The 57,671-nt window shown below is 74.9% G+C and carries 46 protein-coding genes (2 of these 46 only partly in view); 31 read left to right on the top strand and 15 right to left on the bottom strand.

All coding sequences use genetic code 11. The annotated features are described in order from the left end of the window. The 4 genes from tdh to AB0442_RS02865 form a co-directional block, all read left to right on the top strand. On the top strand, positions 1–507 hold the 3' end of the coding sequence (tdh, locus tag AB0442_RS02850; protein WP_344625870.1) for an L-threonine 3-dehydrogenase. 522 nt of this gene lie to the left of the window's left edge; only the last 507 of its 1,029 coding nucleotides appear in the window; the start codon falls outside the window, past its left edge; its stop codon occupies positions 505–507. Between the two features lie 128 nt (positions 508–635). Beyond that, positions 636–1,829 carry a glycine C-acetyltransferase gene (locus AB0442_RS02855; RefSeq protein ID WP_344625869.1) on the top strand — a complete coding sequence of 398 codons (1,194 nt, stop codon included), beginning with the start codon at positions 636–638 and terminating at the stop codon, positions 1,827–1,829. Between the two features lie 323 nt (positions 1,830–2,152). Further along, entirely contained in the window at positions 2,153–4,150 is a 1,998-nt protein-coding gene (locus AB0442_RS02860; protein ID WP_366160190.1) for a phosphatase PAP2 family protein, read from the top strand. Between the two features lie 83 nt (positions 4,151–4,233). Continuing rightward, positions 4,234–5,151: a LysR family transcriptional regulator gene (locus tag AB0442_RS02865; RefSeq protein ID WP_366160191.1), complete on the top strand. Its 918-nt coding sequence runs from the start codon at positions 4,234–4,236 to the stop codon at positions 5,149–5,151. Positions 5,152–5,378: 227 nt separating this feature from the next. On the opposite strand, the gene AB0442_RS02870 is transcribed toward AB0442_RS02865, so the two are convergent. After that, positions 5,379–5,957, bottom strand: a complete 579-nt coding sequence (locus AB0442_RS02870) for a TetR family transcriptional regulator (RefSeq protein ID WP_366160192.1) — start codon at positions 5,955–5,957, stop codon at positions 5,379–5,381. A gap of 70 nt (positions 5,958–6,027) precedes the next feature. On the opposite strand from AB0442_RS02870, the gene AB0442_RS02875 reads away from it, so the two are divergent. Then, entirely contained in the window at positions 6,028–6,621 is a 594-nt protein-coding gene (locus tag AB0442_RS02875) for a dihydrofolate reductase family protein (protein WP_366160193.1), read from the top strand. 13 nt (positions 6,622–6,634) lie between these two features. Here AB0442_RS02875 and AB0442_RS02880 read toward each other — a convergent pair whose 3' ends face one another. Further along, entirely contained in the window at positions 6,635–8,563 is a 1,929-nt protein-coding gene (locus tag AB0442_RS02880; RefSeq protein ID WP_366160194.1) for an ABC transporter permease, read from the bottom strand. A gap of 211 nt (positions 8,564–8,774) precedes the next feature. Here AB0442_RS02880 and AB0442_RS02885 point away from each other — a divergent pair, with 211 nt between their 5' ends. Beyond that, a complete protein-coding gene (locus AB0442_RS02885; RefSeq protein ID WP_366160195.1) occupies positions 8,775–10,115 on the top strand; it encodes a sensor domain-containing protein in 1,341 nt (446 codons plus the stop codon). A 14-nt stretch (positions 10,116–10,129) separates the two neighbouring features. Further along, positions 10,130–10,762, top strand: a complete 633-nt coding sequence (locus tag AB0442_RS02890) for a response regulator transcription factor (RefSeq protein ID WP_363540754.1) — start codon at positions 10,130–10,132, stop codon at positions 10,760–10,762. Positions 10,763–10,780: 18 nt separating this feature from the next. On the opposite strand, the gene AB0442_RS02895 is transcribed toward AB0442_RS02890, so the two are convergent. Further along, positions 10,781–11,656 carry an alpha/beta fold hydrolase gene (locus AB0442_RS02895; RefSeq protein WP_366160196.1) on the bottom strand — a complete coding sequence of 292 codons (876 nt, stop codon included), beginning with the start codon at positions 11,654–11,656 and terminating at the stop codon, positions 10,781–10,783. A 215-nt stretch (positions 11,657–11,871) separates the two neighbouring features. Between AB0442_RS02895 and AB0442_RS02900 the strand changes: the two genes are divergently transcribed. Then, positions 11,872–12,768, top strand: coding sequence for a Gfo/Idh/MocA family oxidoreductase (locus tag AB0442_RS02900; RefSeq protein ID WP_366160327.1), 897 nt, complete (start codon positions 11,872–11,874; stop codon positions 12,766–12,768). A gap of 86 nt (positions 12,769–12,854) precedes the next feature. On the opposite strand, the gene AB0442_RS02905 is transcribed toward AB0442_RS02900, so the two are convergent. Continuing rightward, the gene (locus tag AB0442_RS02905) at positions 12,855–13,106 is read right to left on the bottom strand and encodes a chaplin (RefSeq protein WP_366160197.1); all 252 of its coding nucleotides are present in this window, start codon (positions 13,104–13,106) and stop codon (positions 12,855–12,857) included. A 409-nt stretch (positions 13,107–13,515) separates the two neighbouring features. On the opposite strand from AB0442_RS02905, the gene AB0442_RS02910 reads away from it, so the two are divergent. The 8 genes from AB0442_RS02910 to AB0442_RS02945 all read left to right on the top strand — a co-directional run bounded on the left by AB0442_RS02910 (position 13,516) and on the right by AB0442_RS02945 (position 25,789). Beyond that, on the top strand, positions 13,516–15,213 hold the full coding sequence (locus AB0442_RS02910; protein ID WP_366160198.1) for an acyclic terpene utilization AtuA family protein: 1,698 nt from the start codon (positions 13,516–13,518) through the stop codon (positions 15,211–15,213). After that, positions 15,210–16,808 carry a carboxyl transferase domain-containing protein gene (locus AB0442_RS02915; protein ID WP_366160200.1) on the top strand — a complete coding sequence of 533 codons (1,599 nt, stop codon included), beginning with the start codon at positions 15,210–15,212 and terminating at the stop codon, positions 16,806–16,808. The genes AB0442_RS02910 and AB0442_RS02915 overlap by 4 nt, the downstream gene beginning before the upstream one ends. A gap of 23 nt (positions 16,809–16,831) precedes the next feature. Beyond that, positions 16,832–18,760, top strand: coding sequence for a biotin carboxylase N-terminal domain-containing protein (locus AB0442_RS02920; protein WP_366160201.1), 1,929 nt, complete (start codon positions 16,832–16,834; stop codon positions 18,758–18,760). A 51-nt stretch (positions 18,761–18,811) separates the two neighbouring features. Next, the gene (locus AB0442_RS02925) at positions 18,812–19,993 is read left to right on the top strand and encodes an acyl-CoA dehydrogenase (protein WP_366160202.1); all 1,182 of its coding nucleotides are present in this window, start codon (positions 18,812–18,814) and stop codon (positions 19,991–19,993) included. Between the two features lie 269 nt (positions 19,994–20,262). Then, positions 20,263–21,861 (top strand): AMP-binding protein, encoded by a 1,599-nt coding sequence (locus AB0442_RS02930; RefSeq protein ID WP_366160203.1) that lies wholly within the window; start codon positions 20,263–20,265, stop codon positions 21,859–21,861. Between the two features lie 46 nt (positions 21,862–21,907). Next, positions 21,908–22,567: a TetR/AcrR family transcriptional regulator gene (locus tag AB0442_RS02935; RefSeq protein WP_366160205.1), complete on the top strand. Its 660-nt coding sequence runs from the start codon at positions 21,908–21,910 to the stop codon at positions 22,565–22,567. A 129-nt stretch (positions 22,568–22,696) separates the two neighbouring features. Continuing rightward, entirely contained in the window at positions 22,697–25,168 is a 2,472-nt protein-coding gene (locus AB0442_RS02940) for a SpoIIE family protein phosphatase (protein WP_366160206.1), read from the top strand. A gap of 120 nt (positions 25,169–25,288) precedes the next feature. Next, entirely contained in the window at positions 25,289–25,789 is a 501-nt protein-coding gene (locus AB0442_RS02945; RefSeq protein ID WP_366160207.1) for a hypothetical protein, read from the top strand. A gap of 6 nt (positions 25,790–25,795) precedes the next feature. Here the strand turns inward: AB0442_RS02945 and AB0442_RS02950 are convergent, their stop codons facing one another. The 3 genes from AB0442_RS02950 to AB0442_RS02960 all read right to left on the bottom strand — a co-directional run bounded on the left by AB0442_RS02950 (position 25,796) and on the right by AB0442_RS02960 (position 28,765). After that, positions 25,796–26,182, bottom strand: a complete 387-nt coding sequence (locus AB0442_RS02950; RefSeq protein ID WP_344625853.1) for an MmcQ/YjbR family DNA-binding protein — start codon at positions 26,180–26,182, stop codon at positions 25,796–25,798. Between the two features lie 67 nt (positions 26,183–26,249). Further along, positions 26,250–27,155 (bottom strand): diacylglycerol kinase, encoded by a 906-nt coding sequence (locus AB0442_RS02955; RefSeq protein ID WP_366160329.1) that lies wholly within the window; start codon positions 27,153–27,155, stop codon positions 26,250–26,252. A 35-nt stretch (positions 27,156–27,190) separates the two neighbouring features. Further along, complete coding sequence (locus AB0442_RS02960; protein WP_366160330.1) at positions 27,191–28,765, bottom strand: FAD-binding oxidoreductase; 1,575 nt, start codon at positions 28,763–28,765, stop codon at positions 27,191–27,193. A gap of 77 nt (positions 28,766–28,842) precedes the next feature. Here AB0442_RS02960 and AB0442_RS02965 point away from each other — a divergent pair, with 77 nt between their 5' ends. The 13 genes from AB0442_RS02965 (at position 28,843) to AB0442_RS03025 (ending at position 47,864) form a co-directional block, all read left to right on the top strand. Then, positions 28,843–29,439, top strand: coding sequence for a TetR/AcrR family transcriptional regulator (locus AB0442_RS02965; RefSeq protein ID WP_344625851.1), 597 nt, complete (start codon positions 28,843–28,845; stop codon positions 29,437–29,439). A gap of 71 nt (positions 29,440–29,510) precedes the next feature. Continuing rightward, a complete protein-coding gene (locus AB0442_RS02970; protein ID WP_366160209.1) occupies positions 29,511–31,067 on the top strand; it encodes a glycerol-3-phosphate dehydrogenase/oxidase in 1,557 nt (518 codons plus the stop codon). 118 nt (positions 31,068–31,185) lie between these two features. After that, on the top strand, positions 31,186–31,503 hold the full coding sequence (locus tag AB0442_RS02975; RefSeq protein ID WP_366160210.1) for a trypco2 family protein: 318 nt from the start codon (positions 31,186–31,188) through the stop codon (positions 31,501–31,503). A gap of 132 nt (positions 31,504–31,635) precedes the next feature. Continuing rightward, positions 31,636–36,315, top strand: a complete 4,680-nt coding sequence (locus AB0442_RS02980) for a tetratricopeptide repeat protein (protein WP_366160211.1) — start codon at positions 31,636–31,638, stop codon at positions 36,313–36,315. An 83-nt stretch (positions 36,316–36,398) separates the two neighbouring features. Further along, entirely contained in the window at positions 36,399–37,868 is a 1,470-nt protein-coding gene (locus AB0442_RS02985; protein ID WP_366160213.1) for an oxidoreductase, read from the top strand. 44 nt (positions 37,869–37,912) lie between these two features. Then, positions 37,913–38,881 (top strand): leucine-rich repeat domain-containing protein, encoded by a 969-nt coding sequence (locus tag AB0442_RS02990; protein WP_366160214.1) that lies wholly within the window; start codon positions 37,913–37,915, stop codon positions 38,879–38,881. A 115-nt stretch (positions 38,882–38,996) separates the two neighbouring features. After that, positions 38,997–39,902 carry an NADP-dependent oxidoreductase gene (locus AB0442_RS02995; protein WP_366160216.1) on the top strand — a complete coding sequence of 302 codons (906 nt, stop codon included), beginning with the start codon at positions 38,997–38,999 and terminating at the stop codon, positions 39,900–39,902. A gap of 140 nt (positions 39,903–40,042) precedes the next feature. Continuing rightward, entirely contained in the window at positions 40,043–40,273 is a 231-nt protein-coding gene (locus AB0442_RS03000; protein WP_366160217.1) for a hypothetical protein, read from the top strand. Between the two features lie 507 nt (positions 40,274–40,780). Beyond that, positions 40,781–42,325, top strand: a complete 1,545-nt coding sequence (locus AB0442_RS03005) for an arginine decarboxylase (protein ID WP_366160218.1) — start codon at positions 40,781–40,783, stop codon at positions 42,323–42,325. Positions 42,326–42,328: 3 nt separating this feature from the next. After that, the gene (locus AB0442_RS03010) at positions 42,329–43,942 is read left to right on the top strand and encodes a class I adenylate-forming enzyme family protein (RefSeq protein WP_366160219.1); all 1,614 of its coding nucleotides are present in this window, start codon (positions 42,329–42,331) and stop codon (positions 43,940–43,942) included. 52 nt (positions 43,943–43,994) lie between these two features. After that, on the top strand, positions 43,995–45,017 hold the full coding sequence (locus AB0442_RS03015) for a DMT family transporter (protein ID WP_366160220.1): 1,023 nt from the start codon (positions 43,995–43,997) through the stop codon (positions 45,015–45,017). A gap of 256 nt (positions 45,018–45,273) precedes the next feature. Beyond that, entirely contained in the window at positions 45,274–46,296 is a 1,023-nt protein-coding gene (locus AB0442_RS03020) for a citrate/2-methylcitrate synthase (RefSeq protein ID WP_366160221.1), read from the top strand. Positions 46,297–46,550: 254 nt separating this feature from the next. Further along, positions 46,551–47,864, top strand: a complete 1,314-nt coding sequence (locus AB0442_RS03025; RefSeq protein WP_366160223.1) for a hypothetical protein — start codon at positions 46,551–46,553, stop codon at positions 47,862–47,864. Between the two features lie 52 nt (positions 47,865–47,916). On the opposite strand, the gene AB0442_RS03030 is transcribed toward AB0442_RS03025, so the two are convergent. The 6 genes from AB0442_RS03030 to AB0442_RS03055 all read right to left on the bottom strand — a co-directional run bounded on the left by AB0442_RS03030 (position 47,917) and on the right by AB0442_RS03055 (position 53,210). After that, on the bottom strand, positions 47,917–49,533 hold the full coding sequence (locus tag AB0442_RS03030; RefSeq protein ID WP_366160224.1) for an MFS transporter: 1,617 nt from the start codon (positions 49,531–49,533) through the stop codon (positions 47,917–47,919). Next, positions 49,530–50,084, bottom strand: a complete 555-nt coding sequence (locus tag AB0442_RS03035; protein WP_344627535.1) for a helix-turn-helix domain-containing protein — start codon at positions 50,082–50,084, stop codon at positions 49,530–49,532. Before AB0442_RS03035 ends, AB0442_RS03030 begins: the two co-directional genes overlap by 4 nt. 147 nt (positions 50,085–50,231) lie before the next feature. After that, entirely contained in the window at positions 50,232–50,627 is a 396-nt protein-coding gene (locus tag AB0442_RS03040) for a cell division protein SepF (RefSeq protein WP_363540664.1), read from the bottom strand. A gap of 280 nt (positions 50,628–50,907) precedes the next feature. Beyond that, a complete protein-coding gene (locus tag AB0442_RS03045; RefSeq protein WP_366160227.1) occupies positions 50,908–51,417 on the bottom strand; it encodes a DinB family protein in 510 nt (169 codons plus the stop codon). A 129-nt stretch (positions 51,418–51,546) separates the two neighbouring features. Further along, positions 51,547–52,269 (bottom strand): VTT domain-containing protein, encoded by a 723-nt coding sequence (locus tag AB0442_RS03050; RefSeq protein WP_366160228.1) that lies wholly within the window; start codon positions 52,267–52,269, stop codon positions 51,547–51,549. After that, entirely contained in the window at positions 52,266–53,210 is a 945-nt protein-coding gene (locus AB0442_RS03055; protein ID WP_366160229.1) for a deoxyribonuclease IV, read from the bottom strand. Before AB0442_RS03055 ends, AB0442_RS03050 begins: the two co-directional genes overlap by 4 nt. A 77-nt stretch (positions 53,211–53,287) precedes the next feature. On the opposite strand from AB0442_RS03055, the gene AB0442_RS03060 reads away from it, so the two are divergent. Further along, positions 53,288–54,616, top strand: coding sequence for a cytochrome P450 (locus AB0442_RS03060; RefSeq protein ID WP_366160230.1), 1,329 nt, complete (start codon positions 53,288–53,290; stop codon positions 54,614–54,616). A gap of 18 nt (positions 54,617–54,634) precedes the next feature. Here AB0442_RS03060 and AB0442_RS03065 read toward each other — a convergent pair whose 3' ends face one another. Continuing rightward, the gene (locus tag AB0442_RS03065; protein ID WP_366160231.1) at positions 54,635–55,663 is read right to left on the bottom strand and encodes a S66 peptidase family protein; all 1,029 of its coding nucleotides are present in this window, start codon (positions 55,661–55,663) and stop codon (positions 54,635–54,637) included. A 108-nt stretch (positions 55,664–55,771) separates the two neighbouring features. Next, complete coding sequence (locus AB0442_RS03070; protein ID WP_366160233.1) at positions 55,772–56,962, bottom strand: MFS transporter; 1,191 nt, start codon at positions 56,960–56,962, stop codon at positions 55,772–55,774. 88 nt (positions 56,963–57,050) lie between these two features. Between AB0442_RS03070 and AB0442_RS03075 the strand changes: the two genes are divergently transcribed. Further along, positions 57,051–57,671: the 5' portion of an ROK family transcriptional regulator gene (locus AB0442_RS03075; RefSeq protein WP_366160234.1), read on the top strand. It continues 573 nt past the right edge of the window; only the first 621 of its 1,194 coding nucleotides appear in the window; it begins with the start codon at positions 57,051–57,053; its stop codon lies off the right edge, out of view.

Here is a 57,671-nt window from a genome sequence, read left to right on the forward strand (position 1 = left end):
ATCGGCATCATGGCCGCCGCGGTCGCCCGGCACGCCGGCGCCCGCAACGTGATGATCACCGACGTCTCGCCGTACCGCCTCGACCTCGCCCGCAAGGTCGGCGTCACCCTGGCGCTGGACGTCTCGCAGCACAGCATCGAGGAGGGCCAGCAGCAGCTGGGCCTGCGCGAGGGCTTCGACGTCGGCCTGGAGATGTCCGGCCGCCCCGAGGCGATGCGCTCGATGATCGCCAACATGACGCACGGCGGCAAGATCGCCATGCTGGGCCTGCCCGCCGACGAGTTCCCGGTGGACTGGGCGTCGATCGTCACCTCGATGATCACCATCAAGGGCATCTACGGCCGCGAGATGTTCGAGACCTGGTACGCGATGTCCGTCCTGCTGGAGGGCGGCCTGGACCTCACCCCGGTGATCACCGGCCGGTACGCCGCCACGGACTTCGCCGAGGCCTTCGACGAGGCCGCGAGCGGCAACTGCGGCAAGATCATCCTCGACTGGACCGTCTGAGCGCGCACCGCCCGCACCGCCCGGCCCTGCACCGACCCGCACCGCCCCGTGCCGGGCGGTCCGCACCGCACGACCGCCCGACCGCCCGGCACCCCGTCAGCGAACCTCCATCCAGGGAGACACCACCCGTGTTCGACAACGTGCGCGAAGACCTCGCCGCCACCCTCGACGAGATCCGCGAGGCCGGCCTCTTCAAGCCCGAGCGGGTCATCGGCAGCCCGCAGAGCGCCGCCGTCACCGTCACCGCGGGCGGCCGCCCCGGCGAGGTGCTGAACTTCTGCGCCAACAACTACCTCGGCCTCGCCGACCACCCCGCCGTGGTCGCCGCCGCCAAGGACGCCCTGGACCGCTGGGGCTACGGCATGGCCTCCGTCCGCTTCATCTGCGGCACCCAGGACGTGCACAAGCAGCTCGAGGAGCGCCTCTCGCACTTCCTCGGCCAGGAGGACACGATCCTCTACTCCTCCTGCTTCGACGCCAACGGCGGCGTCTTCGAGACCCTGCTGGACGAGCGCGACGCCGTCATCTCGGACGCCCTCAACCACGCCTCCATCATCGACGGCATCCGCCTCTCCAAGGCCCGCCGGCACCGCTACGCCAACCGCGACCTCGCCGACCTGGAGCAGCAGCTCAAGGCCACCCAGGACGCCCGCCGCCGCCTCATCGTCACCGACGGCGTGTTCTCCATGGACGGCTACATCGCCCCGCTGCGGGAGATCTGCGACCTCGCCGACCGCTACGACGCGATGGTCATGGTCGACGACTCGCACGCCGTGGGCTTCGTCGGCCCGACCGGCCGCGGCACCCCCGAGCTGCACGGCGTGATGGACCGCGTCGACATCATCACCGGCACCCTCGGCAAGGCCCTCGGCGGCGCCTCCGGCGGCTACGTCGCCGCCCGCCGCGAGATCGTCGCCCTGCTGCGCCAGCGCTCCCGCCCGTACCTGTTCTCCAACTCGCTCGCCCCGGTGATCGCGGCGGCCTCGCTGACCGTGCTCGACCTGCTGGAGCAGTCCGGCGACCTGCGCGAGCGCCTGGCCGCCAACACCCACCTGTTCCGCACCAAGATGACCGAGGCCGGCTTCGAGATCCTGCCCGGCGAGCACGCCATCGCCCCGGTCATGATCGGCGACGCGGCCGAGGCCGGCCGCCTGGCCGAGCTGCTGCTGGAGCGCGGCGTGTACGTGATCGGCTTCTCCTACCCGGTCGTGCCGCACGGCCAGGCCCGCATCCGCGTGCAGCTGTCCGCCGCCCACTCGACCGAGGACGTCGAGCGCGCCGTCGCCGCCTTCGTCGACGCCCGCGAGGCGATGGGCAAGTAGCACCGCGGGGCCCGGCCCCGAACCGACCACCACCGCGGGGCGCGGCCCTACCCTCACCGCGCCCCTGCGGGGCAACCCCGGCCCCGCTCCGCCGTCGGCCCGGCCTTCCCCAGCCGGGCCGGCGGCGTTTCCCGGTGCCGCCGCCCCGCCCTCCGCGAACGCCCCGCCCTCCGTGCACGGCCCGGTGGCACCCGGGCGGCACCCCACGGGATGCGTAGCGGGCGCCGCCGCTGGACAGTCGCAAGGGAGGACCGGCCACCGGACCGCAGCCACTCCCGCGGTACCGGACCCGCCGGCCGGCGCACGCGGCGAGAGGAGCAGGGATGCCACCGGTGTCCGCGCTGCCCCGGCCCCGCGTCCCCTCCGCCGCCCGCCTGATCGCCGCGGCCGCCGTCCTCGCCGTGCTCGCCGTCTGCGCCCCGGTCACCTGGAACACCCTCGCCGAACCCGTCGGCCGCCCCGGCCCGGTCGCCGACCTCGCCGCCACCGGCCTCGGCGGCTGGTACGCGATCGGCACCCGGACCGTGCTGCTGGCCGCCGCACTCGCCTCGGTCGTCGCCGTCGGCCTGCTGCTCGCCCGCGACCCGCCGCCCGGCCTGCCGCACCCCGGCGTGGCCGGCAGCACCGCCGCCGGCGCCCTGCTGCTCAGCGCCGACCTGCGCGGCCAGCCCGTCGACGCCGTCCTCGGCCTCGCCGCCGTCGCGCTCGCCCTCGCCGAGGTCCTGCCGGGCACCCGCCCGCCCGACGGCCTCGCCCTCGGCACGGCGATCGCCCTCGAACCGGCGCTCGCCCTCTTCGCCGTCCTGCTGGTCCGCCGGGGGTCCCGACGGCACGCCCTCAACGCCCTCGTCCTCGCCTTCGCCCTGAACGTCGCGGCCTGGGCCGCCCGGCCGGCCGAGACCGCCAACGGCTGGCGGCAACTGATCGACCCGCTGGTCGCCGTCGGCCCCGACAACCAGTCGGCGTACGGCCTGCTGCTCCGCCTCGGCCTGCGCGGACCGCTGCTCGCCGCCGTCTGCCTGGCCGCCGTCGTCGCCGTCAGCGTCCTCGCGCTCCGCCGCGGCCCGGCCCTCGCCGCGGACGGACAGCACCTGCTCGCCGCCGGCGTGGTCGGCTGCGCCGCCGTGGTGGTCTCCCCGCTCACCGGGCCCGCCGACTTCGGCTGGCTGCTCGCCGCCGCGGTCGGCCGCCTCGGCCGCAGACCCGAGGACCGGGCGCTGTGGCCGGTCGTGGCCGTCACCGTCGCCCTGCTCTCCAGCAGCATGCTCGACCCGCAGATCGAACCGGTGACCACCTTCCTGCTGCGCGGCGCCGCCCCGCTGACCGCCGCCGCAGCCGCCGCCCTGCTGCCCTTCCGCCGCACCACCGACCCGCTCTGGACGCTGCACCGCACCCCCGCACCCACCCCGCACCGCCCCTTCGGCCGCCGCAGGCTGCCCCTGCTGCCCGCCAAGCTGCGCCCGGTCAGCCGGCCCAACCTGCTGATGGAACTGCTGTTCATCCAGGTCGGCTACGGCATCTACACCAAGATCCGCAACGCCGCACCGAACCGGATCGAGTCCGCCGTCGAGAACGCCCGTGACATCTACGGGGTGGAGAGGTTCCTGCACCTCGACGTCGAACGGGCGATCAACGGCTGGGTGCTGCACACCCACGGCATGCTCGACCTCTCGCTGCAGTACTACAAGACCTTCCACCTCATCGGGCCGCTGGCCGTGCTCGGCTGGCTCTACCTGCGCCACCCCCGCCGGTACCGCACCAGCCGCACGGTGCTCTTCACCGCGACCGGCCTCGCCCTGCTCGGCTTCTGGGGCTACCCGCTCGCCCCGCCCCGGCTCACCCCCGGCCTCGGCCTGCGCGACAGCCCGTACGGCGGGCCGGACGGCTCGCCGCTCGGCGCGCTCACCGCCCTCACCAACCAGTTCGCGGCGATGCCCTCGCTGCACTGCGCCTGGGCGTTCTGGTGCGCGGCGGCGGTGATCGCCGCGACCCGGCGGCGCTGGGTGTGGGCCGTCGCGGTGCTCTACCCGCTCATCACCCTGTTCGTGGTGGTCGGCACCGCCAACCACTGGCTGCTGGACGCGGCCGGCGGGGTGGCCGTCGTCCTCGCGGGCTGCCTGTTCCAGTACGTGCTCACCGGCCGGCGGATGTTCGACCGCTCGGCCGCACCGGCGGCCAGGCTCCGCGCCCGGTCCGGCCGGCCCCGGACCGACGGGACGCCGACGCCCGGCACCGGCTCCGCGGTCGACCGCCACCCGGCACCCGGCCCTCCGTCGCCCGCCCCGAGCACCGAACCCGCCGAACGCCGCCGGGACCCCTGAGACGCTTCGCCCGGCACGGGCCGTTGCGGGAGGTGTTCAGGGCCGCGGAACGACGGGCTCCGGGCCGCTGGCAGAATTGAGCCGTGATCGACGCACGACGGCTGCGGACCCTGCGGGCCGTGGCCGACCACCGCACCGTGACGGCCGCCGCGGCCGCGCTGTACCTCACCCCCTCCGCCGTCTCGCAGCAGCTCGCCGCGCTCGAGCAGGAGACCGGCCACCACCTGCTCGCCAGGGACGGCCGGGGTGTACGGCTCACCGCGGCCGGCGAGATCCTGCTCGGCCACGCGGACGCGGTGCTCGCCCAGCTGGAGCGCGCCGAGGCCGACCTCGCCGCCTACAGCGCCGGGGTCGCCGGCGAGGTCACCGTCGCCGCGTTCGCCACCGGCATCGCGCTCGTGCTGGCCCCCGCGATCACCGGACTGGCCGCCATGGCCCCCGGCGTCCGGCTGAAGGTCCTCGACGCCGAGGGCGACGCCAGCCTGCCGATGCTGCTGGACGGCCAGGCCGACATCGCCGTCGCCGTCGAGTACCGCGGCGCCCCGCGCGCCGACGACCAGCGACTGACCCGGGTGCCGCTGTACGCCGAGCCGTTCCGCGCCGTCCTGCCGCTCGGCCACCCGCTGGCCGCCCGCGAGGGTCCCGTCCCGGTCGCCGACCTGGCCGCTGAGCCGTGGATCGGCCCCTACCCCGGCAACCCCTGCCACGACGTGGTGCTGCTCGCCTGCGAACACGCCGGGTTCCAGCCCCGGCTGGTGCACTCCTCGGACGACTTCCGGGCCGTGGTCGCCCTCGCCTCCGCGGGCGCCGGCGTCGCCCTCGTCCCGCGCTCGGCCCTGCCCGGCGCCGACCTCTCAGCGGTGGCCGTCCGCCCGGTGGACACCGAACTCGCCACCCGCAAGGTCTTCGCAGCCGTCCGCGCCGGCGCCGAGCACCACCCGCTGATCGCCCCCGTCCTGACCGCCCTCACCGACGCCGCCCGCACCCTCGACAACCAGTGACCTGCGGACGGCTCACCCCGGGGCCCGCCGGGGCCGGGGTGAGCGGTTCACCGTTCAGGGACGGGCGGTCCTCGCCGCAGTCCCACCGCAGGTCGCCGTCCGCGGTCAGGTAGGGGTGGTGCGTCCCGCGGAAGCCGTCACCGGCCCCTCCGGGTGCTCCGTCATGCGTCCGTCCTCTCGGGGGGAGTCCGTTCGGGGCGGCCGGCCGCGGTGCGGTCGGGGCGCCGCTACCGGGGCGGGACGATGCGGTCCACCGCGGCGGCGACGAGTTCGTCGCGCTCCTGTGGGGTGAGCACGTCGGGCAGGGTGAGCTGTTCGACGATCAGCCAGTTCAGGGCGAGGTAGAGCAGTTTGACGGCCGTGGCGTCGCCGGGCAGGCCGGACGCCAGGTGGTAGGCGACGTTGGCGTCGAGGTCGGCGCGGACGCGCTCGGTGAGGACCATGCGCAGTTCGGGGCGGCGGGTCGCCTCCAGCCGGAGTTCCAGCAGCGCCAGGTAGCCGGTGCGGAAGGACGAGACGCGGGCCACCAGTTCGCGCATCAGCTCGGCGTAGGTCTCGCGGTCGCGCTCGGCCGTGCGGTGGCGGGTGACGGTGGCCTCGTCGGGCTGGAGCCGCTCGTAGACGCGCGCCCCGGCCTGGGTGAGCAGGTCGTCGCGGTTGGCGAAGTAGTTGGAGGCGGTGCCGGCGGGTACGGCGGCCTCCGCGTCGACGGCCCGGAAGGTCAGGCCCCGTGCGCCGTCCCTCGCCAGGACCTCGATCGCGCCGTCGACGAGGGCGGCCCGCCGCTGGTCGTTCCGTCTCACCATTGACACCACTCCAGTCGTAGTACTATGTTGAAACCACTTCAATCAGAGTACTACATGTGGAGTCATCAGAGTGCGAAAGCTCGTGTACTACGTTGCCGTCACCCTCGACGGCCGCATCGCAGGCCCCGGTGGCGAGTACCACTTCTTCCCCCAGGGGGACGAGGAGCAGGCCGCGGCCTACACCGCCTGGACCAACACGCTCTACCCCGAGACCGTCCCGACCGTCGCGCGAGCCTCCCTCGGGCTGGCCGACGCGCCCAACCGGCGCTTCGACACCGTCCTCATGGGCCTCGGCGCCTACCGCCCCGCCCTCGACGCGGGCATCACCAGCCCCTACGCCCACCTGCGCCAGTACGTGGTGTCCAGCACTCTCGCCCCCGACACCGACCCGGCCGTCACCGTCGTCCCCGGGGACCCGGTCGCCCTCGTCCGGGACCTCAAGAAGGAGGAGAACGGCAGCCTCGACATCTGGCTCTGCGGCGGAGGCAGGCTCGCCGGAGCCCTGCTCGGCGAGGTCGACGAACTGCTGATCAAGAACTACCCGGTGGTCGCCGGCGCCGGCATCCCGGCCTTCGACGGCACCTTCGACCCGACCGTCTTCGACGTCGCCGAACGCACCGCCTTCCCCAACGGCGTCACCCTCACCCGCCTCGTCCGCCGCTAGGACCTCTCCGTGCCTACCCCCGGGCCGCGTCCACCGGGCGGGGGCGGAGGGTGCGGAGGGCGGCCAGGGCCGCGCCGGGAGCGGTCAGCAGGAGGCAGGAGACGGTCACCGCGGCGACCGGCCGCCAGGGAAGCACCAGGGGCGGGGGACTGCCGAGCAGGGCCAGGGCGGCGTTCATGGCACCGAGTTGGACGGCGGCGACCGCGCAGCCCAGCAGGGCGCCCACCGCCACCACGAGCAGCGACTCGCCGGTCACCAGCCCGACCACCTGCGTCCGGGTGGCGCCGGTGAGGCGCAGCAGGGCGAGTTCCCGGCGGCGGTCGGCGGTCGCCATCGCGAGGATGTTGACGAGGGCGATGCCGGTGTACGTCAGTGCGAGGCCGAGGACCAGCACGATCCTCAGCCGGGCGGTCCGGCCGTTGGCGGGGGCGGTGGCGGACAGCCACCGTTCGCGGGTGTCGACCCAGGCGCCGAAGCGGGCGGCCGTGGCGCGCAGTCCCGCCTCCAGCGAGACCCGGTCCGACCCGGGGGCGGACCGGACGTCGATGCGGTCCGTCCGGGATCCGGGAGCGTTGGCGGCGGTCACGTACAGGCCGTTGTCGCCGAGTCCGTCCCGCAGGACGGCGGCGACCCGCAGGGTCGCCCGGCGGCCGTCCGCGAGGACGACCGGCACCGGGTCGCCGACGGCCCGGTGGCCCCACTCCAGCGGCAGCATGATGCCGTCGTCGGTGAGCGCGGCGACCGATCCGGCGACCACCGGCAGCCGGGCCACTCCGGCCAGTGCGGCGGGATCGGCCGTCCGCGCCTCCGAGCGCACCGCGTTGCCGTCCGGCTCGACCAGTGCGAGCCGGGTCGGTCCGGTGGGGGAGACGACCGCCCCGGGGAGTGCCCGCAGAGCCTCCACCAGCCCCGGGCGGCCCGTACCGGGGGTGTCCGTACCGGAGGTGTCCGCACCGGGGGTGAGGACGAAGTCGGCGCCGGTCCGCGCCCGGGCCTCGGCCGTCCGGGAGGCGCTCACGGTGTCCACGGCGCCGGCCAGCGAGCCGGTCAGGGCGACCGACACCAGCACCGGCGCGGCGATCGCCCCGGTGCGGCGCACCGCGGCGGCGGCGTTCTCCCGCATCAGCCGACCCGACCAGCGGGACAGCCGGGCCGGCAGCCGGCCGAGCAGGCGCAGCAGCGGCCGGGTGAGCACGGGCGCGAGCAGCCCGCAGGCCGAGACGAGCACCATCGGCCGGACGGTGTACGTCTTGCGGTGCAGCAGGTCGACGGGGTCCGTGAGCAGGGCCGAGCCGATCAGCCCGGCCGCGGCCGCCAGCAGCCCGAGGCCCCATATCCAGCGCCCGGTGGTCATCACGCCGGTGTCGAGGTCGGCGCTGCGCAGGGCGTCCAGCGGGCCGAGGCGCCCGGCGCGGCGGGCGGCGACGAGGACGCCGCCGAGGGCGACCAGCAGGCCGGTCAGGAACGCGGCGGCCAGGGGCCAGGTCCGCTGGTCGACGGTGAACCCGGGCGGGGCCATCCCGACCTTCGTCAGCCACCGCACCGCCGCGGGCGCGCCGAGCCGTCCGAGCACGCACCCGGCGGCTGAGGCGACGGCGCCGACCACCAGCGCCTCGGCCAGTACCGCGCGCCTCACCTGGGCGCGGGTGGCGCCGGCCAGCCGCAGCAGTCCGAGCTCGCGACGGCGCCGGGCCACGGTATAGGCGAAGGTCGAGGCGACGACGAACGCCGAGACGAAGGCGCTCACCCCGCCGGCGGTGCCGAGCGCGGCGACCAGCGACACCATCGCCTCGCCGCCGCCCCCGGGCCAGGACACCGCGGTGGCCAGGCCGAGCAGCATCACCGCCGTCATCGCCACTCCGAGGGCCAGAGCCGTGAACGCACCCAGCAGCGACACCCAACGCACCCTCAGCGACCTCAGCGCGATCCGCATCATCCTCATGCCCTCCAGCCAACCGCCGGCCGCCGGGCCGGATCAGCAGGCCGGGGCCCACCTTCCGGGGTAGGGCCAGCCCTACCGCGCGGGCCGCCGGGGTCGTCTAGGGTTTGTCTGCCGCCTAGGGTCTGTCCGACGATTCGCGTCGCGCGCGCGGCGGGAATCGTCGGACAAGCCCTGGGGTGGGGCGGAACCGGGCGGGCGGAGGGGCGGCGGGATGGGCACGGACGGGTACGGCGGTGCGCCGTGGCAGGCGTTGGCCCGGCCCGGATTCCTGCGCGGCGGGCTGCCCTGGCGGGCCGCCGGCTACCTGCTGGCCTCCGGGACGGCCGGGCTGCTGCTCTGTGCGGGGCTGCTGCTGGCGGGGACGGTCGCCGGTGCGCTCGCCGTCCTGCTGGTCGGGCTGCCCCTGCTGCTGGGCCTGGGTCTGGTCGGGGTGCCGTTCGCGGCGTGGGAACGGCGGCTGGTGCGGCTGCTGGACGGCACGCCGGTGCCCGGACCGCACCAGGTGCCGGCCCGCCCGGGTCTCCCGGCCTGGCTGCGGCTGCGCTACCGGGAGCGGGCGACCTGGCGGGAGCTGGGTTTCGCGGCGCTCGCCGCCTTCGTGCTGTGGCCGATCGACCTGACCGTCGCGGGCTGCGCCATCGCGGTGCCCGGCTACCTGCTGGCGGCGCTTCCACTGCTGCTGCTCGACGGCGAGCAGGTGAACGTCCTCAAGCTCTGGCAGGTCCACTCCCCGTACGTGGCGGCGGCGTTGGGTGTCGCCGGGGTGCTGGCGGCGGCACTGCTCGCCTATCCGCTGACCGCGGTGGCGGCGGGGCGGGCCGCGCTCGTGCGGGCGGTACTGGCGCCGGGCGGCCAGGAGGCGCGGATCGGCGAACTGGTCCGCTCGCGGGCCCGGTTGGTGGACGCCTTCGAGGCGGAACGGCGCCGGATCGAGCGGGACCTGCACGACGGTGCCCAACAGCGCCTGGTCGCCCTGGCGATGACGCTCGGACTCGCCAGGCTGGACGCGCCGCCCGGCAGCCCGCTCGCCGACCGGCTGGCGCAGGCGCACCGGGAGGCGGGGGACGTGCTGGCCGAGCTCAGGGAGTTGATCAACGGCATCCATCCGCAGGTGCTGACCGACCGGGGTCTGCCGGACGCCTGCGCGGACGCCGCCGACCGGTCGCCGGTGCCGGTGGACGTCACCTTCGCGCTGCCCGGTCGGCTGCCGGCCGCGGTCGAGTCGGCCGGCTGGTTCGCGGTCACCGAGGCACTGGCGAACGTCACCAAGCACAGCGGTGCCCGTTCCGCCCGCGTCGACGGGCGGTACGCCGACGGTCTGTTGACCGTCGAGGTGTCGGACGACGGACGCGGCGGCGCCGATCCGGCGGGCGGCACCGGTCTCACCGGCCTGGCCGACCGGGTCTCCGTGGTCGACGGCACCCTGACGGTGAGCAGCCCGCCCGGAGGCCCGACCCTGCTGCGCGTGGAGATCCCGTGCACCCCGATCGGCCCGCGCGCCGAGGACCTCACACGCACCTCGGACCTCACGCACACCCCGGACCGCCCGTGAGGCCGCTGCGGGTGGTGCTCGCCGAGGACGGCGTACTGCTGCGCGAGGGCCTGATCGGCCTGTTGGAGCGCTTCGGCCACCAGGTGGTCGCCGCGGTGGGGGACGCCGGGGCGCTGAGCGCCGCCGTCGACGAGCACGTGCCGGACGTCGTCATCACCGACGTGCGGATGCCGCCCGGGCAGACCGACGAGGGCCTGCGGGCCGCCGTCGCGCTGCGCGCCCGGCGCCCCGGCCTGCCGGTGCTGGTGCTCAGCCAGTACGTGCAGCGCTCGTACGCCGCCGAGCTGCTGGACTCGGGGGACGGTTCCGGCGTCGGGTACCTGCTGAAGGACCGGATCGGGCAGGTCGAGGAGTTCGTGGCGGCGGTCGGCACGGTGGCGGCCGGCGGCACCGTGGTGGACCCGGAGGTGGTGCGCCAGCTGCTGCGGCGCCGGCGCGACCCGCTGGACCGGCTGACGCCGCGCGAGCGCGAGGTGCTGGCGCTGATGGCCGAGGGCAGGTCCAACGCGGCGATCTGCCGCGAGCTGGTGGTGTCCGAGGCGGCCGTGGGCAAGCACATCGGCAACATCCTGATGAAGCTGGACCTGCCCCCGGCGGAGGAGACCCACCGGCGGGTCCTGGCGGTGCTGGAGTTCCTCCGGGCCTGAGCGGCGGGCCGGTGGCGTTCACCCGGCCGGGCCCTCCCCGGCAGGGTCCTCCCCGGCGGCGGTGCGGTCGAGGACGGCCCGGACGACCGTCGGCCAGTCGGCCCGGTCCAGCCCGTGGCCGGCGTCCGGCAGGGGCAGGAGCCGCGCACCGGGGATCCGCTCCGCGAGGTCCTCGCCGTGCGGGAGCGGGAACATCGGGTCGGCCGTCCCGTGGACCACCAGGACGGGCACGGCGATCGAGGAGAGCGGCGCCCGGGTGGGGCCGCCCTCCGGCAGCGCGTCGTGGTTGCGGGCGGCGGCGATGTCGCGGGCCCGCCCGACCTCGTGGCGGGCCAGGTCCCGGACGGCGGCCTCGTCGAACGGACGCCGCCCCCCGGCGAGCAGGCGGGCGTACGCGACCAGGTGGCGGACCACTGCGTCGGCGTCCGAGGGGTCGGGGCCCGGGGCCGCGAGGAAGGCCATGAGCTCCTCGGCCGGCGCGGGCAGCGCCCGGTCGCCGGGCACGGCGGAGGAGGTGCTGATCAGGACGAGGGAGAGGACGCGGCCGGGGTCGTCGAGCGCGAGCAGCTGCGCGAGCGCTCCGCCGGCCGAGACGCCCACGACATGGGCGGCCGGGATGCCGTAGCCGTCGAGCACCCGGGCGGCGTCGGCGACCAGGTCCGCACCGGTGTAGCCGGGGCGGCCCGGCGGGTAGGTGGTCGAGCGGCCTGTGTCGCGGTGGTCGTAGCGGATCACGAAGCGGCGGCCTCCGGCGAGCAGCCGGCAGAAGCCCTCCTCCCACCAGAGCATCGAGGCGCCGATGCCCATGACGAGCAGGACGGGCGGATCCGCCCGGTCGCCGAAGGACTCGGTGCACAGCTCCACGCCGTCCCCGCCGACCGTCCGCTCGACCATCGCCGCGCCTCCTCCCGTGTCCCTCCACGGTGCCCGCGCCACGGCAGCACCGGAATCTGACGGCCCGTCGGGCTCGATCTCCGGTATCCGGACTGCTCAACGGCATGGCTGGCATATGCTGCTGGGCGGCCCGCCCCCGACCACCCGGCAAGGGGGCCACCGCACCCTCGGCAGGAGAGCCCGTGAGCCACGACCACGACATCGACCCCGCACCCCTGCCGGTGGCGGTGATCGGCCTCGGCGACATCGCGCAGAAGGCGTACCTCCCGGTGCTCACCGCCCAGCCGGGCCTCGACCTGAGGCTGATGACCCGCGACCGTGCCAAGCTGGACCGCCTCGGCGACGCCCACCGGATCGCGCACCGCTACACCGACCTCGGCGAGGTCATCGACAGCGGGATCCGGGCCGCCTTCGTGCACGCCTCCACCAGCCAGCACGTCCCGATCGTCGAGCAGCTGCTGACCGCCGGCGTCGACGTCTACGTGGACAAGCCGCTGGACCACACCCTGGACGGCGCCCGCCGGCTGGTCGACCTCGCCGAGCAGGCCGACCGTTCGCTGCTGGTCGGCTTCAACCGCCGGCACGCCCCCGGCTACCTGCTCGCCCAGGAACGGTCGCGCGACCTGATCGTGCTTCAGAAGCACCGCGAGGGGCTCCCGGAGTCCGCCCGTTCCGCCGTCTTCGACGACTTCATCCACGTGGTCGACACCCTGCGCTTCCTGGTGCCGGGCGAGATCGAGCACGTGGACGTCCGCTCCCGCAGCCGCGACGGCCTGATGGAGCACGTCGTGCTCACCCTGGCGGGCCAGGGCTTCACCGCCCTCGGCATCATGAACCGGATGAGCGGCGCCACCGAGGAGGTGCTGGAGGTCTCCGGCGGCGACTCCAAGCGCAGCGTCATCAACCTCGCCGAGATCGTCGACTTCCGCGGCCAGCCGACCGTCCGCCGCCGCGGCGACTGGGTGTCGGTCGCGCGCCAGCGCGGCATCGAACAGATCGTGCTGTCCTTCCTGGAGTCCGTCCGGGCCGGCAAGGTGCTCTCCGCGCGGGACGCGCTGCGCACCCACGAGCTGTGCGAGCACGTCGTCGAGCAGATCGAGGCCCAGGCCTGACGGACCGCCACCGGCCGGTGGCGGTCGCGCCGGCGCCCCCGGCCGGCCCGTGGAGCGGGCCGTACGGGGGCACCCGTGCGCGAGGCTCAGCTGTTGGTGCAGACGTTGCCGGCCGGCGGGTTCAGCAGGCCGATCAGGTTGATGCTGTTCCCGCAGGCGTTGACGGGAATGTGGATCGGAACCTGAACCACGTTGCCGGACAGCACGCCCGGGGAGTCGGTGGCCGTGCCGACGGCGCTCGCGTCTGCGTTGGCCACGCCGGCCGAGCCGAGCACGAGAGCACCGGCGGCGACGGTCAGCGCGAGAGCCTTGCGGATGTCCTTCACGGTCTTCTCCAATTCGGGAGGGGACGTTCCTGGGTGGAACCCGGGCGCCGGGCCGACGGCCTGCCGGCCGGGCGGCGCCCGACACCCAGTCTTGGCACGGCGGGGCGGAACGGTCCTCCGGGCACGCGCGAGGTTCGCCCGCCCGGGTGGGAATCTCCACGACCACTGGGCCATCGGCGCTACTCGGGACCCCGCTTCTGATTACGGGCTGTGACGACCCGTCGGATTCGGGCCCGCACCACCCCCGTGCGGCCACGGCCCTCGCCGGACGAACCGTTCCACCGGGCCGCCCGTCGACCGGACTCCCGGGGCGGCCGGGAACCGGCTCCGGAACCGGTTCCGGGCCAAAACAAGCATGCATGCTTGATTTATTCACGGGCCGCTGCCAGGCTGCTGCACGACCAGCGCAGGGGAGGCGGGCATGCTCAGGATCGGCAATGCGTCCGGGTTCTACGGCGACCGGTTCGCCGCGTTCGAGGAGATGCTCACCGGTGGACCGCTGGACGTGCTGACCGGCGACTACCTCGCCGAGCTCACCATGCTCATCCTCGCCCGCGACCGGCTGAAGGACCCGGGCCTCGGCTACGCCAAGACCTTCCTCCGGCAGGCCGAGCAGTGCCTCGCGCTCGCCGCCGAACGCGGCGTCAAGCTCGTCGTCAACGCCGGCGGACTCAACCCCGCCCGGCTCGCCGAGGCGGTCGCCGAACTCGCCGCCAAGCAGGGCCTCGCACTGCGCACCGGCCACGTCCTCGGCGACGACCTGCTCGCCCGCGCCGCGGAGTTCGGCCCCCGGCCCGGCCTGCTCGCCGCCAACGCCTACCTCGGCGGGGCCGGCATCGCCGCCTGCCTGCGCGGCGGCGCCGACGTCGTCGTCACCGGCCGGGTCACCGACGCCGCGCTCGTCACCGGCCCCGCCATGGCCCACTTCGGCTGGGGACCCGACGACCTCGACCCGCTCGCCGGCGCCGTCGTCGCCGGCCACGTCCTCGAGTGCGGCGCCCAGGCCACCGGCGGCAACTACGCCTTCTTCCGCGAGCACCTCGGCCCCGGCGCCGACCCCCGCCCCGGCTTCCCGCTCGCCGAGATCCACGCCGACGGCAGCAGCGTCATCACCAAGCACCCCGGCACCGGCGGCGCCGTCACCGTCGAGACCGTCACGGCCCAGCTGCTCTACGAGACCGCCGGACCGCGCTACGCCGGACCGGACGTGACGGCCCGCCTGGACACCGTCCGGCTCGCCCAGCAGGGGCCCGACCGGGTGCTCGTCGAGGGCGTCCGCGGCGAGGCACCGCCGCCCGGCCTCAAGGTCGGCCTCAACCGGCTCGGCGGCTACCGCAACGAGGTCGTCTTCGTCCTCACCGGCCTCGACGTCGAGGCCAAGGCCGACCTGGTGCGCCGCCAGTTCGAGCAGGCGCTCACCCGCCGGCCCGCCGAACTCCGCTGGACCCTCGCCCGCACCGACCACCCCGACGCCGACACCGAGGAGGCGGCCTCCGCGCTGCTGCGCCTCACCGTCCGCGACCCCGACGAGCGGGCCGTCGGCCGGGCCGTCGGCGCCGCCGCCGTCGAACTCGGCCTCGCCGGCTACCCCGGCTTCCACCTCACCGCACCGCCCGGCCCCGGCACCCCGTACGGCGTCTTCGAGACCGCGTACACCGACCGGCGCGGCGTCCCGCACACCGCGGTGCTGCCCGACGGCACCGCCCGGCCCGTCCCCGCACCCGACCGCACCCGGCCGCTCGAACCGCTCGCCGAACCGCCGATGCCGGAGCCGCTGCCCGCCGGGCCGACCCGCCGCGCCCCGCTCGGCCTGGTCGCCGGCGCCCGCAGCGGCGACAAGGGCGGCGACGCCAACCTCGGCGTCTGGGCCCGCACCGAGGACGGCTGGCGCTGGCTCGCCCACACCCTCACCACCGACCTGCTGCGCCGACTGCTCCCCGAGACCGCCGCACTGACGGTGGAACGGCACCTACTGCCCAACCTGCGGGCCGTCAACTTCACCATCGCCGGGCTGCTCGGCGAGGGAGTCGCCGCACAGGCCCGTTTCGACCCGCAGGCCAAGGCGCTGGGGGAGTGGCTGCGCTCCCGGCACCTCGACATCCCGGAGGCCCTCCTGTGACCGTCCTCCCCACCCGCCTCGACCCCGGCGGCGCCGAGCACACCGCCCACCGGGCCGCGATGCTGGAGAAGCTCGCCGCCCTCGACGCCGAACACGCCAAGGCGCTGGCCGGCGGCGGCCCCCGCTACGTCGAGCGGCACCGCAACCGCGGCAAGCTGCTCGCCCGCGAGCGCATCGAACTCCTCCTCGACCAGGACTCGCCGTTCCTGGAGCTCTCCCCGCTCGCCGCCTGGGGCAGCGACCACCCGGTCGGCGCCGCCCTGGTCACCGGCATCGGGGTGATCGAGGGCACGGTCTGCGTCATCACCGCCAACGACCCGACCGTGCGCGGCGGCGCCAGCAACCCGTGGACGCTGAAGAAGGCGCTGCGGGCCAACGAGGTCGCCCTGCACAACCGGCTGCCGCTGGTGAACCTGGTCGAGTCCGGCGGCGCCGACCTGCCCAGCCAGAAGGAGATCTTCATCCCCGGCGGGGCGCTCTTCCGCGACCTCACCCGGCTCTCCGCCGCCGGCATCCCGACGGTCGCCGTCGTCTTCGGCAACTCCACCGCCGGCGGCGCCTACGTGCCCGGCATGTCCGACCACACCGTGCTGGTGCGCGAGCGCGCCAAGGTCTTCCTCGGCGGCCCGCCGCTGGTCAAGATGGCCACCGGCGAGGAGGCCGACGAGGAACGGCTCGGCGGCGCCGACATGCACGCCCGCACCTCCGGCCTCGCCGACCACGTCGCCGAGGACGAGCCGGACGCCTGCCGGATCGCCCGCCGGATCGTCAAACGGCTGCACTGGCAGCGCAGCGGCCCGCTGCCCGACACCACCGCCGAGCCGCCGAAGTACGACGAGGAGGAGCTGCTCGGCATCGTCCCCGGCGACCTGCGGGTGCCCTTCGACCCGCGCGAGGTCATCGCCCGGATCGTCGACGGCTCCGACTTCGACGAGTTCAAGCCGCTGTACGGGCCGAGCCTGGCCACCGGCTGGGCCACCGTGCACGGCTACCCCGTCGGCATCCTCGCCAACGCGCAGGGCGTGCTCTTCAGCGCCGAGTCGCAGAAGGCCGCCCAGTTCATCCAGCTCGCCAACCAGCGCGACATCCCGCTGCTCTTCCTGCACAACACCACCGGCTACATGGTCGGCGAGGCCTACGAGCAGGGCGGCATCATCAAGCACGGCGCGATGATGATCAACGCGGTCTCCAACTCGCGCGTCCCGCACCTGTCCGTGCTGATGGGCGCCTCCTACGGCGCCGGGCACTACGGCATGTGCGGGCGGGCCTACGAGCCGCGCTTCCTGTTCGCCTGGCCGAGCGCCAAGTCCGCGGTGATGGGCCCGCAGCAGCTCGCCGGGGTGCTGTCCATCGTCGCCCGGCAGTCCGCCGCCGCCAAGGGCACCCCGTACGACGAGGACGCCGACGCGGCGATCCGCGCCATGGTCGAGCAGCAGATCGAGGCCGAGTCGCTGCCCGCCTTCCTCTCCGGACGGCTCTACGACGACGGCGTCATCGACCCACGGGACACCAGGACCGTGCTCGGACTCTGCCTCTCCGCCGTGCACAGCGGCCCCGTCGAGGGCGCCCGCGGCTACGGCGTCTTCCGGATGTAGCTTCTCGTGGAGGAACGACCCAAGTGATCACCTCTCTGCTGGTCGCCAACCGCGGCGAGATCGCCCGGCGGATCTTCCGCACCTGCCGCGACCTCGGCATCGCCACCGTCGCCGTGCACTCCGACCCGGACGCCGACGCCCCGCACGTCCGGGAGGCCGACACCGCCGTCCGTCTCCCCGGCGCCGCCCCCGCCGACACCTACCTCCGGGCCGACCTGCTGATCGCCGCCGCCCGCGCCGCCGGCGCGGACGCCGTCCACCCCGGTTACGGCTTCCTCTCCGAGAACGCCGACTTCGCGCAGGCCGTCCTCGACGCCGGACTCGCCTGGATCGGGCCGCCGCCCGCCGCGATCGCCGCCATGGGCTCCAAGACCGCGGCCAAACGGCTGATGGCCGCGGCCGGCGTACCCGTCCTCACCGTCGGCGCCGAACCCGCCGAGGCCGACCTGCCGCTGCTCGTCAAGGCTGCGGCCGGCGGCGGCGGACGCGGCATGCGGATCGTCCGCGACCTCGCCGAACTGCCCGCCGCGCTCGCCGCAGCCCGCGCCGAAGCCCTCTCCGCGTTCGGCTCCGACGAGGTCTTCTGCGAGCCGTACCTGCCCACCGGCCGGCACGTCGAGGTCCAGCTGATGGCCGACACCCACGGCACCGTGTGGGCCGTCGGCGACCGCGACTGCTCCCTGCAGCGCCGCCACCAGAAGGTGATCGAGGAGGCCCCCGCCCCCGGCCTCACCGCACGGCAGCGCACCGAACTCCACCGCGCCGCCGTCGACGCCGCCCGGGCCATCGGCTACGTCGGCGCCGGAACCGCCGAATTCCTGCTCGCCCCCGACGGCCGGCTCGCCTTCCTGGAGATGAACACCCGCCTCCAGGTCGAACACCCCGTCACCGAATGCGTCACAGGCCTCGACCTGGTCGCCCTGCAGATCGCCGTCGCCGAGGGCGAGGCCCTGCCCGCCGAACCGCCCGCCACCACCGGCCACGCCGTCGAGGTCCGCCTCTACGCCGAGGACCCGGCCCGCGACTGGCAGCCCCAGACCGGCACCCTGCACCGCCTCGCCCTCGCCCACCCGCACACCGAATTCACCACCGGCGGGGCCACCGCCGGACTGCGCCTGGACTCCGGCGCCGAGGACGGCACCACCGTCACCGTGCACTACGACGCCATGCTCGCCAAGGTCGTCGCCTGGGCCCCCACCCGGGCCGCCGCCGCCCGCCGGCTCGCCGACGCGCTCGGCCGCGCCCGGATCCACGGCCCCGCCACCAACCGCGACCTGCTCGTCCGCGCCCTGCGCCACCCCGCCTTCCTGGAAGCCCGGCTGCACACCGGCTTCCTCACCGAACACGCCGCCGACCTCACGGCCCCCGACGGCAAGGACACCCCGCTCGCCGCCCTCGCCGCCGCCCTCGCCGACGCCGCCTCCCGCCGCACCGCGCTGCCCTCCGGCTGGCGCAACCTGCCCTCCCAGCCGCAGGTCAAGCGGTACCGCGCCGCCGACGGCGGCGAATGGGAGGTCCGCTACCGGATCGGCCGCCACGGGCTCGACGCCGAGGGCCATCCCGGCACCCGGTTGCTCCACTCCGCCCCGGACCTGGTCGTCCTGGAGACGGGCACCCTGCGGCAGACCTTCCACGTCGCCGCCCACGGCACCGGCGTCTGGGTCGACGGGTCGAACGGCGCCACCGCCCTCACCGCCCTCGACCGCTTCCCCGACCCGGCGCAGCGGACCGACCCCGGCGCCCTGCTCGCCCCCATGCCCGGCACCGTCGTCCGCACCGCCGCCGCGGTCGGCGACACCGTCACCGCCGGACAGCCGCTGCTCTGGCTGGAGGCGATGAAGATGGAGCACCGGGTCACCGCCCCCGCCGACGGGCTGCTCACCGAACTCCGCGTCGCCCCCGGCCAGCAGGTCGAGCCCGGCGCCGTCCTCGCCGTCGTCCAGCCCGCCTGAGCCCCGCACACCCCGTACGGCACCCACCCTCACCGCCCGGAAGGACGCCGCATGTCCGCACCGCGCACCACCGCAGGCACCCTCGTCGAGACCCCCGAACAGCTGGCCCTGCGCCGGGCCGTCGCCGACCTCGCCGCCCGCTTCGGCCCCGCCTGGTTCCAGGCCAAGGCCCGCGCCGGCGAGTACGCCGACGAACTGTGGGCCGAAGCCGGCAAACTCGGCTACCTCGGCGTCAACCTGCCCGCCGAGTACGGCGGCGGGGGCGCCGGCATCACCGAACTCGCCATCGTCCTCGAAGAGCTCGGCGCCGGCGGCTGCCCGCTGCTGATGCTCGTCGTCTCACCCGCCATCTGCGGCACCGTCATCGCCCGTTACGGCACCGAGGAACAGCGCCGCCGCTGGCTTCCCGGCCTCGCCGACGGCACCCGCCGGATGGCCTTCGGCATCACCGAACCCGACGCCGGCTCCAACTCCCACCGGATCGCCACCGTCGCCCGCCGTGACGGCGAGGACTGGCTGCTCACCGGCCGCAAGGTCTTCATCTCCGGCATCGACCACGCCGACGCCGTGCTCTTCGTCGCCCGCACCGAGGACGCCCGCACCGGGCGGCTGCGGCCCTCGCTCTTCGTCGTCCCCCGGGACACCCCCGGCTTCGAGTACCGGGCCATCCCGATGGAGCTGGTCGCCGCGGAGAAGCAGTTCCAGGTCTTCCTGGACGACGTCCGGCTGCCCGCGGACGCCCTGGTCGGCGACGAGGACGCGGGCCTGCTGCAGCTCTTCGCCGGCCTCAACCCCGAACGGATCATGACCGCGGCGTTCTCCATCGGCGCCGCCCGCCGCGCCCTCGACACCGCCGTCGACTACGCCCGCACCCGCACCGTCTGGGACACCCCGATCGGCGCCCACCAGGGCATAGCCCACCCGCTCGCCCAGTGCGCCATCGAGGTCGAACTCGCCCGGCTGATGACCCAGAAGGCCGCCCACCTGTACGACGCCGGGGACGACCTCGCGGCGGGCGAAGCCGCGAACATGGCCAAGTACGCCGCGGCGGAAGCCGCCTGCCGGGCCGTCGACCAGGCCGTCCAGACCCTCGGCGGCAACGGCCTCACCCAGGAGTACGGCCTCGCCGCCCTCCTCACCGTCACCCGCGTCGGCCGGGTCGCCCCGGTCAGCCGCGAGATGGTCCTCAACTACGTCGCCCAGCACACCCTCGGCCTGCCCCGCTCGTACTAGGAGGTCACGAGGTCAGGGGCGCGGGAACTGCGCAATCGGGATGCGGCCCACGTACAGATCCGGGCTTGGCCCGTGCTGTCCTGGTACCCGGTCCCGGACTGCGCAGTTCCGCCCCCAGCCTTCGGCCGGGAGGTGCCCCCAGCGCCCCTGAGTGGTCGCCCTCGTTTCGTGCTGTACGCCCTCTGGGCGGCGGGGCGGAAAACGGGCAGGCTGTCACCCGGCAACCTGGCAGCACCGCGAGCTCCCCACCACCCCCGCCGGAGGTATGCATGGTGTTCCGCAGCGACCACCCCGAGATCGAGCCCGTCGACCTGCCGATCCACGACGCCGTCCTCGGTGACCTGAACGGCCGGGCCGAGCTGCCCGCCCTGGTCGACGGCGTCACCGGCCGCACCCTCAGCTACGCCGAGCTCGACCTCGCCGCCCGCCTGACCGCGGCCGGCCTCGCCGAGGCGGGTGTCCGCCAGGGGGACGTGGTCGCGCTGTTCAGTCCGAACACCATCGCCTGGCCGGTCGCCTTCTACGGCGCGACCCGCACCGGCGCCACCGTCACCACGGTCAGTTCACTCGCCACCGCGGGTGAACTCGCCGGGCAGTTGCGCGACAGCGGCGCCCGCTGGATCGTCACCGTCTCCGCCTTCCTGCCGGTCGCGACCGAGGCCGCCGCCGCGCTCGCCGCCGAGGGCCGCCCGATCGCGGAGGTCTTCGTCTGCGACGAGGCCCCCGGCCACCGCTCGCTCGCCGACCTCGCCGCGACCACCGCGGCGGAGCCCGCCCCGCGGATCGACGCCGGCGACCTCGCCGTGCTGCCGTACTCCAGCGGCACCACCGGCCTGCCGAAGGGCGTGATGCTGACCCACCGGTCGATCGGCTCGAACCTGGCGCAGACCGACTCGGTGCACGCCACCGCCGCCGGCGAGCGGATCATCGCCGTGCTGCCCTTCTTCCACATCTACGGCCTGACGGCGCTGCTCAACCATCCGCTGCGCTGCGGCTCGACCGTCGTCGTGCTGCCCCGTTTCGACCTGGAGCAGTTCCTGCGGACCATCCAGGAGCAGCGGATCGAGGGCGTCTTCGCGGCCCCGCCGATGGTCCTCGCGCTGGCCAAGCACCCGCTGGTCGACCGGTACGACCTGTCCTCGGTGAAGTACGTGCTCAGCGCCGCCGCCCCGCTGGACGCCGAGCTCGCGGACGCCGCCGCCCGCCGGCTCGGCCTGCCGCGCATCCACCAGGGCTACGGCATGACCGAGCTCTCCCCGGTCACCCACGTCGTCCCGCTGGACGACCCGGCGCCGCCGCCCGGCACGGTCGGGAAGATGGTGGCCTCCACCGAGCTGAGGATCGTCTCGCTGGACGACCCCGACACCGACCTGTCGACGGGTCAGCGCGGCGAGCTGCTCTTCCGCGGTCCGCAGGTGATGAAGGGCTACTTCGGCCGCCAGTCGGAGACCGACGCGATGCTGGACGCCGACGGCTGGCTGCACACCGGTGACGTCGGCTACGTCGACGAGGACGGCTACCTCTTCGTCGTCGACCGGGTGAAGGAGCTGATCAAGTACAAGGGGTACCAGGTCGCGCCCGCCGAGCTGGAGGCGCTGCTGCTCACCCACCCGGAGATCGCGGACGCCGCGGTGGTCGGTGTCACCGGCGAGGACGGCACCGAGCGCCCGAAGGCCTTCGTGGTGCGGGCCCCCGGCAGCGAGCTGACCGGGGCCCAGGTCCAGGAGTACGTGGCGGCGCAGGTGGCCCCGTACAAGAAGGTGCGGGCGGTGGAGTTCCTCGACGCGGTGCCGAAGTCCGCGAGCGGCAAGATCCTCCGCCGCGAGCTGCGGGCCCGCCCGTCCGCCACCGGCGCGCCGGCGATCTGAGAGGATCGGGCGCAACCGCCGTACACCGCCACCGGAAAGCCAGGCCATGACCGCCCACGCCGCCGCCCTGCGCACCCCGCAGCAGGACCGAAGCCGCGCCACCCGCCGCCGCCTGCTGGAGGCCGCCGTGGAGTGCCTGGCCGAGCTGGGCTGGCAGGGTTCGACGGTCGCCGTGGTCGCCGAGCGGGCCGGGGTGACGCGGGGCGCCGCCCAGCACCACTTCCCGACCCGCGAGGACCTCTTCACGGCGGCCGTCGAGCACGTCGCCGACGAGCGGCTGGCCCAGGTGCGGGCCAGCGCCGAGCAGCTGCCGCCGGCCGGTCCGGGGCGCACCGAGGCCGTGGTCTCCATGATCGTCCGGCTCTACACCGGTCCGCTGTTCCGCGCCGCGCTGCACCTGTGGGTGGCCGCCGCCACCGAGGACGCGCTGCGCGAGCGGATCGTCGCGCTGGAGAACCACGTCGGCCGGGAGTCCCACCGGGCCGCCGTGGAGTTCCTCGGCGCGGACGAGTCCCGGCCCGGGGTGCGGGAGACCGTGCAGGCCACCATGGACATGGCCCGGGGCCTCGGCCTGGCCAACCTGCTGACCGACGACGGGGCCCGCCGGGCCGGGATCGTCCGCCAGTGGGCCGGGCTGCTGGAGGCGGCACTGGCCGGCGGGGGACCGGCCGCGGACGGTCCGGCCGGCGGGAGATCGGCGTGCTGAGTACGAACAGACCGCGCCCGGCCGGACGGCGACCCGCAGTCGCCGTCCGGCCGGGCTTTGTGCAGTCTGGTGGGGACCGGATTGGCCGGCCTCCCACCGGGAAGGTACCGGGCAGGTGAACTCCTGAAGATGCACGGATTCGACTGGACCGCCACCGACGGCGCCGGCCGCGGTGAGGCGGGCGCCGCTTCGGCGCGCCTGGCCGGACACCGGCTGGTGCCGCTCGCCACCGCCCTCCTCCAGGAGGACGGCCGCATCCTGCACTGGAGCGAGGAGGCCGAGGCGCTCTCCGGCCACTCCGCCGAGGACGCCGTCGGCTCCTACGCGGCCGAACTGCTCGTCCCCGAGGGCCGGCGGCAGGCGGCCGACGAGCTGTTCAAGCAGATCATGGCGGGCTCCGGCTGGTCCGGCATCCACCCGATCCGGCACCGGGACGGCTCCGACGTCGAGATCGAGTTCCACACCTACCCGATCGCCGGCCCCGGCGGTCAGCACCTGCTGCTGGTCACCGGCTCCGACGTCCGCGCGCTGCGCCAGGTGGAGGCGGACCTCGCCGTCCTCGACGGCATCTTCAACCAGTCCCCGATCGGGATGGCGGTCTACGACACCGACCTGCGCTTCGTCCGGCTCAACCACGCCCTCGCCAAGATCAACGGCGTGCCGGTGGACGAGCACATCGGCCGCCGCGTCTCCGGCGTGCTGCCCGGCCTCAACAGCGCCGAGATCGAGGCCGTGATGCGCCAGGTGCTCACCACCGGCCGCCCGATCGTCGACGCCCGCTCGCACGGCCGCACCCCCGGCGAGCCGCGCCGCGACCGCGCCTGGTCCGCCTCCTACTTCCGGCTGGAGGACTCCACCGGCCGGGTGCTCGGCGTCAGCTCCTCGCTGATCGACGTCACCGAGCGCTTCCAGGCCGAGGCGCGCGCCGCCCGCGCCCAGGAGCGCCTCGCCCTGCTCGCCGAGGCCACCGCCCGCATCGGCACCACCCTCGACCTGCAGCGCACCGCCGAGGAACTGATCGAGGCGGTCATCCCGCGGTTCGCCGACTTCGCCACCGTCGACCTGCTGGAGCCGGTGCTGCGCGGCGAGGAGCCCGCCCCCATCCAGCCCGACAAGCCGATCCTCGTCCGCGCCGTCGCCGTCGGCGAGGCCTACGAGGCCGGGCTCACCCGGGCCGCCGACGCCGTCGGGGCGACGACCGAGTACGACGCCCAACGCGTCTACACCCAGTGCCTGCGCAGCGGCCGGCCGCTGCTGCGCTCGCACGTCGACGAGGAGGTGCTGCGCGGCCTGGTGCCGACCTCCGACCGGGTGGGTCCGGGCATCGCCGCGGGCGTCCACTCGTACCTGATGGTGCCGGTGCTGGCCCGCGGGATGGTGCTCGGCGGCGCCGAGTTCGTCCGCACCCGCAACCCGGAGCCGTTCACCGCGGCGGACGTGGCGCTCGCCGAGGAACTCGTCGCCCGCGCCGCCCTCGCCATCGACAACGCCCGGCTGTACCGCCGCGAGCGCGAGACCGCCCTCACCCTGCAGCGCAGCCTGCTGCCGCAGGAGATCCACCGCACCCTCGGCCTGGAGATCGCCCACCGCTACCTGCCGAGCAGCCTGGTCTCCGAGGTCGGCGGCGACTGGTTCGACGTGGTGCCGCTCTCCTGCGGCCGGGTCGCCCTGGTCGTCGGCGACGTGATGGGCCACGGCATCCGGGCCGCCGCCACCATGGGCCAGCTGCGCACCGTCGCCCGCACCCTGGCCACCCTCGACCTGCCGCCCGAGCAGGTGCTCACCCGCCTCGACGAGACCGCCAACGCCATCGGCGAGGGCCAGTTCGCCACCTGCATCTGCCTGGTCTACGACCCCGTGGACCGCACCTGCACGGTCGCCTCGGCCGGGCACCTGCCGCCCGTCCGGGTCGCCCCGGACGGCACCGCCAGCACGGTCGACCTGCCGCCCGGCGTCCCGCTCGGCATCGGCGGTGCGGGTTTCGAGAGCGTCGAGTTCACCCTGCCGGTCGGTGCGACCGTCGCCCTCTACACCGACGGACTGATCGAACGGCGGGGCCAGGACATCGACGAGGGCATCGCGCTGCTCGCCCGCACCCTGGCCGGCCGGCCGCGGACCCTGGAGGAGAGCGCCGACGCGGTGCTCGCCGCGCTGGTCGCCGAGGGCACGGACGACGACATCGCGATGATCCTCGCCCGCGCGCTGCCCGTCCCCGCCGAGCGGATCGCCACCCTCGACCTCCCGGGCGAGGGCCCGCTGCCCGCGCAGGCCCGCCGCTTCACCCGGGCCACCCTGCAGGCCTGGGGCCTGGCCGGGCACTCGGACTTCGCGGAACTGATGGTCAGTGAACTCGTCACCAACGCGCTGCTGCACGCCGACGCGCCGCGCCGGCTGCGGCTCTACCGCGACGACCGCACGCTGACCGTCGAGGTCTCCGACGCCGGCAGCCAGTCGCCGCGGCTGCGCTCCTCGGCCGAGGAGGACGAGGGCGGCCGCGGGATGCACCTGGTCAGCGAACTCGCCCACCGCTGGGGCACCCGCCCCACCAAGGAGGGCAAGGTGGTCTGGGCCGAGGTCGAACTCCCTTACCGCGCCGGATAGTTGTTCGAGGAATTCGCCGATTTCCCGCACGGTGCCCGCTGCCGGGCCCGACGATGGAGGTCCGAGCACGAGCGGCGCGCGGCCGACCGGCCCCGCGGCGGCAGAGGGGGATCCGAGCGCATGCCCGTGCACCTGGGGGAGCGGTACACGCTGTCCTTCGCCTGCCTGGCCGAGGTGAAGTCGGCCGGCACCGTGGTCACCACCCGGTGGAAGGTCAGCCAGCTGTCCTCGCCGGAGTACCTCCGCCCGCGCGAGGGCGCCGCCACGACCCTCTTCCGCTGCCCGACCTGCCGGACGGACTTCACCGTCCGGGTGGAGAGCCTGGCCATGGCCCGGGCGAAGCGGCTCGCCAACCTGGTGGCCGGCGTGGTGCTGCTCGCCCTGCTGCTGCTCTGGGTGCCGATGCTGGTGCACTACGGCGGGCAGACGGTGGACGAGTCCCGGGCCGACTCGACCGCCGGCACCATCGGCCTGCTCGTCCTGGCGACGGCCGCCTCGTTCGTCGGCGGCCTGACCGCCTTCAAGGTGGGCCGTGCCTACACCGGGATCAACAAGCTGCGCAGGACCACCGGCGAGGGCCGGCCCTCCGTCCGGGTGAGGGGCCACACGTTCTGGCCGTAGCGGGCGTCAGCCGCCGTCGGTGCCGCGGGACCTGACGCCGGGCCAGTCGAGGCGGAGCTGCTGGGCACGGGGCAGCGAGGCGACCACCAGGTCGTACGAGTCCTCGATCATGTCCAGGACCAGCCGGGCGGGCAGCGAGCCGTCCAGCAGCACGGTGTTCCAGTGGCGCTTGTTGAGGTGCCAGCCGCCGGTGATCGCCGGGTGCTCGGCCCGCAGCCGGACGGCCAGGTCGGGATCGCACTTGAGGCTCACCGACAACGGCGAGCCCTCCAGCGCGCTGAGGGCGAACATCTTCCCGCCGACCTTGAACACCGAGGTCTCGGCGTTGAACGGGAAGGTCTCCTCGGCGCCGTTCAGTGCCAGGCAGGCCGTCTTGAGGGCTTCGGGCGTCATGCCCCCAGTCTGCCCCGCCGCACCGACAGCCCGTCGGACGGGCCGCCGGTGCGGCGGAGGGGTGCGGTCACGAGGTGTCCGCACCCCGCGCGCCTGCCGGCACCAGCAGGCGCAGCGCACCCGGCACCACCTCGACCTGCACCGGCAGCGGGCCGATGTACTCGCCGTCGGCGTAGGCGGTGATGCCGGGGGACTCGATGCGCAGCGAGGAGGTCCGGTGGATCTCGACCTCCTCGTGCTGCACGTGGGTGCCCTTGAAGACGGTCGGGAAGAACCTGGCCACCTTCAGCCGCGGCATCGCCCGGACGACCGTCAGGTCGAACAGCCCGTCGGCCGGGTCGGCCTGCGGGCACATCCGCATGCCGCCGCCGTAGCTGCTGGTGTTGCCCACCGCGGCGAGCACGAGGTCGCGCTCGATCACCGTGCCGTCCGCCAGTACCAGGCGGAACGGCAGCGGCCGCAGGTTGGCGAATTCGACCAGGATCGCCAGGTTGTAGCGCATCCGGCCGCGCGGCCACCGCAGCCGGTTGGTGCGGTCGCTGACCAGCGAGTCGAAGCCGGTGGCGAGCACCGAGCCGAACCAGCGCCCGGTGCCGTCCGCGGTGGTGGCCCGGCCCAGGTCGACGGTGGCGGTGCGGCCCGCGGCGATCACGTCGGCGGCCGTCTCCGGGTCGCCGAGCGGCAGCCCGTACGCCCGGGCGTGGTCGTTGCCGGTGCCGGCCGGGACGATGCCCAGCGGGGTGCCGGTGCCGGCCAGGGCCTGCAGCGCGAGGCTGATCATGCCGTCGCCACCGGCGGTGACCAGGGCGTCCACACCGCGGCCGACCGCCTCCCGGGCGAGCCGGATCGCGTCCTCGGGGTCGGCGCCCGCCGTGTTCAGCACCTCGATGCCGTGCTCCCGCAGCCGGGCGGTGGCCCGGCGGGCGGCCTTCTCGGCGTGCCCGCCGCCCGCGGCGGGGTTGGTGAGCACCATGACGCTGCGGGGCGGCCGGCCGGCCGCGGCGGCGGTCACGGGATCAGCTTGCCGGGGTTGAGGATGCCGACCGGGTCGACGGCGTCCTTGACGGCGCGGAGGATCTTCACACCGAGCGGGCCGATCTCCTGCTCCATCCACGGGCGGTGGTCGGCGCCGACCGCGTGGTGGTGGGTGATGGTGCCGCCGTTCGCCATGATGGCGTCGCAGGCGGCGCGCTTGGCCGCGTCCCACTGGGCGATCGGGTCGCCCTGCTGGGCGCCGACCACGGTGAAGTAGAGCGAGGCGCCCGTCGGGTAGACGTGCGAGATGTGGCAGAGCACCAGGCCGTTGGCGCCGAGCCCGGCCTGCAGCGCGGCCGTGACGGCCGTCCGGAGCCGGTCCAGGTTCGCCCAGTCGGTGGCGGTCTCCAGGGTCTCGCAGAGCGCGCCGCTGTCCAGCAGCGCGTCGCGCAGGTACGGGGCGGAGAACCGGCCGTGCTCCCAGCCGACGGCCGGCTCGGCGCCCAGCGAGGTGCCGCCGGCGGCGAGCATGACGGCCCGGGTCCGCTCGTGGCGGGCCTCGGCCTGCTCCTCGGTGCCCTCGAAGACGGTGACGGCCAGGCAGCCGCCGGTGACCTGGGTGCCGCCGATCTTCTCGGTCATCGCCAGGTTGACGGCGGTCTCGGCCTCGTCCGACAGCCGGATCACCGTCGGGCCGGTGTCCTGCTGCTCGACGGCGCGCAGTGCGGCGGCGCCGGTGGCGAAGTCGGGGAAGCTCCAGGCCTCGTGGACCTTGGCGGCGGGCAGCGGGTGGATCCGCACCCGTACCCGGGTGATGACGCCGAAGACGCCCTCGGAGCCGAGGAACAGCTCGCGCAGGTCCGGGCCGGCGGCCGAGGCGGGGGCGCGGCCCAGGTCCAGCACCCCGGCCGGGGTGACCACGCGCAGACCGCGGACCATCTCGTCGAAGCGGCCGTGGCCGGCCGAGTCCTGGCCGGAGGAGCGGGTGGCGGCGAAGCCGCCGACGGTCGCGTAGCGGAAGCTCTGCGGGTAGTGGCCGAGCTCCCAGCCGCGCTCGGCGAGCAGTTCCTCGGCGCGCGGGCCGGTGAGGCCGGCGCCGAGCACCGCCTCGCCGGAGACCTCGTCGAGCGCGTGCAGGGCGTCCAGGCGGCGCAGGTCGAGCGAGACGACGGCGCTGAAGGAGCCGCGGACGGGGTCGAGGCCGCCGACCACGCTGGTGCCGCCGCCGAAGGGCACCACGGCGATCCGGCGCTCGGCGCAGACCGCGAGGACGGCGGCGATCTCCTCCTCGTCGCCGGGCAGCAGCACGGCGTCCGGCGCGTCCTGCGGCTCGCGGCTGCGGCGGCGCAGCAGGTCCGGGGTGGACTTGCCGCCGGCCCGGGGCAGCCGGTCCGCGTCGGCCGTGCTGAGGTGCGCGGCGCCGACCACGGCGGCGAGGGCGGCGACGTCCTCGGCGGCGAGGGCGGAGGGCCGCAGCCGGACGTCCTCGGCGGCGAGCGGCTCGGCCGCGGCGTCCGCCGAGACGCCGAGGGCGGCGGCCAGCAGGCCCTTGACGTCCTCGGGGAGCGGCTTGGCGAGGGCCGGGTCGCCCCAGGCGTCCCACTTCATCGGGGGGAGGGGCAGCGCGGCGGCGCCGTCCTGACCTGCTTGCGTCTCAGATGCCATGCGTTACAGTATTACGCATTATGTCAAGCAGTAACGAGACCGGGCCGACGGGCCCCGCCGCACCGGCGACGAGCACCGACGACGCGATCCTCGACGCCGCCGCCCACCTGGTCGTCCACCTCGGCGTCCAGCGCACCCAACTGGCGGAGATCGCCCGCCGCGCCGGGGTCAGCCGGCCGACCGTCTACCGGCGCTGGCCGGACGTCCGCGCGGTCATCGGCGCCCTGCTCACCCGCGAGATCCGCCGCACCCAGGAGCAGGTCGTCCTCACCGGAGAGGACCGCGAGGCCTTCGTCGACGCCGTCGTCGAGGTCGCCGTCCGGCTGCGCGACCACCCCGTGATCGGCGCCCTGCTGCACTCCGACACGATCACCGAGTACGTCGTCGAACGGCTCGGCACCAGCCAGCGCGGCCTGCTCGACGCCATCGGCGCCGCCGTCCTCCAGGGCCAGCGGCACGGCTCCATCCGCGCCGGCGAACCCACCGAGATGGCCGCCATGGTGCTGCTCATCGCCCAGTCCACCGTCCAGTCGCACCGCATGGTCGCGCAGCTGCTGCCCGAGCAGGCCTGGCGCCGCGAACTGGCCCGCGCCCTGAACGGCTACCTCGCCCCCTGACCTCCGCCGCCACCCGACGCCGCCGCCCGCCGTACCCCCGCTGCCTCCGACCCGAACGGATACCCCGCGCCGTGACCTCTGCCGCTGCCGCCTCCGCAGCCGGATTCGCCGGAACCAGCGCCCTCAACGCCCGCCGCCGGACGGCCGAACTCGCCGCCCTCGGCGACGTCCCGGACATCGACCTGCTGGTCGTCGGCGGCGGCATCACCGGCGTCGGCACCGCCCTCGACGCGGCCGCCCGCGGGCTGCGCACCGTGCTGGTCGAATCCCGCGACCTCGCCTTCGGCACCAGCCGCTGGAGCTCCAAGCTCGTCCACGGCGGCCTGCGCTACCTCGCCTCCGGCCGGATCGGGGTCGCCCGTGAGAGCGCCGTCGAGCGCGGCATCCTGATGACCCGCACCGCCCCGCACCTGGTGCGCGCCCTGCCGCAGCTCGTCCCGCTGCTGCCCTCCGTCGGCCGCGGGCAGGCCGCGCTCGTCCGGGCCGGCTTCCTGGCCGGCGACGCACTGCGGGCCGTGGCCGGCACGCCCGCCGCCGTGCTGCCCCGGGTCCGCAGGATCGGCGCCGAGGAGACCGTCCGGCTCGTCCCCGCCGTCCGCACCGCCGGGCTGTCCGGTGCGCTCGTCGCCCACGACGGCCAACTCGTCGACGACGCGCGGCTGGTGGTCGCCGTCGCCCGGACGGCCGCGCACCACGGCGCGACCGTCCTCACCCGGGTCCGCGCCGACCTGGTCACCGGCACCTCCGCCCGGCTCACCGACACGCTCACCGGCGAGACCCTCACCGTGACCGCCCGCGCCGTCGTCAACGCCGCCGGCGTCTGGGCGGGCGAGGTCGACGACGCCGTCCGGCTCCGGCCCAGCCGCGGCACCCACCTGGTGCTGGACGCCGCCGCCCTCGGCCACCCGCGCGCCGCCCTCACCGTGCCGGTGCCCGGCTCCACCAGCCGCTTCGTCTTCGCCCTGCCGCAGCAACTCGGCCGGGTCGCCGTCGGCCTCACCGACGAGGACGCCCCCGGACCGATCCCGGACGAGCCGCAGCCGACCGGAACCGAGATCGCCTTCCTGCTCGACACCGTGAACACCGCGCTGCGGACCGCCCTCACCCGCGAGGACGTCCGCGGCGCCTTCGCCGGCCTGCGCCCCCTCATCGACACCGGTGGCGGCGCCACCGCCGACCTCTCGCGCAAGCACGCCGTGCTCGACTCCCCGAACGGCGTCATCACCGTCGTCGGCGGCAAGCTGACCACCTACCGGCAGATGGCCGAGGACGCCGTCGACACCGCCGTCCGCCTCCGCGGACTCTCCGCCGGGCCCTGCCTCACCCGCCGACTGCCCCTGGTCGGCGCCCCCGGCCGCAGCGACAGCCGGCCCACCGCCGGCCTGCCCGCCCCCCTCGTGGCCCGCCACGGCGGCCTCGCCGCCGACGTCGTCGCCGCCGCGGTCCCCCGGCCCCTGGAGCCGGTGGCCGAAGGCCTCGACGTCACCCGCGCCGAGATCGCCTACGCCCTCACCCACGAAGGCGCCCTCGACACCGAGGACGTCCTGCACCGCCGCACCCGCATCGGCCTCGTCCCCGCCGACGCCGACCTGGCCCGCCCCGCGGTCGAGGAGATCGCGGGAGGCTGAGGCGCTGTCACATCCCCTGCCACCTTCGCCAAGTGCCGACGGCGCGGGCCGTCCGGCCGCTAGCCTGACGGCCAGTCGAACGGGCGTGGGACACGTCCGGCTGTCGTGGGGGTGGGGTATGGAGATCGGTCTGGCGGATGCCGTGGACGCCGTGCGCAAGGAACTCCTGGAGGCGGCCTCCCGGGGAGCGGACCAGCCGCTCTCCTTCGAGGTCGGCCCGATCGAGATGGAGTTCGAGATCGAACTGCGCGCCGAGGCCAAGGCGGGCGGCAAGTTCAAGGCCTGGGTCGTCTCCGCCGAGACCGAGGCGGGCATCGCCCGCGGCCGCACCCACCGGGTGGCGTTCACGCTGACCCCGCGCGGCACCGACTCGGCCAAGGTGAACATCGGGGACCGCGTCGCGTACAACGGCCCCCACGAGGACGACGTCGACTGACGCCGCCCACGGCAGGCCCGGGAGCCACCACGCCTCGACCGCCCGGCCCCGGCCCGCCGGAGTCCACCCGAGCCCTGTGGACGGTCCAGGCATGCCCATTCACCGGGCGGTGAGAACACCCAAGGGGGAGCGGTGGACCGCGAGCGGCTGGTCGAGGTGCTCGGCGAGGACAACAGGGGCACGGGGTACCTGATCGGACCGCGCCTGGTCCTCACCTCGGCGCACGTCGTCGGCGAGGTCGGGACGACGGCGCGGGTCCTGCAACCGGGCCGACGACCCCGGTACCGGTCGACCGTGGTGTGGCGCGGTGATCCGGGTGGTGACACCGATGCGGCCCTGGTACGGGTGGAGCCCGCCGTGTGGCGGGGACCGGAGGGCACGGCCGAACCCTGGGGCCGACCGGCCACCATGCGACCCGGCCAGGAGGCCGAGACCTGGGGCGTCCCCTGGGTGATCCAGGACGGCGGCAGCGCCGACCGCACCGAGCGTTTCACCGAAGCCATGCAGCTCAGGGGGACGATCAACCCGGGCAGCGGCTACGTGGGCGGACGCCACCTCCTCGCCCTCTCCGACCACGCCGTGGCGCAGTGGTCCGGCACCGGAGTGCCCTGGGCGGGGCTCTCCGGCGCCGCAGTGGTGTGCAACGGACTGCTGATCGGCGTCGTGAAGGCGGACCTGGTGAGGTTCGGCCACACCGTGCTCGAGGTCGTCCCGGCCCACGTGCTGCACGCCGACGAGACCTTCCTCAAGGCCCTGGAGGCTTACGGGGCCGACTCCCGCACCCTCGGCCAGGCGGAGTTCGACCGACTGCGCCGTACCGACGTTCCCGCACCCTCGGACGGGTCACTGCCGCCCGCCGCCCTGCTGCACGCGGGCCGGGAAGTGGTCGGCTTCCACGGTCGCGAGGAGATCCTCGAACGGCTCAGGCAGTGGTGCACGCCGGCCGGCTTCGGCGTCCGGCTGCTGCACGGGCCCGGCGGCCAGGGCAAGACGAGGCTCGCCGCCCGCCTTGCGGAAGCCCTCCGGGCGGACGACCCCCGGTGGACGGTGCTGTGGCCGGACGCGACCGCTTCGCCGCAGGGCCTGGCAGGACTGCAGGACTGCAGGAACCCCGTCCTGGTGGTGCTCGACTACGCCGAGGCGCGGCTCGACCAACTGTCCGGCCTGCTGAAGGCGGGTGGGCTCCACCGGGGCGGCGTCCCGCTCAAGGTGCTCCTGCTGGCCCGCACCGCCGGCGGCTGGTGGGAGAACGCGAAGTGGGCACGCGACGGTGCGCCCCTGCGCCCGGCACCCGTCGACGAGCTCCCCGCGCTCGCCGCCGACGAGGCGACACGTGCCCTCCTGTACCGGCACGCGGTGACCGCCTTCGCAGGTCGCCTCTCCGACCCGGACGGCACGCCGGAGGACAGGACCTGGAAGGCCAGGGCCGACCGGCTTCCCGCGCCCGCACCACGCAAGCTGGCCTCGGGCAACGTCCTGACCCTGCACATGACGGCCCTGGCCGACCTGCTGGACGAAGGCGTCTCGGACGGGGATCCCGCGCGGCACGACACCGAGGGGGACGCCGAGGACCGCATCCTCGAGCACGAGAGGCTCTACTGGGCCCAGGTCGAACGCGAGCGCCCGCTTCCGGACGGACTCGGCGGCGGGAGTGCACCGGCCGACGCACTGGCCACGGTCGCGCTGCTCGGCGGGATCCCGCTGCGCGGGCGGGACCGGGAAGCGCTGCTGCGCCGCTCACCCGTCCTCGCCGACCTCCGGGCGCACGAGATCAGGCAGGTCCGTGAATGGGTCGAGGCGGTCTACCCGGTGGCCGCCGAGGATCCCTGGGAGGTCCTGCAGCCCGACCGGCTGGCCGAGCGCTTCGTCGGGCGGCACGTCCTCTCCGACCCCGAGCTCGTCGACAGCCTGCTGGCCGAGGTGGAGCCCGGCCGGATGTCGGTCCGGGCGCTCACGGTGCTCGCCCGGGCCGCAGCGCATCCGGCACTGCTCGGCACGCTCGACGAGCTGATCACCGATCTGTGCGTCCGTCACGCGGACGGTCTCGGGACGGCCACCATGGACGTGGCCACCCAGGTGGAGCGGCCGCAGCCGCTGGTGGACGCCCTGTGGATGCGTACCGAGGACCCGGCGACGCCGCTCGCCGAGCTGGCGGACCTGGCCGACAGGCTGCCGGACAGGTCGCACGTTCTGGCGGACTGGGCGCTTCGGCTGATGGAGCGGCTGGTGGAAGTCCGCACGGCTGCCAGGGCGGTGTCCGCCGAGGACACGATCGCGCTCGGTGTCGACCACCGTCGCCTGGCCAAGCGGCTGTTGGAACTCAATCGGGCTGCCGAGGGGTTGGAGGCCGCTGATCGGGCTGTGGAGCTTCTCGAATCGCTGATGGAGACCGACCCCGGGGCCGTCCGATTCCATTTGGCCGCCGCCTTGAACAACCGGGCGGTGTGCCTCGGAGTGCTGGGCCGGCGCAGCGAGGCCATCGAACCGGCCCACCGGGCGGTCGAGCACTACCGCATCGTGGTCGGCGGCGATTCCGTCCCCGTGGAGGCCCCCGGTCAGCTGGTGCGCTGCCTGACCGCACTGTCGGATGCCCAGCGCAACCTCGGGCGGCACGGGGACGCACTGAGGACGGCCGAGGAGGCAGTGGCCGTCCAGCGGACCTTCGTTCCGAAGAGCGGCCCCGAGGCGGTGTCGAGTCTCGCCGCGCGGCTGAACAACCTCTCCATCCGGCACACCGACCTGGGCCAGTACCGTCAGGCCTTCGAGGCGGCGGCCGAGGCGGTGGACCTGTGCGAGCCCCTTGCCGAGCAGTACCCGGATGCCTACCTGAACGACCTGAGCCGCGTACTGGGCACACTGTCCACGTGCTACGGAGGCCTGGGAGACCGGGAGAAGGCCCTGGAGTCGGCGCAGCGGTGTGTCGACATCCGTGAACGGCTCCACCGGGACCGCCCCGAGACGTACCGCCACGACCTCGCCCAAGGGCTCAACTCCCTGGCGATCGGCCTCGGCGAACTGGGGCACATGGACCGGGCGGCAGCGGTGGCCGAGCGGTCGGTCGAGCTGTTCCGGAAGCTGGACGGCCCGCACGCGCGCGGTCGCCGGCAGGAACTGGCGAACGTGCTGAACACCCTGGCCAACCGGCGCGCCGACATCGGAGACGCTGCCAGCGCCCTGGAGGCGATCAAGGAGGCCTGCGACATCTACCGCGAGCTCGACACGGAACTGCCCGGTGTGTTCACCGCGGACCTGGCGATGTGCCTCGGCACCATGGCGAGCCGTCTGGAGGGACTCGGGCGGCGCGAGGACGCCATCGCGCTGAGCTTCGAGGCCGTTGAGCTCAATCGCAGGCTGGTCCCGCGGGATCCGGGAGCGATCGCCGTGTACTTCGCCGCGGTGCTCCACAACCTCCGTCTGTACCTGGGAGCCGCGGGCCGGACGGCCGATGCGCTGGAACTCGTCGACGAGGGACTGGCGACGTACGCGGATCCCCGAGCGGCCCAAGCCGTCGCCCTCTACCCCGTGACGGCGGAGTTGTTGCGCAGCCGGGCGATGTGCCTGCGCGAGCTCGGGCGAACGGACGAGTCGGTGGCTCCGGCGCGGGAGCTCGTCGAGATCGCCAGGCGGATGGCCGTGCTTCCGTCCGGGCCGGGGCCGGCCGACCTGGTCCAGAAGCTCGACTTCCTCGGCACGATCGCCTTCGTCGCCGGGCACATCACCGAGAGCGCGGACGCCTCGGTGGAGCAGGCCGGGCTGCTGCGGCAACTCGCACAGGTCCACCCGCAGCGGTACGAAGGCGAGCTGGCCGACGTGCTCGGCTACGCCAAGAACCTGCTCTCCATGGTGGGACGCATGGACGAGGCGGAGGCGCTGGCCCGTGAGGCGGTCGAGGTCCGCGGCAGGATCGCCGATCACGGTGGGGCCGCCGAGCGTGTCCGATTCGTCGCTGAGCTGGCCGGGTTCGCCGATGCCCTGATGGCGCGCCTGCAAGCGGCCGAGGCGCTGGCCGTCCTCGACCTGGCACGGCAGCAGGAGGCCGAGCTGACGGCGGAGGAAGCCGACGCGCACCGGGGGACGCTCGTGTTGGCCCAACGCGTTCGGTCGCAACTCCTGGAGATGCTGGGGCGCCGGGAAGAGGCACTCTCCTTCGCACGGGAGTCCGTGCTCGCCGCCGAGCGGATCGCCGAGTCCGATCCCACGCGGACCCTGACCCTCCTCATGGCCCACTTCTCGCTCGGGTCGCTCCTGGTCGACGACAGGCAGCGCGAGGAGTCACTGGTGCACCTCGAGCGGGCGGTGGCCCTCTGCCGGCCCCTCGCGGAGGCCGCCGAGCCCGGGTGCGAGATCCTGATGGCCTCCTGCCTCGGTGGATTGGGCGCGGCCCTGGCGCTCGATCCGGCCGAGCCGGAGCGGATGCTGAAGGCGACCGGCGAGGCGCTGGACATCTGCCGCCGGCTCTGCGAGGCCGATCCGGTGCGCGGACGGGGCGGACTCGCCCATGCGGCGGCCCGGCACAGCTTGGGGCTCGCCGAGGCCGGCCGTGCCGAGGAGGGCAGCGGACTCGCCGTGGAAGCACTGTGCCTGGCCCGGGAACTGGCCGATGTCGACCGACGTGTCCACCTGTTCGAACTCGGCGAGGCGCTCTACGCGTACGCCGATGTCCATGCTCGCGCAGGGAGGGAGGCCGTGGCGGCATCGGCCGCGCTGGACGAGCTGGCGGATCTTCTGGAGATCATGCGAGAGGACCAGCCCAGCCTGGTGGAGCAGATGACCGACAAGATCGCCACCGTCCGGGAACGCCTGCCCGGTTGAGCGGCCGGGACCGGGGCGGAGACCCTCCCGGTCGCCGTCCACTACGCTCCTGACCCGGTGTCAACCGGACGGGGGAGTGGCGGGTGCCGGCGTACGAGGAGCTGGGTGAGGCGGAGCGGCGGCTGTGGGAGGCGTTCCCGCGGGGGGAGGAGCTCGACCTGCGGGGTGCGGCGGACACGGCCGTCCGGGCGGAGGTGGTGGCCGCGCTGCTGCTCGGCGGCGGGCCGACCGCGGTGCGGGGGCGGGTCGGCGGGCTGCGGCTCGTCGGTGCCACCGTCACCGGGCAGTTGGACCTCACCGGGGCCGCCGTCGAGCTGCCGGTGCAGCTGCGGGACTGCACCTTCGAGCAGCGGGTGCTGCTGCGCGGGGCGACCGTGCGCTCGACCTCCTTCCTCGACTGCCGGCTGCCCGGCCTGGACGGCTGGCTGCTGCGGGTGGACGGCAACCTGTTCTTCGAGGACTCGGTGATCGAGGGCCGGCTCACCCTCACCCGCGCCCACATCACCGGCGAACTCCGACTCAGCGGCGTCCGGTTGACCGCATCGGAGCTGCTGGAGCCGGCGGGCCCGGGGGAGCGGCCCGCACCGGCCTGGTCGCTCTGGGCCGGCGGGCTGGTCATGGAGGGCGGCTGCTTCGCCCGGAAGGGATTCCGTTCCCGCGGCGGCCTGCGACTGGTCGGCGCGAACTTCGGCGGCGGGCTGTTCATGGAGGGCGCAGGGATCGACAACCCCGGCGGCGAGGCCTTCTCCGGGGACGACCTCACCGCGTCCACCATGGTCCTCACGGACGGGTTCGAGGTGCACGGCGCACTGCGGCTGCCCGGGGCGACCGTCCGCAACCGCCTGTCGCTGGACGGCGCCCGCCTGCACGGCGACGGCACCACCGCCCTGGACGCCACCCGCCTCACCGCCGGAGACCTGCACCTCACCCCGGCCGCCGTCCCCGGGGGCACGGTCGACCTGAGCGCCGCCCAGGTCGCCGTCCTGCACGACAACGCACCCGCGCGCAGCGCCGACACCCGGCTCGACGGACTCGTGTACACCTCCCTGCAGGGCGCCACCGGCCTCGACGACCGCCTCGCCTGGCTGGGCCGCACCCCCGGCTACACCCCGCAGCCGTACGAGCAGCTCGCGGCCTGGTACCGGCGGATCGGCCACGACGACGACGCCCGCCGGGTGCTGCTGGCCAAGCAGCGCCGCCGCCGGCGCACCCTCGGACCGCTCGGCCGGGTCTGGGGCCGGCTCCTCGACGCGACCGTCGGCTACGGCTACCGCCCGTGGCAGGCCGCGGTCTGGCTGGCGGCGCTGATCGCGGCCGGCACCGCGGCGTTCAGCCACGGCTCGCCGACCGCCGTCCAGGCCGGGCAGGGGGCGCCGTTCAACCCGCTGATCTACACGATGGACCTGCTGATACCCATCGGCGGTTTCGGCCAGCGCACCGCCTGGTACTGGACGGGCCTGCACCAGTGGCTCGGCTACGCCCTGATCGCCGCCGGCTGGCTGCTCACCACCGCCACCCTGGCCGGCGTCACCCGCTCGCTGAACCGCAGTTGAGCACGGTGCCCGACCGACCGCACGGACCCGAAAGGCGGTCTCCCGTGACCCTCCCGGCCGATGCCCTCCGCCGCGACGCGGGCGGCACCCCGACCGCCCTGCGCGCCCCGCACGCCGACCTCACCCGCTGGCCCGCGGACATCGCCGCGTACCCCGGGCTGCGGCTGATCGACCTGGACGGCAACCGGCTCGCCGACCTGCCGCCGTCGGTCGCCGCCCTGCCCGCGCTGCACACCCTGCTGCTGTACGGCAACCGGATCGGCACCGTGCCGCCCGAACTCGGCGACGCGCCCGCCCTGCGCCACCTGAGCCTCGGCGGCAACGGCCTGACCGACGTCCCGGACAGCCTCTGGCGGCTGACCGGCCTGCACTCGCTGAACCTCGCCGAGAACGAGCTCACCGGCGTCCCCGACGGCATCGGGGCGTTCACCCGCTTGCGGATGCTCGACCTCGGGCACAACCGCCTCGACCACGTCCCCGCGGCCGTCGGCGAACTGACCGGGCTCACCGACTTCCTCTACCTCAGCGACAACGGGTTCACCGCCGTCCCCGAGAGCCTCGGCCGCCTCGACCGGCTCGCCTACCTCAACCTCGCCGACAACCGGCTCGGCGCACTGCCGGCGTCGATCGGCGGGCTGGCGGGTCTGCGCGAACTGCGCCTCTACCGGAACCGGTTGACGGCGCTGCCGGACAGCATCAGCCGCCTGCCCGCGCTGCGCGAGCTGCACCTCGCCGACAACCGGCTCACCGAGCTGCCGGCCGCCGTCGGCGGACTGGCGGAACTGCGGGTGCTGGACCTGCGGAACAATCCGCTGCGGCGGCTGCCGGAGTCCGTGGCCGGCCTCACCCGGCTGCGACACCTCGACCTGCGGGCCACCCGGATCACCGAGCTGCCCGCAGGGCTCGCCGCCCTGCCGGACCTGGAGAAGCTCGACCTGCGCTGGACGAAGCCGGAGGTCCTGCCGGACTGGCTGTCGGACCTCCGCGACCGCGGCTGCGCCGTGCTGCTCTGAACCCGGGCACGCGCTCCCCGGCGCCGGCCTCCGGGCGGCGGTTCCGGCCGGGCCGCCGCAGAGTGGGTCAGGGCACCTGCGGTTCCGTCCGTCCGTCTCACCCCGGGAGTTCCCGATGTCCACAGCGATCACCTTCTCCGAGTACGGCGCACCCGAGGTGCTGCGGCTGTCGGAGGTCGACCCGCCGGAGCCCGGACCGGGCCAGGTCCGGATCCGGGTCCGGGCCGCCTCGGTCAACCCGTTCGACCTGAAGCTCCGCTCCGGACGGATGGCCGCCGTCGCCCCCGCGAGCTTCCCGGTGGTGCCCGGACTGGACGCGGCCGGCGTGGTCGACGCCGTCGGCGAGAACGCCGGCGCGGCGGTGGGGGACGAGGTCCTCGGCGCCACCGTGGGCGGCAGCTACGCCGAGTACGCCCTGCTGGACCGGCCGGTGGCCAAGCCCCCCGCGCTGTCCTGGGAGGTTGCCGCCTCGCTGGTCACCGTCGGCCGGACGGCGCACCGGGTGCTGGAGCAGCTGGGCGTGCAGGAGGGGCGGACCCTGCTCGTCCACGGCGCCGGCGGCAGCGTCGGGATCATCGCGGTGCAGCTGGCCGCCGCGCGCGGCGTCATCGTGGTCGGCACGGCCGGCGAGCAGGACGTCGAACGCGTCGCCGCCATGGGCGCGAGGGTCGTCCGCTACGGCGAGGGCTGGGCGGAGCGGGTGAGGGCCGCGGCCCCGCAGGGCGTCGACTTCGTGTTCGACGCCTCCGGCGCGGGCGTGCTGGCCGACTCCGTCGCCCTGACCGGGGACGCGGGCAGGGTCATCACCATCGCCGACCTGTCCGCCGCCGAGCACGGCGTCCGCTTCAGCGCGGGCACCTCCGGCCAGGGCGAGGAGTCGGTGCCCGAGTTGGCCCTCCTGGCCGCCCGGGGGAGGCTCACCGTCCCGATCTGGCGGACGTACCCGCTGGCGGAGGCGGCCCGCGCCCACACCGACCTGGAGGCCCACCGCAACCGGGGCAAGGCCGTCCTCCTGCCGTGACCCGCCCGCACCGGGGGAGCCGCCGCCGTCGGCCCGTTCCAGGTGACCTCGGCGGCGGCCTGACGCGGCACTGGCGTGGACCCGTGGTGAATCCCGGGCAGCCGCACCTGTCAGGACCGGCGCGGAACCCGGCCGTTCCGGTGGCACTCCTGGTGCGGCCGGCCGCGCACCCGGCCGCGCGGCGCGGCCCGGCGATGGGCCCGGGGCAACTGCCGGACGCGGTGGCCGAGGCCCGGCATCCCCACGCCGACGCGGACCTGCTGGAGCGGCTGCCGGCCGACCCGGAACCGCAGGTCGCCGACGACGCGGCGGCCGGGCCGGCGCTGCCGCGGGACCGGATGGAGTGCATCCTCGTCGCGGCCGGACTCTGACGGCGACTCCGTCGGACGCCGTCAGAGCCCGGCAGGTGCCGGCCGGCGGGTGCTGCCGATCCGCTCGTTCGTCCGTGCCACCCCCGCCTGGATCCGACCGAACGGTCGGAAAGTGTGAAGCGGAATGCAGCCCACCCCGCGCGCGAGTCTGATGATCGTACTTACTGTGCGAACTTTTGGCGGGTCGACAACTGCTCCGTGTCGGAACGAGGCCGGTCGGGCGGCGCCGATGGCCGCGATCCGGCCCGGGTTGTGCGCGTCCGGGCGTTGCGACGTGCGTGAATCGGCGGCAGGGGCGCGCGGATCCGTCATGGTTCCCCTCATCGGCCACTGGTGCCCCATCCGTACACCGCGCGCCGGCCCGACGCGTCTTGCGGGAAGTCCGCGCAGCCATCAGAATTCCCGATGAGATTTGATACCGGCGCGAAGGTTTTATTTCATGGGAGGCGAGGCACTCAGCCCACGCCCTCTCCCGGGTGCTCCGATACCCCTCTGGAGTGCACACCCATGACCCCAGCCAGCAGCACCGCCCTCGGGCCGGAAGCCGTCCCGCAGGCCGCGTCGGAGCTCGGCCCCCCGGAGCCGAGCGCCACCCCGCTCGCCGACGCCGTCCTGCGCGTCGCCAGACGCGACATCGCGTCCTTCCACGCGCTGCCGCTCTCGCACGGCCGGTCCATCCTCAACTCCCGGACCAAGGCCGTGTACGAGGCCCTGTTCGGGCAGGCGCAGCTGGCCGCCGACGTGTCCTACAGCGGCACCATGCTCGACTCGTTCTTCCGCCCGCACGGCCCGCTGCGCGAGGCCCAGCGGCTCGCCGCCCGGACCTTCGGCGCCGACACCACGCTCTTCCTCTCGGCCGGCACCTCGACCGCCAACCGGGTCGCGCTCGCCGCCCTCACCCGCCCCGGCGGCCGGGTGCTCGCCGACCGCAGCTGCCACCAGTCCGTGCACTTCGCCCTCGGCTCGCTGACCGTCGACGTCGAGTACGCCCCCATGCGGCGCTGCTGCGACACCTGCCCGCGCACCTTCGCCGACCTGCCGGTGCTGCTCCGCAGCTTCGCCGAGGCCGCCGCCCAGGGACGCCCCTTCGACACCGTCGTGCTCTCCGCGGTCTCCTACGACGGCGTCCGCTACGACCTGCCGACGCTGCTCGCCGAGATGTCTCGGATCCACCCGACCGTCAACGTCCTGGTCGACGAGGCGTGGGGCGCCATCCACCGCTTCCACCCGCAGCTGCGCCCGCTCACCGGCCTCGCCGCCGTCGAGCAGCTGCGGGCCGACGACCCGTCACTGCCCATGACGGTCGCCGTCACGCACTCCGCGCACAAGTCGATGTCCGCGCTGCGGCAGGGCTCGTACCTGCACCTCGTGGGCGATCGGGAGGCGCAGGAGCGCACCGCGCAGGCGCTCTTCCAGCACCACACGACCTCGCCGAGCTTCCCGGTGCTGGCCAGCCTCGACCTCGCCCGGCTGCAGGCGGAGCACGAGGGCGAGGCACTGCTGGAGCGGTCGCTGATGCTCGCCCGCACCCTGCGGACCGAGATCGCCACCGACCCGCGGCTCTCCGCCTACCGCACCCTCGGCCCCGAGGGCCACCTCACCGACCCGGCGATGCTCGTCTCCGACGACCCCACCCGCGTCCTGGTCGACATCCGCGCCCTCGGCATCACCGCCGCCGACTTCCGCCGCATCCTGTTCGACGAGTACGCCCTGTACGTGGCCCGCGAGAGCGGCGGCGCCGTCCTCTTCCACGTCCACATCGGCGTCGACGAGGGCACCCTGCTGCGGCTGCTGGAGGCGCTGCGGGTCATCCAGCGCACCTACCGCACCACCTCCGCCGCCCTCCACGAGGACAGCGCCGACCACTTCATCATCGCCTACCCGCCCGGGATCCCCATCACCGTGCCCGGCGAGAAGCTCTGCGACGCGACCCGCGCCGAGATCCGGGCGCTGCGCGCCAGCGGCAGCGAGATCTACACCCTCTACCAGCCGCAACCCGCCGCCGCCCCGGCCCCCGAGACGGCGTCCGCCACCACCGCAGCATCGGAGTAACGCATGATCAAGCTCGACGACATCCGCAAGCACGCCGCCCGGCGCCCCGACCACGTGGCCGTGGTGGACCGCGACTTCCGCCTCACCTGGACCGAACTCGCCGAGCAGGTCGCCCGGGTGGCCACCGGCCTGGCCGACCACCTGCCCGCCGAGCGCCCCGCCCGCGCCGCCTTCATGTCCTGCAACAGCTGGGAGCTGGTGGTCGTGATGGCCGCCTGCGCGACCCTCGGCGTGCCCTGCATAGGCCTCGACTACACGACCACCCCCGAGGCCACCGCCGGCGCCCTGGAGCAGCTGCAGCCGACCGTGCTCATCAGCACCCCACTGCGCCGCCCGCTGCTGGAGCAGTCCGGCTGGCCGGGCGCGCGCGACGTCCTGAGCATCCACCTGGCCGGCCCGGAGAACGACGACTACGACACCGGCCCGGCCGCCCCCGGCGCGGTCTGCTTCCAGGCGCTCGCCGCCTACGAGCCGGCCCCGACCACCCCGGTCGAGCAGCCGTTCACCGCCTTCTCCTTCACCTCCGGCACCAGCGGCATCCCCAAGCTGGTGATCCGCAACTCCTCGTTCGAGGCGCGCCGGCTCTCCGACCTGGTGGACCAGTACTCCTTCGACGAGGACGACGTCCACATGGTCACCGTCCCGCTGTACCACTCCTCCGGCCCCGGCTGGGCCCGGATCTTCCTCTCGCTCGGCGGCACGGTCGTGCTCAGCCCGTACGAGGACGCCGAGAAGATGGCCGAGCTGATCGTCGCCGAGGGCGTCTCCACCACCCTGATGGTGCCCCCGGTGCTCAACCGGCTCATCTCCCACCCGGCCTCCGAGCACCTGCACAGGACGTCCCGGCTGCGCTTCCTGCTCTCCGGCGGCCGCCACCTCAACCGCTGGGTCATCAACCAGACCTGGGACCGCCTCGGCCCCGTCCTGCACCTGTACTACGGCACCACCGAGACCGGCCTGAACACCATGATCGGCCCCGAGGAGCTGCACGTCGCCCCGGCCCGCTCCGGCCGTCCGATGCCCGGCAGCACCATCCTCGTCCTCGACCCGGAGCACCGCCCGCTGCCGAAGGGGCAGCTCGGCCGGATCGCCATCGCCAGCTACCAGCTGATGGACAGCTACGCCTCCGCCGAGCCCGACTTCCTGATGATCGAGCACGCCGGCCGTACCCAGAAGTACCTGCTCACCGGCGACAGCGGCGTCATGGACGAGGGCGGCCGGATCGAGCTCAGCGCCCGCAACGACGGCGTCACCAAGGCCGAGGGCCGGCACCCGCTGGACGTCAACATCTTCGCCCTCGAGGACGAGCTCACCGGCCTCCCGTGCGTCCGGGAGACCGCCGTCCTCAAGGTCGACCTCCCCGACGAGGGCCCGACGCTGGTCGCGGCCTTCGCCCCCATCTCCCCCGAGCGCGAGGCGAGCGGCTCCCGTGCCGTCCTCGCCGCGTGCCTGCGCCGCGCACCCCAGCTGCCCGCGCGCGTCGTGACCGTCCCCGAGATCCCGTACAGCCCGACCGGCAAGGTGCGCACCGCGCAGCTGCTGTCGACCGTCCTCGACCTGATCGGGCAGGAGAACGCGGCCTCGGCGGCCGACCGCATGGAGCTGGCGACGGCATGACCGCCGTCCTGCGTGCCGCCCCACCTCACCCCGACTCCCTGACAGGAGAACTGTGAACGACCAGAAGAAGTACGTCCGAGGGGTCCTGCTGTGCCTCGCGGCCACGCTCTCGTGGGGGGCCATGTTCCCCCTCATGGACGTGACGCTGAAGTACATCGACCCCTTCACCTTCACCTGCCTGCGCTACGGGATCGCCGGCCTGATCTTCGTGGTCGTCCTGCGCGCCCGGGAAGGCGTCGCCGGACTGCGCCTCAAGGGCGAGCGGGTCGGCCTCGCCTGGCTCTTCGGCACCGCCGGATTCGCCGGCTTCCAGTTCCTGGTCTTCTTCGGCCAGGACCTGATCGGCGAGCAGGGCGCGCTGATCGCCTCGATCATGATGGCCACCATGCCGATGATGGGCTTCCTGGTGAACTGGGTGCTGCGCAAGGTCGTGCCGCCCAAGTGGTCCTTCGCCTTCATCGGGCTGTCCTTCGTCGGCGTGATCCTCGTCGTCACCAAGGGCGACGTGGCCGCCCTCTTCAACACCCCGCAGAACTACGGAGCCGACGCCCTGCTGCTCTTCGCCGCGCTCTGCTGGGTGATCTACACCTCCGGCGCGACCTACTTCCCGAGCTGGTCGCCCATCAAGTACACGACCGTCACCACCGTGCTGGGCCTCGGCAGCGCCGTGGTCGTCACCGCGGTGCTGCTCGCCACCGGCGCCGTCGCGGTGCCGACCGGCCACGCGGTCGTCACGATCCTGCCCGAACTCGCCTACATGAGCCTGATCGCCGGCTTCGGCGGCGTGCTCGCCTGGAACATCGGCAACCGCAACCTCGGCCCGCTGAACGGCGTGCTGTTCATGGACGTCGTCCCGATCACCGCCTTCACCATCTCCGCGCTGACCGGTGTGATCCCGGCCGGCATGCAGGTGGTCGGCGCGCTGTTCACCGCGTCCGCCCTCGTCCTCAACAACCTCTACCTGCGGCGCCGGGCCGCAGCCGCGGCGCCCGCCCCGGCCGCGGTCCCGGCTGCCGCGGCGTCCGCGCCGGCCGGGCGCAGTCCGGCCGGACAGTCGGCGGGCGTCGGCCGCTGAGACGTACCGGAACTCCACCCGGGCACCGTCCCCGCAGGCCCTCGCGGCCCGCGGCGGGCGGTGCCCGTCAGCCGTCCCCGGACGCGGCACCCCCGGCGGGGTCCGCGTCCGCGGGGTCCGCACCACCCGGACCCCGCCGGCACCACCCGCACCACCCGCACCACCGCACCACCGCACCGGCAGGACCGCACGACCAGGCACCACCAGGACCGCACCACCCGGACCGAGCAGCCGGTCCGCACCGAGGAGTCGCCCCATGCCCGACCTCACCGCTCCCGACCTCACCGCTCCCGACCCCACCACGCAGGACCTCACCGCCCTCGACCCGGCCGCCCTCGACCCCGCCGAACTGATCGGCCGTCACACCTTCGACGAGGTCTGGGGGATCCTCGTCGACGGCAGACCCTGGCCCGGACTCGGCCCGGGCGAGCCGCTCACCCTGCCCGTCCGCCACGGCGACGTCCGGGTGGACACCCAGAACTCACTCGCCGGCCTCGGCCCCGCCTGGGGACTCGGGCCGCTGCACGACATCGGCGACGAACAGGCCCGGGAGGACCTCGAACGCGCCACCATCGCCACCCACACCTTCGTCGCCCAGTCCGTCCGCGGCCTGCACCTGCCCGCCGTGCCCCACTGGGCGATCGAGGCCGGCGGCAGCGCCGCCGAACGCTTCCTGCTGCGCTGGCGCGGCACCGCCGAACCGCAGCACGTCCGCGCCGTCGACGCGTACTGGTGCTCCGTCGCCGTCCACCCCGTCGACACCGCCACCACCACGGCCCGGCTGATCGCCTCCACCGGCGCGGACGTCGCCACCTGCCTGTCCACCGCGGTCGCCGCGATGGCCGGGCCCCGCCACCGGGCCGTCCCGGCGGCCGTGCTCCGGCTGGTCGCCGAGGCCGAACACGGCGCGGACCTCCGGGCGGTGGCGCGGGCCGCACTGGTCGACGGGGAGGCACTGCCGCTGTTCGCCGCGCCGGCCGCCGGTCCGGCCGCCCGGCGGGCCCGGGCCCTGCGCGCCGCCGCGGTGCGGACGGCCGCCCCGCGCTACGAGGCCGCCGCCCGGCTGGAGGAGGCCGCCGCCGAGCTGCTCGCCGAGGTCGGCGCCGCCCCGGCCACGACCGCGGCCGGCCCCGAGTACTGGGCCGCCGTCCTGCTCGACTCCGCCGACGTCCCCGTCCACCTCTTCACCGCCCTGGCCATCTGCGGCCGCACCGCCGACTGGTCCGCCCACATCCTCGACCAGAAACGCACCCGCCGCCCCGTCCCGGCCGCCGCCTGACGGCCCGTCGGGTTCGACCGGGCGACGGGACGGGAGGAAAACCGATTGCCCCGGGCGGAGGACGGCCGACATGATCGCCTGCATGTGTGACCACGACCGGAAGGGCGGCCGCCGCCCGTCCCGATGACCGCCGCCGTGCCGCAGCCCCGAGGGGCGGCGGCACCGCATGCGACGCGCCGTCGTGCTCCACGTCCCGCCGCAAGGCCCAGCCCGGCGGGACGTGGGTGCCCGCCCGCCCACTCCGGAGCAGACTCATGACCACCGAACTCGCCAAGGCCCGGGACCTCCTCGACTCGGGCGATCCGCAGGGCGCCATGCGCACCCTCCGGCACGCCGCCGACTCGCTGGCGCCCGCCGACTGCGCACCGGTCCTCCGCCGGCTCGCCGAGGGCGCCGGATTCGAGGACCTCGCCGAGGCGTCGGCCGCCGTCGCCGCCCACGCCGACCGGCCGGACGCGCTCTACGCCTACGGCTACGCCTGCATCGAGCGCGGGGTGTCCGACCTCGCCGTGCCCGCCCTGCGGGAGGCGCTGCGGCTGGCCCTGGCGCCGCGCCGCGGCGGCCTGTTCCGCCGCGCACCCGAGACGCGGACCGCTCCGCAGCAGATCCTGCTGGAACTCGCCGTCGCGCTGGAGGACGAGCAGCGGCACGCGGCCGCCGTCGAGCTGCTGACCGAGCACGACGGTCTGCTGACCGACTGGCCGGGCCGCTACCTGCTGGTCCACAACGCCCTGATGGACGGCCGGCTCGACACCGCCGGCCGGGTGTTCGCCGGCCTCGGCGAGCCCTCGGAGACCTGGCGCCCGGCGGCGGACCGCGTCCGCCGTGTGCTGCGCCGCTCCGCGGACGCCACCCCGGCCGACCGCCGCGACCTGCGCGGCTGGCACTACACGCTGACCGGCGGCCTGCTGGCCACCCTCTCGCCGTACGGCTTCGCCGACGGCATGACCGGCCGCTGGGCCTTCTACCAGGACGGCTTCGACGCCTGCCGCCGCGGCCTCGACCGGCTGGCTGCGGTGCTGGAGGCGACCGGGCGGCGGCCGGCCTCGGTGGCGCTGCTGCCCGACCGCGGCAGCCGGGCCCTCGGCCTCGCCGCCGCCCGTCTGCTCGGCCTGCCCGCCGCCCCCTACCGGCCGGGCACCCCGGACACCCTGGTGGTGGCGTACGACCTGAACGCGTGCGAGCCGGAGGTGCTGTCGGCGCTGCGCGACCGGGCCGACGGCGAGGTGCTGTTCGAGCACGCCACCTGCTGGACGGACACCCCGGCGGTCTCGGCGGACGTCTGCACCCTGCTGGTGCAGCACGTCGTCGCGCCCTGGGAGCCGTCGCTGCGGATCGGTGACTCGGGCGAGCCCGAGCGCACCCCGGCGGACGACCGGACGGCCGAGGAGCTCGCCGAGGAGATCTGCGCCGCCGAGCCCGAGCCCGACGAGGGCGACGGTGCCACCCCGGCCGACCCGGACGAGCTGCTCGCGGCCTTCGCCGCCCGGGTCCGGGGGAGTTGGCTGACCGGCCCGCGCGACCGGGTGCGGTCGGCGGGCCCGGTGCCCAGCTCGAAGTTCGCCTGAACCGGCGGGGCGGGTCGGACGGCCGACCCGCCCCGGCCGCGTGCTGCCCGGGTCAGCAGACCTTCTCGGCGGCCCGTGCCCCGGGCCGTTCACCGGCGATGGCACCGGCCGTGGCCGCGGTCGTGTCGGTGGTGGCGGCCGGTGCGGCCGGGCCGTGGCCGTGGCGGGTGCGCAGCAGCCACCAGCCGGTGGCCGCGGCGACCAGCAGCAGGGCACCGGAGAGCCAGGCCGCCACGTTGACGCCGTGCACGAAGGCGAGCTGCGCGTCGTCGAGCAGGCGGGCGCCGAGCGGGCCGGGCAGGGCGGCCGCGGTCTCGACCGCGCCGCCGATCGACTCGCGGGCCTGCTCGCCCGCGGCGGCGTCCACCCCGGCCGGGACGGTCACCGCACCGGCGTAGATCGCGGTGACCACCGAGCCGACCAGCGCGATGCCGAGCGCGGTGCCCAGTTCGTAGGCGGTCTCCGAGACGGCGGAGGCCGCGCCGGACTTCTCCGCCGGTGCGGCACCGAGCACCAGGTCGGAGGCGAGGGTGTAGACGACGCCCTCGGCGGTGCCCACGGCCAGGAAGGACGCGCCGAGCAGCAGGTAGGTGCTGTCGCGGTGCATCAGGCCGAGGACGGCGATGCCCGTGCCCATGGCGAGCAGGCCGGCCGTCAGGGTGGCCCGGGCGCCGAACCGACGGGCCGCGCGGGCGGTCAGCAGGCCGCCGACCACCGCGCCGGCGAAGGCCGGGAGTTCGGCGATGCCGGCCGACAGCGGGGACAGCCCGCGGACCAGCTGCAGGTACTGCGACATGAAGAAGATCACGCCGGAGAGCCCGATCAGCGAGGTCAGGGTGGCGACCACGGCCGCGGTGAACCGCCGGTCGGCGAACAGCCGGACGTCCAGCAGCGGGGTCTCCAGCCGCAGCTGCCGGCGGACGAAGAGGACCAGCGCGGTGGCGCCGACGACGAACGCGGCGGACACCGTCCAGTGCTCGAACGGGCCGTGCGCCGCGGCCTCCTTGACCGCGTAGACGACACCGATCACACCGGCCATCGACAGGGCGACGCTCGCGACGTCCCAGCGGCCCGGCCGCGGGTCGCGGGACTCCGGCAGCAGCCAGGCGCCGAACGCCAGCAGCAGGACCAGCACCGGCAGGTTGAGCAGGAAGACCGAGCCCCACCAGAAGTGCTCCAGCAGCATGCCGCCGATCAGCGGGCCGAGGGCGGCGCCGGCGGTGGCGCCCGCGCCCCAGATGCCGATGGCGGTGGCCCGCTCCCGGGCGTCCGGGAACAGCGCGCGGATCAGGGACAGGGTGGACGGCATGATGGTGGCGCCCGCGACGCCGAGCAGGGCGCGGGCCAGGATCAGCCAGCCGGGGCTCGGCGCGTAGGCGGCGAGCAGCGAGGCCGCGCCGAAGGCGGTGGAGCCGAGCAGCAGCAGCCGCTTGCGGCCGATCCGGTCGCTGAGCGCGCCCATGCTGACGAGCAGCCCGGCGAGGACGAAGGAGTACGCGTCGCCGATCCACAGCAGCTGGGTGCCGCTCGGGCGGAGCGTCTCGCTGATGGACGGGATGGCGAGGGAGAGCACGGTGGCGTCGAGGGCGACGAGGGTGACGGCCAGGACGAGTACGCCCAGGCCGGCCCAGCGGTGCTGCGCACGGGCCTGGACGTGTGTGCCGGTCATGAGGGTTCCGATCTCCTGAGGGCTCCGCCGAGGAACAGCTCGGTGAGCGAGTACGCGCCGTCGCGCGGGGCCAGTCGTCCGTCCTGGACGGCCCAGCCGACGCCGGCGACGAGGTCGAAGAAGGCTTCGCTGAGCCACCCGGCCGCGAGTTCGATCCGGAAGACGCCCTGCTGCTGGCCGCGGAGGAAGAGCGCGCGGACGCGGGCGTCCTGCGCCTCCCACAGGTCGTTGATCTCGGGGTCGTCGTAGAGCTGGTTCTCGCCGGCGAGGAAGGCGCAGAGCGCGGCGTCGGGGACGACGGCGTCGACCAGCCGGCGCAGGGCTGCGTCCGCCGGCCCGTCCTCGATCACGGCGGTGTCGCAGGCGTCCGCGAACTTCCGCAGGCTGAGCATGCCGACCTCGCGGATCAGCGCTTCGCGGCCCGGGAAGATCCGGTGCAGCGTGGCACGGCTGATCCCGGCGGCGCGGGCGATCTCGTCGAGGTGGGCGGTGGGGCGGCGGGAGAGCACGCCCACGGCTGCCTCGAGGACGGAGTCGCGATCGGTGGCCATGAGTCGAGTGTAAAGCATGTGAGACATGAATGTCTCAAACGGGAGAGTCGAATTCTGACTGAGACGGGCCAGTGTCGCCGCACGGCCGGTTCCGGGCAACGGAAAACCGGGGACGGCGGGTGCCGCCCCCGGTCGGGGAGGGGTGGATCAGCTCTGGTTGTAGAAGCCGCCGCTGTCGAGCGGGCGGTCGATCACCGTCACCTCGACGTCCGGCGGGGTGAGCAGGAAGACCCGGCGGGCGATCCGCTCGATGCCGCCCCGGGTGCCGAAGACCAGGCCGGAGGCGAAGTCGATCATGCGCTTCGCCTCGGGGTCCTCCATCTCGCTCAGGTCCATCACGACCGGCGTGCCGGTGCGCAGGTGCTCGCCGACGGTGCGGGCCGCCTCGAAGCCGGTCGGCTTCAGCGACACGATCTTCGCCGCGGGCGCCGGAACGGACGGCAGGGTGTCCTCGGTGTCCCACGCGTCTTCGTACGCCGCAGCGGGGTAGTTGCCGGAGGGCATCAGCCACCCGTTGTGGTGCTCGTCGCGAAGTGCTCCCATTTGCCGCGCCTCCCTCTCCCGACCCGTACGCGCCCCCCGTGGGCGTGTCTTTTTGACACGTCATCCACTTGTTGGAACTGTCCGAGTATCGCACTGATCACCGGTTCGGTGCCCGTACGCGACCGCCGTCCGGGTCGTGGCGCGCCCGATCGCCGGGTGATCCCGACAACCGGTGCGACGCCGCAGGTCGCCGGACGGTTCCGCGTGTAGACCATATGGGGAGGCAGCTTCGGGAAGTTGACGATCCGTCAACGAAGCTGTAACGGCGTCAGCCCCCTGCTCACTCCCCGGTGGCGCCGTCGATCCGCTCGCGGATCAGATCGGCGTGTCCGTTGTGCCGCGCGTACTCCTCGATCATGTGGACGAGGATCCAGCGCAGCGTGACCTCCTCGCCGCGGCGCGGCCGCTTGCCCACCGTCTCCGGCGGCAGCCCGGCGGCGGCCGCCCGGGCCAGCTCGACCTGGGTGCGGTAGGTCGCGAAGTCGGCCTCCACGTCGGCGGTGTCGACCTGGTTGAAGTCGCCGTCCTCGTCGTCCTTCGTCCAGAAGATGCCCTCCTCGAACTCCTGGCCCTGGAGGACGGAGAGGAACCAGTACCGCTCCACCTCGGCCATGTGCCGGACGAGGCCGAGCAGGCTGAGCGAGGACGGCGGCACCGAGCGCTCGCGGAGCCGGTCGTGGCCGAGGCCCTCGGTCTTCAGCAGCAGGGTGGCGCGGTGGTAGTCCAGCCAGGCGGTGAGCATGGCGGTCTCGTCGGCGGCGAGGGGCGGATCGATGCGTTCGGTCGTCATGCCGGACATCCTGAGGCAGCGTCGGGAGCGGCTGCCACCGATTATCGGGCGTGTCGCGCCCGGCACCCGGTCCGCGGCACGTCGGCGCGCCGCGGCCCCGGCCGGCCCGCCGGCGGAGTGCTCCGCGGATCAGCCCGCGGCGGCCGCCCGGCGGGCGCGGAGCAGTGAGACGCCGCTCACCGCCGTCATCAGCACGACCGCCCCGGTGGACAGCAGGAACGCCGGCGAGGTCGGCGAGGAGGCGCTCGCACCGGCCACCACGGAGGCCGCGGTGCCCGGAAGCACCCCGAGGGCGGTCGCCGCGAGGTAGGGCGCCGGGCGCACACCGGAGAGCGCGCAGGCGTAGTTGGCGGGCTGGAACGGCACGCCCGGCACCAGTCGCAGCAGCAGCACGCTGCGGAAGCCCTGCTCGGTCAGTCGCCGGTCGACCGCGGCCGCCGCCCGGGCACGCAGCAGCGGGCGGAGCGCGTCCCGGCCGAGGGTGCGGCCGAGCCAGAACGCCGCGGCCGCGCCCAGGGTCGTCCCGGCGACCGCGAGCGGCAGGCCCACCGCGGTGCCCAGCAGCAGCCCGGCGGCCGCGTTGAGCGCAGGCTTCGGGACGAAGGCCAGCGTGCCCAGGGTGTACACCGCCAGCGCGATCGGCAGCCGCCAGGGCCCGTGCCCGCCACCCAGCGCGGCGACCGGGCTCCACAGCAGCAGCGAGGCGGCCGCCGCCGCGAGCACCAGCACCAGCAGCACCGGCCGCAGCCGGCCGGCCCGGCGGTCCCGTTCCGTCTCCTGCTCGTCCCGCTGCACGTCCTGCTGTTCGTCCCGCTGCTCGTCCTGCGCGGCTGCCGGCCCCGGGGCGCTCATGCCGGAACGCCCGTGAGGGCCGGTGCGCCCGCGGCCGCGCGCAGTTCCTTGAGCCGGCGGATGTCCTGGCCGTGCCGGGCGCCCTCGACCCGGTCGGGGTCGTGCCGGCCGTCCGGGGTCTCGATGATCAGCGGGACACCGGCGGTGTCCGGGTGGGCGAGCAGTTCGCCGAAGGCGTCCGCCCCGATGTGGCCCGCCCCGATGTTGGCGTGCCGGTCCTTGCGGGCGCCGAGCACGTCCTGCGAGTCGTTGGCGTGGACGAGCTTCAGCCGGCCCGGTCCGACCGCATCCGTCAGCTCGGCCAGCACGGCCGCCGTCCCGCCCGGGGCGGCCAGGCCGTGCCCGGCGGCGAAGGCGTGGCAGGTGTCCAGACAGACCCCGACCAGCGGGTGGCCGTCCAGCGCGTCGGTGTAGTCGGCGAGGTCGGACATCCGCCCGCACAGCGAACTGCCCTGGCCGGCGGTCGGCTCCAGCAGCAGCTGCGGGGCCCCGGCGCCGAACGCCCCGAGTTCGTCCAGCAGCGGCAGGACGTGCGAGCGGACGTGCGCGAGCGCCGCGGAGCGCGGGCCGCAGAGCGCCGAACCGGTGTGCACCACCACGCCCAGGGCGCCGATCGCGTGCGCACGGTGCAGCGAGTGCCGTAGCGACTCGGCCGAGCGCTCCCGGGTGACGGCCGACTCCGACCCGAAGTTGATCAGGTAGGGGGCGTGCACGTAGGCCGGGATGCCGAGCTCGGCGCAGGCCGTGCGGAAGTCCTCGTCGTGCCGCGGATTGCCCGGCGGGGTGGCCCAGCCGCGCGGGTTGGCGACGAAGACCTGCACGGCCTCCGCGCCGACCCGGGCCGCGTACGCCAGCCCGGTGCCGACCAGCCCGCGGCCCGCCACGGGCACGTGGGCGCCGACCGGATTGCGCTGCGCGGGGACGGCGACGGGGAGGTCCATGGCGGCGAGCATGCCCGATCCGGCCCCGCAGGCGGAAATCCGCCGACCGGCCCCGGCCCGCCGCCGGCTCTGCGATCATGCTGCGGTCGCACGTCGCCCCGTCGGCGGTGTGCCGTGCCGAGACCGAGGAGGACGCGGTGCTGCCGCCCGCCGACGAGCCCGTCCCGCTGGACGGGGCCTTCCTGACCGACCCGCACGGTGCCTGCGCGGCCCTGCACCGCCGCGGCGCCGTCCACCGGGCGGTCGCCCCCGACGCCGCGCCGGTCTGGCTGGTCACCGGGTACGAGCAGGTCCGCGAGGCGGCCGCCGATCCCCGGTTCGCCCTCGACAGGCGGCACGCCCGGAGCCGCGGCACGGCCGGCGACTCGCTGCCACCCGAACTCGACGCCCACCTGCTCAACCGGGACGGCACCGATCACGCCCGGCTGCGCCGCCTCGTCGCCGCGGCACTCGGCCCCCGGCGCACCGAGGCGCTGCGCGAACCGATCCGACGTGCGGCCGAGGAGCTGCTCGACCCGGTGGAGGCCCGCGGCCGCGGGGACGTGGTCGCCGACCTCGCCGCCCCGCTGTCCGTCGCCGTGATCTGCGACCTGCTGGGCGTCCCGGCCGGACACCGGGTCGACTTCCGGGTCTGGACGGACACCCTGCTCTCGCCCGACCCCGGCGCCCCCGGACGATCGCGCGAGGCGATGCGGGCCATGCACGGCTTCCTGGGCGAGCTGATCGCCCACAAGCGGGCCGCACCGGGCGACGACCTGCTGTCCGAACTGATCGCCGCCGAACGGGAGGGGCAGCCGGGGGAGTGCCCGGCGGGGAACAGCCGGGTGGGGGACGGCCCGGCGGGGGAGTGCCCCACGGGGGAGCCGGGCCTCACCGAACGGGAGCTCCTCGCGATGGCCTTCCTGCTGCTCTTCGCCGGCTACCACAACACGGTCGGCCTGATCTCCGGCACCGTGCTGGCCCTGCTGACCCGGCCGGAGCACCTGGCGGCCGTCCGCGCGGGGCGGCTGGGCCTGCCGGCCGTGACCGAGGAGGTGCTGCGGTGGGACCCGCCGGCCATGCTGGCCGTCCGCCGCTTCCCCACCGAGGACCTCACCGTCGCCGGCACCCGGATCGGTGCGGGCGAGCGGGTCTGGCTGTCCTGGGCCGCGGCCAACCGCGACCCCGCCCACGTCCCCGATCCGGACGTCTTCGACCCGGCGCGCCAGGGCCCGCCGCACCTCGCCTTCGGCCGCGGCCCGCACTTCTGCGCCGGCGCGGCCCTGGCCCGGGCGGAGAACGAGATCGCCGTCGGGGCGCTGCTGCGCCGCTTCCCGCGGCTGGCCCTCGACGCCGACCCCGCGGTCCTCACCCGGCGGCGGTCGCTGCGCAGCCGCTCCCTGACCGCGCTGCCGGTGCGGGTGTGAGGGCCGGCGGCCGTCCCGTCAGGCCAGGGTCTGCACGAGCGCCCGGCGGTCGGCGGTGTGCACGACCCGGCCGAGGGCGCCGTTGACGATCGGCAGGTACGGCGGGACGTGGCCGCACTCGACGTCCGCGAGGATCGGCACGCCGAGCGGCCCGAGGGCGTCCAGCACCGCCTCGTGCTGGGTCAGCGACCGGCCGTCGGGCGCGGCCGTGCGGCCGACCAGCACGGCGTTGGCGGCGTCGAAGAACCCGGCGAGCCGCATCCCGTGCAGGTTGCGGCAGATCGTGTAGGCGTCGTCGCCCGACGCCTCGACGTACACCAGCAGGCCCTCGGGGGCGTGCTCGCGGGCGAAGACCGGGACGTCGCCGTAGGGCGTCCCCGCGATGTTGCACAGGGTCTCGACGCAGCCGCCGACGAGCCGGCCCTCGACGTCCAGCTCGCCGTCGCCGTCGAGGCGGGTCCAGGTGCCCCGGCCGTCGAGGACGAGCTCGCGGACCTCCGGGAACTCGGCGTAGTCGACCCAGCCGTTCACCCGGTGGCGGTCGGGCGGGGTCTGCGCGAAGCGGCCGCCCGCCGGCAGCGAGACGACGTCCAGCCAGGACAGCAGGCCCTCGGGCACCTCGTACGGGGTGTCCATCAGGTTGTTGCCGTGCAGGGTCGCGATCCCGGTCCGCAGGGTGAGCGGGGTCATCACGGTCGACAGGTCGGAGAAGCCGACCAGCCAGGTCGGCTCGGCGGCACGGATGCGGTCCCAGTCGAGCAGTGGCAACAGGTCGATCGCGGTCTCGCCGCCCCACGGCGGCACCACGGCCCGCACGGCCGGGTCCGTCAGCATGTCGGTCAGCTCGGCCGCGCGCTCCGCCGCCGGTGCGCTGACGTGCCCGGATCCGTCCATGCAGCGGCCGAGGAGGACCTCGAAGCCGCGGTCCTCGACCGTGCGGACGGCCACGTCCAGGCGCTTGCGGAGGTTCTCGGGGACACCGCTGGAGGGAGAGGTCACGGCGATCCGGTCGCCGGGGAGCAGGGGCTGCGGGAAACGTATCGGCATGCCGGTGATCATGGCATCGGCAGCGTGCGAGGGTGGGCCGATTCAGAGGGCGGCGATGTCAGGGGCGCGTGGGATGCCCCCACGCGCCCCTTGTGGGCCACCGGTCCGTCAGTCCACGTGGGCGGGGACGCGGGCGGGGGTGCGGTTCGCGGTCGTCCTGCGGCGCAGGGCGCCGGCCGACGGGATCAGTGCGGCGGCCAGCACCGTCACCACCGCGAAGGACACGGTGAGCGAGGTGGCCTGGGCGATGCCGCCGACGATCGCCGGGGCGACCAGGCCGGAGGTGTAGGTGACGGTGGCGACGCCCGCGATGGCCTGGCTGGCGTTGCCGCCGGACCTGCCGGCGGCGGCGAAGGCGAGCGGGACGACCACGGCGATGCCGATGCCGATCAGCGCGAACCCGGGGATGGCCGTCCAGGCGCCGGTCGAGAGGACCACCAGCAGGCCGCCGGCGGTGGCGACCGTGCCGCCGAGCCGGACGCTGCGCACCGGGCCGAGCCGCTCCACCACGGTGTCGCCGGCCAGCCGGGCCGCGGCCATGGTGGCGGCGAACGCCGAGTAGCAGGCGGCCGCGGTGCCGGCCGAGGCGCCGGTGACGTCCCGCAGGTAGACGCCGCCCCAGTCCATGCTGGCGCCCTCCGCGAAGACCGCGCAGAAGCCGACCAGGCCGATCAGCAGGGCCGAGCGCGGCGGCAGGGCGAACCGCGGCGGCGCCTCCTCCTCCGGCTCCGGGCGGACGTCCAGCAGCGGGCGGGTGACGACCACCGCGAGGCCGGTGAGCACCGCCGCGGCGAGCGCGAACTGCACCCGGGCGTCGAGGCCGTGGTGGGCGGCGAGCACGCCGAAGCCGGAGGCGACCAGGCCGCCGACGCACCACATGCCGTGCAGCCCGGACATGACGGACCGGCCGAGCCGCTCCTCGACCGCCACGCCCTGGGCGTTCATGGCCACGTCGGACATGCCGGCGCTGGCGCCGTACACGAAGAGGGCGAGCCAGAGCACGGCGAGGTTCGGGGCGAGGGCGGGCAGGGCGAGGGCGAGCGTCCACGCCATCAGCAGGGCGCGGACGGCGGCCCGTTCGCCGTAGCGGTGCACGATCCGTCCGGCCAGCGGCATGGCCAGGAAGGAGCCCACCGCGGGCGCGATCAGGGCGAGCCCCAGTTCGCCGGGGCCGAGGTCCAGGTGGTCCTGGAGCCAGGGGATGCGGGTGGCGAAGGTGCCCGTCACCGCGCCGTGCACGGCGAAGACCAGGGCGATGCCCACTCTGGCGCGCCGTACGCCGTGCAGTTCGTCCGCCATGCGATCGTCCTCTCCGGTCTGTCCAGCATGACTCCGATAAACTATCAGGAAGGGACCCTGATAAAAACCTCTGGAAAGATGCGCTTCCATGACGACCGCGCGCACGGCGACGCCCAGCACCGCCCGGGCCATCAACGACCGGCTGGCGCTCGACCTCCTGCTGGAGAGCGGCCCGCTCACCGCCACCGAGCTGCGCGGCCTCACCGGACTCTCCCGCCCCACCGTCGCCGACCTGCTCGAACGGCTCCAGCGGGCCGGCCTGGTCGCCGTCGTCGGCGAGAGCGGCGAGCAGCGCCGCGGACCCAACGCCCGGCTCTACGCCCTCGTCGCCGACCGCGCCTTCCTCGCCGGCGTCGACGTCCGCACCACCGGCGTCGACCTGGTCGTCGCCGACCTCACCGGACGCACCCGGGCCGCCGCGACCGTCGCCGGCGCCGACGAACGGCTCGCCGAACGCACCCTCGACGCCCTCGCCCGGGCCGCCCGCGAAGCCGGCGCCGACCGCCTGCACACCGTCGCCGTCGGCGCACCCGGTCTCTTCGACCCCGCCACCGGCGAACACCAGAACTCCGGCGCCCTCTCCCGTCACCAGACCGAACTGCTCACCGCGCTGCGCGCCGACCCGCGCACCGAGGTCACCGTCGACAACGAGGTCAACCTCGCCGGCATCGCCGAGCACCGGCTCGGCGCCGCCCGCGACCGCGACACC

The organism is Kitasatospora sp. NPDC085895 (assembly GCF_040702125.1).
GTDB lineage: Bacteria > Actinomycetota > Actinomycetes > Streptomycetales > Streptomycetaceae > Kitasatospora > Kitasatospora arboriphila.

Excerpts from the sequence above, each read along its gene's own strand:
- AB0442_RS02860 (WP_366160190.1), top strand. The coding sequence starts at position 2,153 with ATGCCACCGGTGTCCGCGCTGCCCCGGCCCCGCGTCCCCTCCGCCGCC.
- AB0442_RS02870 (WP_366160192.1), bottom strand. The coding sequence starts at position 5,957 with ATGGTGAGACGGAACGACCAGCGGCGGGCCGCCCTCGTCGACGGCGCG.
- AB0442_RS02880 (WP_366160194.1), bottom strand. The coding sequence starts at position 8,563 with ATGAGGATGATGCGGATCGCGCTGAGGTCGCTGAGGGTGCGTTGGGTG.
- AB0442_RS02885 (WP_366160195.1), top strand. The coding sequence starts at position 8,775 with ATGGGCACGGACGGGTACGGCGGTGCGCCGTGGCAGGCGTTGGCCCGG.
- AB0442_RS02895 (WP_366160196.1), bottom strand. The coding sequence starts at position 11,656 with ATGGTCGAGCGGACGGTCGGCGGGGACGGCGTGGAGCTGTGCACCGAG.
- AB0442_RS02910 (WP_366160198.1), top strand. The coding sequence starts at position 13,516 with ATGCTCAGGATCGGCAATGCGTCCGGGTTCTACGGCGACCGGTTCGCC.
- AB0442_RS02925 (WP_366160202.1), top strand. The coding sequence starts at position 18,812 with ATGTCCGCACCGCGCACCACCGCAGGCACCCTCGTCGAGACCCCCGAA.
- AB0442_RS02930 (WP_366160203.1), top strand. The coding sequence starts at position 20,263 with ATGGTGTTCCGCAGCGACCACCCCGAGATCGAGCCCGTCGACCTGCCG.
- AB0442_RS02935 (WP_366160205.1), top strand. The coding sequence starts at position 21,908 with ATGACCGCCCACGCCGCCGCCCTGCGCACCCCGCAGCAGGACCGAAGC.
- AB0442_RS02940 (WP_366160206.1), top strand. The coding sequence starts at position 22,697 with ATGCACGGATTCGACTGGACCGCCACCGACGGCGCCGGCCGCGGTGAG.
- AB0442_RS02945 (WP_366160207.1), top strand. The coding sequence starts at position 25,289 with ATGCCCGTGCACCTGGGGGAGCGGTACACGCTGTCCTTCGCCTGCCTG.
- AB0442_RS02950 (WP_344625853.1), bottom strand. The coding sequence starts at position 26,182 with ATGACGCCCGAAGCCCTCAAGACGGCCTGCCTGGCACTGAACGGCGCC.
- AB0442_RS02955 (WP_366160329.1), bottom strand. The coding sequence starts at position 27,155 with ATGGTGCTCACCAACCCCGCCGCGGGCGGCGGGCACGCCGAGAAGGCC.
- AB0442_RS02960 (WP_366160330.1), bottom strand. The coding sequence starts at position 28,765 with ATGAAGTGGGACGCCTGGGGCGACCCGGCCCTCGCCAAGCCGCTCCCC.
- AB0442_RS02965 (WP_344625851.1), top strand. The coding sequence starts at position 28,843 with ATGTCAAGCAGTAACGAGACCGGGCCGACGGGCCCCGCCGCACCGGCG.
- AB0442_RS02975 (WP_366160210.1), top strand. The coding sequence starts at position 31,186 with ATGGAGATCGGTCTGGCGGATGCCGTGGACGCCGTGCGCAAGGAACTC.
- AB0442_RS02995 (WP_366160216.1), top strand. The coding sequence starts at position 38,997 with ATGTCCACAGCGATCACCTTCTCCGAGTACGGCGCACCCGAGGTGCTG.
- AB0442_RS03005 (WP_366160218.1), top strand. The coding sequence starts at position 40,781 with ATGACCCCAGCCAGCAGCACCGCCCTCGGGCCGGAAGCCGTCCCGCAG.
- AB0442_RS03010 (WP_366160219.1), top strand. The coding sequence starts at position 42,329 with ATGATCAAGCTCGACGACATCCGCAAGCACGCCGCCCGGCGCCCCGAC.
- AB0442_RS03020 (WP_366160221.1), top strand. The coding sequence starts at position 45,274 with ATGCCCGACCTCACCGCTCCCGACCTCACCGCTCCCGACCCCACCACG.
- AB0442_RS03025 (WP_366160223.1), top strand. The coding sequence starts at position 46,551 with ATGACCACCGAACTCGCCAAGGCCCGGGACCTCCTCGACTCGGGCGAT.
- AB0442_RS03030 (WP_366160224.1), bottom strand. The coding sequence starts at position 49,533 with ATGACCGGCACACACGTCCAGGCCCGTGCGCAGCACCGCTGGGCCGGC.
- AB0442_RS03035 (WP_344627535.1), bottom strand. The coding sequence starts at position 50,084 with ATGGCCACCGATCGCGACTCCGTCCTCGAGGCAGCCGTGGGCGTGCTC.
- AB0442_RS03040 (WP_363540664.1), bottom strand. The coding sequence starts at position 50,627 with ATGGGAGCACTTCGCGACGAGCACCACAACGGGTGGCTGATGCCCTCC.
- AB0442_RS03045 (WP_366160227.1), bottom strand. The coding sequence starts at position 51,417 with ATGACGACCGAACGCATCGATCCGCCCCTCGCCGCCGACGAGACCGCC.
- AB0442_RS03050 (WP_366160228.1), bottom strand. The coding sequence starts at position 52,269 with ATGAGCGCCCCGGGGCCGGCAGCCGCGCAGGACGAGCAGCGGGACGAA.
- AB0442_RS03055 (WP_366160229.1), bottom strand. The coding sequence starts at position 53,210 with ATGGACCTCCCCGTCGCCGTCCCCGCGCAGCGCAATCCGGTCGGCGCC.
- AB0442_RS03060 (WP_366160230.1), top strand. The coding sequence starts at position 53,288 with ATGCTGCGGTCGCACGTCGCCCCGTCGGCGGTGTGCCGTGCCGAGACC.
- AB0442_RS03065 (WP_366160231.1), bottom strand. The coding sequence starts at position 55,663 with ATGCCGATACGTTTCCCGCAGCCCCTGCTCCCCGGCGACCGGATCGCC.
- AB0442_RS03070 (WP_366160233.1), bottom strand. The coding sequence starts at position 56,962 with ATGGCGGACGAACTGCACGGCGTACGGCGCGCCAGAGTGGGCATCGCC.